The following is a 57,300-nucleotide window of genomic DNA, read 5'->3' on the forward strand; positions in this document are numbered from 1 at the left end:
AGCAGCTGGCTCAAATCATCACACAGCATACGCAAAGTCCCGCCATCGAGCTTGCGGATTTTTTTCGGCGCGTTCTATTCTGCTTCGTAACTGGCAATGGTGATATGCATCTTAAAAACTGGTCTGTATTTCGGGATGCAAAGTCTGAGTATCAAAAACTTTCCCCTCTCTATGACCATCTCAACATTCGTGCTTGCTACCCGCAGGAGTCGGTTGAAATGGTGCTGTCTGTTAACGGCAAGCAAAAAGACTTAACAATCCATGATTTTACAGCTTTTGCAACATCAATTGGGATTAACGAAAAATATAGAAAGGCTTGCTTCACAGGGGTTTCACGGTGGTCAACCACGATCGAGGCTTTTTTGGAACGTTCGCTTTTGAGCCCGGACATGAAGAGTCGCTACCGGGACGTTGTCAGACAACGGGTGAGTCGATTGACTGCATAAAACAATGTCATGGGCACCTGAGCCCTTCCACGAAGGACTTGGTGCCAGCCTCGAAGGATTGGGCTCTGCTCCAGGTTGGTCTCATGGTAAGCTGAGAAATGTCCAGACTCCGAGTCACAGTGCCATGTTCAAGGTCTGGCCGCATTGAGAGGAGTATTGAAATTGAACAAGAAGCCCTTGGTGGATGCTGCTTTTGGTTATAAGACTCCACGAATTCCCATCTGGTTTTTACGTCAGGCGGGCCGTTATCTGCCGGAATACATGGCCGTTCGCAAAAATGTTGAATTTGTCGAATTGTGCCGGAATCCCCAGCTGGCTTCTGAAGTCACGCTGCAGCCCTTACGCCGCTACGATGTGGATGCAGCCATCATCTTTTCGGATATTCTGATCCCTTGCACCGCCATGGGCCAGGATCTGACCTTTGACAAGGGCCATGGACCCGAGCTGAGCAATACGGTACGGTCGCCCGCGGCTCTGGCTCGTCTGAGGCATCCGGATGTGCAAAAGGAGTTGGGTTATGTCGGTGATGCGATTGCCCTGACCAAGCAAGGCCTCAGGCCCGATCAAACGATGATTGGTTTTGCTGGTGCTCCTTTCACGGTTGCGAGTTATATGATTGAAGGCTCAGGCAGCAAGACCTTCACCGAAGTGAAGAAATTGCGCTATTTGGAGCCGAAAACGTTCAAGGGACTCCTGGATCTTCTGGCGGCTGTCACCTCCGATTATCTTTTGATGCAGGTCAAAGCCGGCGCGGAATGCCTCATGCTGTTCGATACCTGGGCCAATCAAATGACCTCGGCTGACTATCGCGATTTCGTTTTCCCGGCCGTCAATCAAGTGATTGAAGCCGTGAAAGCTCAATGGGACGGACCGATCATTTATTATCCCGGTCAGAGTTTGGAATTACTTTTTGAATTGAATGGCATTCGGGCCGATGTTTTGGCTATCGATTGGCGGGCGCGCATGCCTCGGGCGGTCGCTTTGATCGAGAATCTGGGTCTCAATGTCAGTGTGCAAGGTAACCTGGATCCGCAGGCCATGCTGGCTCCAGAACCTTTGCTGCGACAGATGGTGCGTGATGTGCTGGAAGCCGGCACCAAGGCGCGTGGTCATATTTTTAACGTCGGGCACGGTTTGCAGCCGCATACTCCACCCCAGTCGGTGTCGATTGCGATTGATGAAGTCAGACGGTTTGAGGCGGAGCGGGCACAGCAGGGACATGGCTGAACATCTTTACACTTATATCAATCCAACGTCTGAAAGGGATCTCGACCGCGTCTGTCGGCTTCTGGAGCGCGACGGCGTGATCGCCTATCCCGTGGACGTCAACTGGGCTTTTGGTTGCGACGCGAGCAGTGTGAAAGCATTGGATCGAATCCGCCGCCTGAAGCCGACTCATCCCCGGGATCGACCTTTCAGTCTGATCTGTTCCGATATTTCCATGGCCTCCACGGTCGGCAATATCGATAACAATCAGTATCGCGTTTTGAAAAAATGCTGGCCGGGACCTTATACCGTGATCCTGAAAAGGCAGCGGACCCTGGCCCGTCAAATCAAGGATAAGCGTCAGGTCGTGGGGGTGCGGATTCCGGTATCACCTCTCTTACGTGACCTTGTGACCCGGCTGGGCAAACCCCTGGCCACCACCTCCGTGCCTGAGCTGGCCGATGGTGAGATTCCGAAATTTGGCTACCAAATCATTGAAGAATTTGGACATGGTATTGATCTCCTGATGGATTTGGGCGAGGAAATGCCTGGGTTGGAATCGACCGTGATTGATTTCACGGAAGATGAACCGGTTGTGGTTCGGGCCGGGGTCGGTGATCCTGAGCAGTTTGGAGGCTAGTTTTTGTCCAGGTCCCTCGATGTTTTTGATTGCGGTCTCCTGGCCTATGGGCAAGCGCTTGAAATGCAGCACCAGCTGCATAGTGAAGTCCGCGAAGGCCAGCGGTTTGGCGCCATCATGATGCTCCAGCATCCGCCGGTTCTGACCTTGGGAAAAAATGCTGACGCTGGACTGGTCTTGACCCAAGCGGAGTCTCTTGAGGCGGCCGGCATCGAAGTCTTTCCAACCGATCGCGGCGGTGAAGTTACCGCGCATGAACCTGGACAACTCGTCGTCTATCCCATCCTGCCTTTACAGGACCTGCGTCTGCCCCCTAAACGTTATGTGGAACGCCTGCTTGAGTCGGTGATCCTAACACTTCAGCATTTTGGTATCGCAGCCCGAAGCGATCCCGATTACCCTGGAGTGTGGGTCGGCCCTGATAAGATTTGTGCGATCGGCATCCGGGTCAAGGAGCGAGTCAGTCTTCATGGTATTGCTCTCAATGTTGTGAATGACTTAAATCTCTTTCGCCTGATCGTGCCCTGTGGCATTCGAGAAAGAGGTGTCACATCCATGCAAAATCTTTTAGGATCAACACCAGACCTATCCGATGTGGCGCGAGTTTGGTTGCAGAAATTTTCAGAAGTCATGGATCTTTCAGTCAAAATCCAGACCGTAGACAAAATGATGCGGAATCCGTAGAATCGTTGACCCGAGTGTTCCTCGGGGGAAACATGCGTACTGTCTGCAAGGGAGAGATGGAACATGGATCTTTTCGAATCGGGCGAAGTCGTGAACGAAGGGAAAGTGGTGCGCGTGGCTGCACCTGACCTCAGCGACGATCCTCCTGAGCTGCTGGAATGCTGTAAACGAACAATTGGCATGCATGCCAAGAACAATCCGATGATGGTATGCGGTGAGTGCAAGAAAATTATCAAAGTCTTTGATAATGACAAAGCTTATCGGAACTACCAGCGTTTTTGCGCATCACGGCACCGTCGCTTTTTGGCGACTCCGTTTGGTGACCAACACGTTGTCATTTTCAAGAATTATGACAGCTATTCTGCCTAAAGGGGGAGCGACGAGCGTCGCTCCTCTTTAACTCTTCGTCTTCACACCTTTTGGTCCAAAAAACCGAACGCTTCTTAAGAACGAATAGGCCGAAACCAGTTGGTAATCCTCCTTCTGGATATCCGGCCATTTTTCGATTTCCATTTGAATGCCTGAGCTTTTCGCCAGGTCTGACAGGTCGCCGCTTTCAATGTGGCCCTTCAGATCAGATTCCTTGCGGGTATTGGTGTTTTTCACCTCGAACTGCTGCGGAGGCACGACCACATCGGGGGTGATGCCCTTGGCCTGAATGGAACGATCCTTGGGTGTATAGTAGCGGGCCACGGTGATTTTCAAACCGCTGTGATCAGGCAGCGACACCAGAGTCTGCACGGAGCCCTTACCGAACGATGTCGAACCCATGATCAAGGCGCGTTCGTGATCCTGCAGAGCGCCGGCCACGATTTCCGACGCGCTTGCACTGCCGCCGTTGATGAGAACCACAATAGGCAGGTCGGCATAGGTGCCTCGCTTGTGCGCAAACTCGCGCTCGATGTCCTTGCTGCTGCGGCCAACTGTGGAAACAATCACACCGGACTCGATGAAGAGATCGGCCACCTTCACCGCCTGATCCAGCAGACCACCGGGATTGTCGCGCAGATCGAACACCATGCCCTTGCTGTCCTTGATGTTTTTCTCAATGATATCCTTCAGCTCATCAGCCGTGTTGTCCTGGAAGCTCGAGATGCGGCTGTAGAAGATACCGTTGCCCAGGTCGGCCGAACGCACGGATTTGACCTTGATGATTTCGCGAATTAAGGTGAACTGCAGAGGTTTTTCCTCGCCTTTTCGGCGAACCGTAAGTTTGATCTTACTGTCCGGCTTGCCGCGCATCAGCTCGGAGGCGTCGCCTGATTTGATCTGGTCGATCGGAGTGTCGTCGATCGCTACAATTTCATCACCGGATTTGATGCCCGCGCGATAGGCCGGTGTGTCTTCAATGGGCGAAACCACAATCATCTTTCCACGTTCGGTGGAAACGATGATGCCAACGCCTCCAAACTTCCCCTGCGTATCCGAGGTCAGCTGATCAAACGCTTTGCGCGGCATGACCATGGTGTGCGGGTCGAGGTTGCTCACGACGCCTTTGAGTGCATGGTAAACCATGTCGTCAGCCTTCACCTTGCCTGGATCCACATACAGATTTTCCAGGTAATAAAGACCGCGAGCCAGTGTCTCCAGCGACCGATAACGGGTATCAGCGACTTCACTCTCACCGGCCTCGAGCACCGGGGCAGTTCCGACTAAAGACAGCAAAAGCCAGAATTTACGAACAGACATGGACGTTCCTTTCGCGCACGCAGGATCAGCGTCACGGATGAAGCGACGATGGAAATGCTGATAAATTGATGGTGGCCTACGATCATTTTGCTTGGGAATGACCACTTGAGGCTAGGATTTTTTTGCGGAAGCGGCCTGGAATGGGCCACCCCTGCGGTTGCCAACAGCCTTCAATTGGTTCCAGTTCGGGTCGGGCGCACGCGACCGTTCTGCGCGTGAATAATGTTTTTCGGATCGCTTCGAGTCGTGCTGGCCATCAGTTTGCGAGCTCTCAGGCGATCCGCTGCATCCAGTTCCTTATCTGCGAGATATTCCTGGATCAAAGTCATGGATTTCTGCACTTCACCCTTGGCGACCCATTGAGTCACCAGAGCATGAACGGGATCAAAACATTTCATGCAAGCATCGCGGGCTCTTTGATATTCCCGGACCGCAAATTCTGTGTTGCGCATGCGCTCATACAACTGACCAAGGCGCATCAGCGACAGGTAATAGTAGGGGTTGATTTCAATCGCAAGCTTGTAATATTTCTCTGCGATTTTCCATTTATCCATCCGTTCGGCACAGAGTCCGATATTGTGCAGAATGCGTTCAGGATACTGGTATTCCTTGCCGGCCGGTGAGTTACGCAGATCCTTCAAAGTCTTCATGGCTTTGGCAAATTGTTTTGTTTCGATATAGGCCGAGCTTAAATTTAAGGCGACCGAAGCTCGAGGCTGCAAACGATGGGAATCTTCAAAAAAGCCAAGCGCCATTTTGGGATTCTGTAAAGACAAATAGGTGAGTCCCATCAAATTCTTGAAATCCGCATCCTCTGGGTGTTTCGTGAGCAAGGGGCGGAGTTCACGCAAAGCCATATTGGGCTGACCCTGGTTGATATAACCAATGACCAGGTTCTTTTGGGTATTCAGGAGTTCATCCTCCCGCCTGGCTTCGCTACCACGGTCTTTGAGAGTTTGACAGCCTGGCGTACATAGGATAAAAAGGATGATGAAACATGGAGCCAGAACACGACGCCAGGCCGCGTGTGCGAAAGAATCTGAAGAAGGGATTTGAGCCTGCAGCAGTTGCATGGTTGTTCCCCTTAAAGCGTCGTAGGATAATGGTTCTTCTTTCAAGCTTAATATGGTTAACTTCCGGATGGAAGGCCTGCACGATCGAAAGCTGAGGATCGTGCTGCTTTTAGAAATGCCACGGAGCGCCCAACATGACCAAAATCGACATTGAGCAGGCCGAATCCAACAAACATCTTGAAGGGAGAGCGCCCGTTGATGAGCGTCCCTTCGGAGCCATTCTGAAAGCTGCTCGCGAGCAATCGGGGTTTTCGATTGAGCGAGCGGCGATGGCAACGCGGATTTCTCCGCCTTTTGTTGAAGCTTTGGAACAAGGCGATATTGCCAAGCTCCCTGGCGCTGTCTTCGGTCGCGGTTTCATTCGCAACCTCTGCAAGGTCTATGGTGTTGATCCAGCTGAAGTTCTGGGTGCTTTTGAACGCAACATCAATGCCGGCAAAGGCAAGGATGTGATCAGCACCACGGTGCGCGATGAAAAGCGGCATCAGCAGCTGAAAAAAGGTGTGCTTCTGATTCAGCCCAATGAATGGAAAGGCCGCATCAAGGCCCTGGCCCCGCATCATTATTTGCGAGCCAAACCTTTGATTCTTCTGGTGGCTGCTGTTGTGGTCGGCGCGATCATTATCAATCAAGTTGATATCGCCACACGGAATTCCCAGGATGAGTTGGCCCAGGAACAAGGTCGCGTGCAAACGCCTGTGACTCCCGAGGATAACAGGGAAGCCGTGGCAGTCGCGCCCGTTCCTGTCCCCGCACCGGATGCATCGGCACCTGTCGGGACACCGGTTGAACCTGCTGTCGCCAGCAATCCACCTCCTGCCCCCGCTGCGGCGCCTGCGGCTTTGGAGAGTGACGAAGAGGAAAGGCTGGAAGGCGGCACTCTCGTGGAACTTCTGGTGAAAGAGCCAGTTATTGTGAAAATCACGCGTGATAATGAAAAGCAAATCACGGGTGAGCTGAAGCCGGATCGTTATCGCTACCGCTTTAAGGATCAGCTGAAATTTTACGTGGATGACTCTTCGGTGGTGGAGCTTTATTTCAAAGGTCAGCGCGTTCCCACCTCGACCGTGAAAGGTGAACCGAAACGCGTGAGTTTCCAAAGCAGTGAAAGCCAGATTGCGAAAAAAGCAGCCCCTGGAACTTCATTGCGATAAGAACCCGGTAATGGACAAAACACCAAGGGTCGCTTGCGAGCGGCCCTTTGTTTTTTCTTCCGGGGCTAAAGATTGCAAAGGCCTTTCCGAATAGTAAGACATGAAGATGTTATCTTCATAGGACTGGGTAGGACGGGATCTGCAGTGGTCCCTACGGAGCAGATGGGGGTTCTTAGAACCCAAGTGCAGGCTCAGGAAGAGCCGAATTGCCAGGAGGGCAATTTTCAGAGACTCCTAACCTATTATTCCTTCTCCAGTCCTTATTCCTTTCCTCACCGCGCTATCGCCGCTCTTTATTGCCCTCATGCCTGCAAAAAGTGTAATACTACCTCCACTTTTAAGTCCAAAGGGGAACCTGAGGCCGTCTTGGAGGGGTATCCGTGCCAATCAGAACCATTATAGCGCTTGCCGATATGCGTCAGTTGAGTCGAGAATGGCGTGCTGCCGGCAAAAAAACGGCTTTTGTGCCCACCATGGGGGCTCTGCATGACGGACATTTGGCTTTGGTCCGCGAGGCGCAAAACAAAGCGGATCGTGTGGTTGTCAGCATCTTCGTGAACCCGATCCAATTTGGCCCCAAGGAAGACTTTGCGTCGTATCCCCGCATGCTCCAGCTGGATAGCGAAAAACTCACCAGCCTCGGCGCCGATGTCCTGTTTGCTCCGAATGCCGCTGAGATGTATCCCGCTGGTTACGAAACCTATGTATACAACGACAAACGTTCCGACATCCTGTGCGGTCGCTTTCGGCCCGGGCACTTTCAAGGTGTGCTGACGATTGTGAGCAAACTCTTCAATACCGTCGAGCCGGATTTCGCACTGTTCGGCAAGAAGGACTATCAGCAGTTTACCCTGCTGAGAAAAATGGCCCAGGACCTGTGTTTTCCGATCGAAGTGATAGGTCATCCCACACTGCGCGATCCGGATGGACTGGCCATGAGCAGTCGCAATCTGCGGTTAACCCCCGAAGAGCGGGCGCTGGCTCCTGAACTGTATCGCGCGATGCAGATGGTGAAGGAGGCGCTCCAAGGTGGTCAGAAGAAACCCCAGGTTCTGCTCGATACTCTTAAAAAGCAGCTGAGTCATGTCCCGGCCTTTCGTCTGGAATATGCGGAGATCCGTGCCGCCGCGGACCTTGCCGATTTTGGCGAAACGATCGATCAGCCAGCCGTCCTGCTGGTTGCCGCACATCTAGGATCGGTTCGTTTGATTGATAATCTGGAGCTGTCCGGCCCATGAAAGAGCTGATTCGATTTTTTCATTTAATGCTGTCCTATCTTTTACGTCCGGTGCTGCTCTGGGTGAATACCACGGCCCAGCCGGAAAATTTGAAGGAGCATCTGGAGCTGACCGGGGGACCGGTCATCTACGTTTTGCCGAAGCGTTCCATCATTGATTACCTCGTGCTGCTCACGACCTGTCGGCGCTTTGGATTGCCGGAGCCTGATCTGGGTCTTGACTTCAACCGGAATCGGCGTGCGGTCTGTCTGTTTTTGGAAAAGACCACTGCCATTAAACGCGTTCGTCGTTTGCGGCCGAGCCAGGTGCTTCTGCATCTCGTCCGTCAGGTTCAGGAGCAAACCGGCGAGAAACCCCAGATCGTTCCTGTTTCGCCGTTTTGGGGCAAGGACCCGGGTACCGACGAACCGTCGATCTTCAAGCTGATTTTCAACGATGATGAAGACGCCGGCTGGCTGCAGAAATTTTTCATCGTGATGGCTCAGGGACGCAACAATAAGCTCATTTTCGCCAAGCCCTTTCAGATCAATGAATTATTGCAAAGTGAAGAGGATGTGAATAACGCAGCCCGGAAGATTCGCCGGATTCTGAGAATCCACTTCCGCCGCGTTCGTAACACGGTCCTGGGACAAAAACTGTACGTCCGTGAGCAGGTGATTTCCCGTGTGGTGGCCGGCAAGCACGTGCGCCAGGAAATTGAAAAGGAAGGCAAGGGTCGGCCTCAGCTGATTCGAAGTCTCGAATCCCGTGCTCGTCACTATGCGCGTGAACTCTCGGCGGATCAGACCTATTCCATCGTTCGCGTGTTCGAACTCGTGCTCGGCAAACTTTGGAACAGGATTTTCTCGGGTGTGGATGCGGTCAATGTCGAGAACGTAACGCGGCTGGCGGCTCAGAACTACGAAATCGTGTATGTACCGACCCATCGCAGTCACCTCGATTACCTCCTGGTCAATTACACCGTTTATAAAAGCGGTTTGCCGACACCGCATACGGCCGCCGGTATCAACCTGAACTTCTTCCCGATGGGCTGGTTTCTGCGTCGGGCCGGGGCTTTTTTTATTCGCCGTTCGTTTCATGGCAACCGTCTTTATGCGGCTGTGGTGGAAGAATACATGCATTATCTTCTGACCCAGGGTTATCCGATCTCGTTTTTTCCGGAAGGCGGACGGAGTCGGACAGGTCGGCTGTTACCGCTCAAGACGGGTATGCTGTCGATGGTGGTGCGCAGTTTTCTGCGAAACTCTGAACGACCGGTCGCGCTGGTTCCCGTGTTCCTGGCCTATGACAAGGTTATGGAAGTCAAAAGCTATCTGACTGAACTCGGCGGCGGCGCCAAGAAAAAGGAATCCATTTTTCAACTGCTTCAGGCTCGGAAGGTTTTGCGGCAGTATTATGGCAAAGCGTATCTGTCCTATGGCGAGCCCATTATCCTGGAAAACTTTCTGGATAAAAATCAGCCCGGTTGGCGTCAGGTCGATGATGATCGACCGGACTGGCTCACGTCGGCGGTGCATGACCTGGCCTATCTGATCTCGTGCCGCATGAACGAGGCCGCGGTGATTGCGCCGATCGGTCTGATGGGAGTCGGACTTCTCGCAGCCTGGCAAAAAGCCCTGCCCAAGGAAGAACTCTTCATCTTCATGCAGCGCATGATTACTCTGCAGAAGGCTCAGCCGTATCACCCCAATATCCGGCTGGTGAATGATGATGTCAGTGAGATCTTTACCATCGCCATGAAATTAAAGAGCGTTTCCATCTTTAATCATGCCGCCGGTGATGTGATCTTTCTGAATGATATTGATGGTGCTTTGATCAGCTACTATCGCAATAACATCATCCATCTCTTTGCCATCCCATCGCTCATCGCGCGTTTCTTCCAGCAGGACGATACGATCGACGAGGAATCACTCTGCCGGGCCTGTGCCGAGATTTATAGCGTTCTGCGCGAGGAGCTCTATCTCAGTTGGGAAGAGCATGAGATCGAAGCCGTGGTGAAACGCTATGCCGAAGCCATGGCCGGGGTCGGGCTCTTGCACAAGGTCGCCTCGCAGCTTTACCATAGGCCGCCGGCCCAGTCCGATGATTTCGTCGCTCTCGATATTCTGTCCCAGGCTCTGGGCCTGACCTTTGATCGATTTATCATCACGGCCGTGCTGCTGGCCAAACATAGTCAACTCGGTTTGGTTGACAGTGACGAATTCCTGCAGCAATGTCATCGTATGGCCCAGCGCCTTGCGATTCTGAGCGGGCTTAACAACCCGGAGATCGTCGAAAAAACCTTTATTCAAAAACATATCCAGCTCCTCAAACGCAAGGGTCTGCTGATCCCAGTGGACGAAAAGAAATTGCGCATTGATGAGCGCGTGGCTGTGATGGCGCAAAACTCACAAAGACTGCTGTCACCGGATGCCCTCCGTAGTATCGAGCGCATCTTCAAGACCACGCATCAGCAGAAGGACGAAGAGCATCATGGCCAAATGGAAATACACGGGGAACAATGACACCAGCGACAAGCTCCCCACCTACGATAAAATTCGTCGCGGTCGTGATAAACGTAAAAGGCACCGATCGTCCGAGGCCGACTTCGAGCAGGCCGAGGATACCTGGGATTTCGTCGCCCATCCGGAATGGTTTCCGGCCCGCGTGGTGGAAGTGCATAAGCGTTATGCCTTTGTCTCCCCGGAAAAGGAAATCGGTGATGTGCAGACGCGTGACGTCTGGCTGGCAACCGTGGCCCGACGCCATCTGCAGAGCCGCCGCGGGGAACGCAATACCATCTGTGTCGGGGATAGGGTTCTCTGCCGCCCTACCGATGATCGTGACGTTGACCTGGGGACTGATATTCCCTGCTGCGTGATCGAAAATATGTCACCGCGCAAGAGCAGGATTGCCCGACGCGATCCCGCCCTGCATGAGCGGGAACATATTCTGGCGAGCAACGTCGATCAGCTGATGATTGTCGCCAGCTATAAAAATCCGCTGGTCAAATGGGGTCTCATCGACCGCTATCTGGTTCTGGCCGAAGAACAGGAAATTCCGGCCATTATTGTGCTGAATAAAGAGGACCTGCTGGCCGAAGAATCCGACGCCTTTCGTGACGAATGCGTGCAGGAAGCGGACACTTATAAAAGGTTAGGCTACACCGTTTTTTCTGTGCAGGTTGAGTTCCAGAACTTTCAGCATCCTGTGATCAGGGAATTGCACGGCCTTCTGGAAAACAAGGTCACCATCCTGAGCGGCCATTCCGGGGTTGGCAAATCCTCGCTGGTGAATCTCTTTCGACCCGAGATCACGCAGGAAGTGGAAGAGAACTCGGATATTTTTTACAAGGGTCGGCACACCACCACTTATGCCAGCATGATCAAGCTGGGACGTGGTGGTTACGTGATAGATACGCCCGGCATCCGCAGTTTTGTGTTGAGTGAGCGAAACGCCATCGATCTGAGTCACGGCTTTGTGGAAATGCGAGCCTTGATGAATCAATGCAAATTCCGCGAGTGCCGTCATATTGATGAGCCGGAGTGCGCGGTGATGAAAGCCGTGTCCGCTGGAGAGATCAGCGAACGCCGGTATAAATCGTATAAGGGCATATTACTGGGGGAAACGGGTCGCGAGGGTCGGATCCGTGATCAAAACACCGAGAAGGATAAGGTTGAAAGCGATGACGACGAATAGCGATCATTCCATGAGTTACGATTACAGCGAAAACGAAGAGCTGACTCTGCTGCGGCAGACCGTTCGCAGTTTTGCTGAAAAGGAAATTGCACCGCGGGCCCACCAGCTCGACGAGAAAGAGGAATTTTCCTATGAGCTGACCGAAAAAATGGGTGAGCTCGGGCTGTTCGGGGCGGTCATTCCCACTGAATACGGTGGTCAGGGCATGGATTACGTCCAATACGTGGTAGCCGTCGAGGAACTGGCACGGGTTGACGGTTCGCATGCTGCCACCATCGCCGCTCATAACAGCCTGGGTGTGGCGCCGCTTTACTATTACGGCACCGAAGAACAGAAGAAAAAATATATCCCCAGCCTTTGCACCGGCAAGGGCATGTGGGCCTTTGGTCTGACTGAAGCCGAAGCGGGCAGTGACGCTCAATCGAGCAAGACTCGCGCTGTCTACGATAAGACCAAGGACGAGTGGGTGATCAACGGTTCGAAAATCTGGATCACGAACAGTGCTGCGAAAACCACCGAAGGCATCACCGTTCAGGCGGTCACCGGTCAAAAAGCGGATGGTCGTGCGGAACTGAGCTGCTTTATTGTTCCCGCCAATGCTCCCGGCGTCACACGCAAGACGATGCATGGTAAAATGATGTGGCGTGCCTCCAACACGGGCGAACTTTATTTCGACGACGTGCGCGTTCCGAATTCAGCCCTGCTCGGTGCCAAAGGTCAGGGTTTCAAAATCATGATGGAAACCCTGGATAACGGCCGACTGTCGATCGGTGCCATGGGCCTTGGTCTGGCCAAAGGCGCTCTGGACATGACGCTGAAGTATGCAAAGGAACGCAAGACCTTCGGTGTGGCCATTGCCAAACATCAGGCGGTGGCTTTTAAGCTGGCTGAGATGGCAACACGGATCGAAGCCGCCGAGGGCCTGCTCTACAAAGCGGCCTGGCTCAAGCAGAAGGGGAAACCCTTCCAAAAACATGCGGCTATGGCTAAACTCTATTGTTCAGAAGTGGCTGAGTACTGTGCACGTGAAGGGCAGCAGACGTTCGGTGGCTATGGCCTGATGAAGGAATATCCGATCGAACGTTTCTACCGGGATGCGGCGCTGCTCAGAATCGGTGAAGGAACCAGTGAGATTCAACGTCTTGTGATCTCACGCTACCTGGGTTGTTAAGCATGCAGGGTCCGCGGCTGTTCCCCTTGGCTTTTCTAAGTCTTTGTTTATGGGTCAACGGCTGCGCCCTCCTGGGCATTCGCAGTTCCGAACGCTATGATAATCGCAGTTTTTCAATCCTCAATCTCAACCTTTTCAATCAACGCATCCCTTCGACCTTGGCCAATAAGAATTGGCGAGGCGACTGGCTTTTCCGTCGGGAGCGGCTCGAACTGATCGATGACCAGCTGCGCATCTCGCGGCCGGATATCGTGGTGTTTCAGGAGCTCCTGACCCGTCGCGGCAGTCCGAGTGAATCGGACATCAATATTTTGAATTTCGGTGCCCTGGAAGGCTACGAATGGGATGCGGAGGTGGTGGCCTTTTACAAGGACACGCAGGAGATGCAGTACCAGGCCACGGCGGTGGGTCTGCCGGTAAAACTTTCGACCTCGGACAAGGTCGAGAAGAAATTCTGGCCGATCGGTCTTGATGGTTTCATGAATTACACACTGCTGGAACTTGATCAGCAGCCGATCCTGCTCATCAATATCTCCATGCCAGCCAGCGCACAGAAAGTCGATCACTGGTATAAATTCGTGGAAACCGAGCTGCAGAGTCTGCTCAAAGATCTCGGCATCTGCAAGCAGCGGCTGGTGATTTCCGGCTATCTGCCTGGTGGCCTAGTGTGGCCGGGCTTTGCTGAATTTACCGAAACGTTCGAACTCAAGGATACCGCCGCAGGCTTCTGCGAAGCGGCAACGGATTGTCTCACCAGCTCCAATCAAAACGATCTCTTCATGGCCACGGCCGAGGGGCAATCGCCCTCGCATTCCGAGCGTATTATGGTCCATCGTGATTCGCTGGTTTCTTTTAGCAATGTCGTCATGAATAAGATGAAGGATAAAACGGTCTACGGCGGAACCTATGGGCTCCAGCGTCTTTGGGCCAGCCGTGTCTATGGCTGGCTTGCGGATCTCAGGCTGCAGCACTGCCCTTTCGCAGCACCCTGATCAGTGAATCAGACTCCGTACCGAGCGAATCAGATCATCGGGATCCATGAAAGGCTTGGTCAGGATGCCATTGGCGCCTGCTTTCAAAGCCTCCTGAACCTTGGGATGCGCGGAATCATGACCGGTACTGATCAAAATGGATGTCTTTTGATTGAGCTCCCGGACCTGCTTAATAAAACGAACGCCATTGATCTGCGGCATCTCCAGATCGGTGATAATCAGCGGAAAATCCGTTCTGCGCAAAGCTTCGAGGGCATGCGCGGCGTCCGTGAAAATCTCGCAATCAAACTGCTCCTCCAAAAGTACTCCCAGGATCTCACCCACTTCAGCTTCATCATCAACAATAAGAATTTTAGACCTTGGACTCATCAAGCACCTCAGCGAGGCTAAGCAAAACAGTTAATTGTCACTCAATTCAAAGTTTGGAGCAATACAGAGGATCCCGCCTGCAAGGGTTAAAATCCCCAGCCCAAACCCAGCGTCATGGACACGCCGTGCAGGCGGTCAGTTTTGGTGCCTCTCCAGCGCTGAAGATCCAGCGCCAAAACGCTATTTTGACTCATAACATACCAAAGTGAAGCTGCCGCACCAATACCAATTTCGGTGCTGAAGGTCGCATCCTTGGTAATCGGCGGATTCAATTTTTGAACAGGAATGAGATAGAGAATTTCCGTTCCCGCCAAAGCATAGAACGGATGATAGAGTCGAAACAGTCTTTGGGTGGTATTAAAGACAGTCAGCAGAGATACCGGTCGATTCTGCTGACGATTGATAAAGGCCTGGGACCGATACCCGACACCGACGACCCACGGATGACCAAGACGGTGCTGATAGGAAAAGCCGGGCGTATTCTCATGGGTGCGTAGCTCGGAATGACTTGGGCCGACTGGTTCGTTATGACTATAAAGCGCGAAAATATAGTCATTGGGATAGGACTCCGGTATCGTCATGTCATCATAAGTTGAATCCGCCGCGGACGAACGGGTTGCGACCATCCCGAGGATGCTGATGATTAGGAAGGACCATACCGGGTGCAAAGTCATAGCGAAAAAGTGCCTTCTGCAAAAAATCGGATACTTATTTTTTTGATACTGCTGGCCATGCTCCTGCCGGCAGGTGCTCAAGCCTCTCTGTCAGCCATTGTCGGTCCGCGTTTTCTGCTGATACGCGGCTGGAAGCCATTGCTCGCCCCCTGGCCTGATCATCCCGCGATGCAAAAACTTCGAAAAACTTTTGTCGGTCTTTGGCATGGAATCCTGCTGCTTTTGGCAGCTCAGGTTCTGCTGCTGCTTTGCCAATTGGTACGGAGTTTCCTCGCGAACGACCCTCTGACACTAACTCTATCGTCCCATCTTCGTCTATTGGGAAAACAGGGGTTTTACGGAACCTTTCTGATCCTGACGCTTATTCTTGCCGCCAGGCGCTTCCATGAGCATCGGCTGCGGCTCTTCACCTGGCAGGCAAGGGGAATTTTAATCGCCTCGGTTCTGCTCGGACTTTACATGTTGGGCCAGCGTTTCTGGGGCTGGGACTGGATTCACGGCTTTGAGGCGAAAATCGGCGAGCATCGCTTTGCCTACGGAGTCTATCGGGCTTCAGGTTTAATGGGACATCCTTTAACCCTTGCCTATAACTGCATGCTGCTGGCGCTTGTAAGTTTTGCTCAGGGTCTTTGGTCCCTGCAGCGTGAACCCAGGCAGGGCTGGACCTGGCTCATGATCAGTGTCGTCAACCTGGGGCTGATCGGCCTGACAGGTTCCCGCTATCCCTTGGCTGTCACAGCGGTCCTGATGATGATGGCTGCCTTAATTCATATCAGCCACAGCACAAGGCACACCGTGCTTGGCTTAGGAGTTTTGGCGGTTCTGATCATAAGTGCCATTTTTCTCCTCGATCCTGTGATGATGGGTCGCGTACGGGAATTGATGGATCCCACACTGCCTTTGGAAGAGCGTTTTGATCGTTGGATCTTCTGGAAAGTGCACCTGATAATTTTTATGGATCACCCCTGGCTGGGAACCGGGTTGGCCAACTACGACAGGCTGTTGCTGGACTATTATGACCAGGCCGGCTACACTCATATTGAGAGAAAATACACGGCGCATCACATCCTGCTGCAGACTTTAGCGGACTCTGGACTCATCGGTTCCCTGGCTCTGCTGGTGATCTTTGTCGTCCTGTTCCGTGCAGCGTTCCGCCTGTTCAAGGACTTCCGGCATCAGGGTTTTTTACTGATTGCTTTGGGAACTCTGCTCGGCGGACTCATGCAGAATACGCTGCGGGATAGCGAATATCTTTATGCTCTTTGGACCAGCATGGGCCTTTGTTGCGGCTGCCTCATGTCTGGAGGAGTGCCCGATGAATCAAACGGCCGAAGCCACCTCCAAGATCACCAATCCGGAGAGGATTTCGCGGATCGTCGCGCGCATGTGCGACGGCAAGATGCAGGCGTTGATTCGCACCAAGGATAATATCAAAGTCGGTATTCGGGCGAACTTCGCCCGTTTTGATGGCCTGAAAAACCCGCCACAGATAGTCTTCGATAAAATATCCGAATTTGGTTTGCAAAAGCTTGAAAAAGGCATGCCGGTAAAAATTGAAGTCATCGGCATGCCATCCAAAGTGATGTTCGTATCGACGATTGGCGACAAAACCGAAGAGGGCGTGCTCTGCAGCCTGCCCTTGTCCCTGGTGACGATTGAGCGGAGGCAAAATTCCCGATATCGGGTGACGCCATCGGCGATGGCTTATTTGAGTTTCAGTCTGTGGCATCCGGAGGATGATGATCCTTCCGCGCCGCCTTTTTTTGATGCGTATCGCAGCCTGGCCAGTTGGATTCCCATACTCGATATCAGTGCCGGCGGCGTGTGCGTGCAGAGTCATTTTCCATCGTTTATCAATCTTCTGGAAACGGTGGATCTGGATCCCAAGGCCAAACTGCATCTGCCCATGAGCGCGCCCATGCCGGTCCAGGCCGCCATCCGCTGGAAAAGGCGCATTAAGAATCGGATTGATGAGGATAATCGCGAACGCTACCAGCTCGACTTTCGTTTGGGAATCGAGTTTCTGGAATTGTCGGAAGAATATCAGATCAAGATTCGCAACTATCTGCGCCAGCTGAGTGTGGCGGACGCGATTTGAAGGAGCTGTCTCCATGCGCGCTTTGATTCTTATAAGTTTTTTGCTGAACGCCTGCGCGGGATATGATCCTTTTGCAGATGAAGGCGCTCACGAAATCCAAACCTCGGCGCCCGCATCCTCTGCGCAACCGACCGCTGTCGCCCCCAACATGACGCCACCAGCCTCGGATATGGAACTGCGTTTGGCCAAACTTTGGGCCCGCGTGGATGATCTGGAAAACCAGCAAATAAGGCAAAAAGAACGCATGAAGCTCCTGGAAAAGGGCCTTATGCTTGGCATTATTCCAGAAGAACTGAAGTCCGATAAGCCCAGCAAGTCCAGTAAAAAACCCGAGCCTGACCTTGAGGAACCACCCGCTTCCCTGCAGGCCACGCCTCCCGCGGCGCCTGTCAGCACCGAGAAAAGCAAGGATATCGCCGAATATCAGCGCCTTTTGCGGGCCGCTCAGGAAAAATTCAACGCGGCGAACTATGGCCAGGCCATTGTGCAATTCAACGAAGTAGGCGAAAAATTTGATGACGGCCTGACCGAGGGCAGTCACAATTATTGGATCGGGCTCAGCTGGTTTTACCTTAAGGAAATGCAGCTGGCGGAGCAAAATTTCAAAAAATTGATCGACCAGTACAATCATAATTCCTGGGTCCCTTACGCCCGGTTTTATATGGCTAAAGTCGACCAGAATCGGGGTCTCTCGGGCCGCGCGCGCGATCAATTCAAGCTGCTGATCGATGAATTTCCGAATCAGGATTTAGGCGAAATGGCCCGTATGGAAATCGATCGCATGAGGGAGAAGCTTTGATGCCAAGGCCTATCCTCTTTTTCAGTCTTCTTTTGATGCTGGCTGGGTGGGACGCCCGGGCCCAGGATCCTTCGCTTGAAGATCTGGAAAAAATGGGCGCGGAAATGGATGAGGCCGATGCCAATCCTCCGGCCGAAGCCACTACCACGCCACCGCCCGGTATTGAAGCGTCCGTTCCGGATGATGCCGCTCAGGCCGAAGCGGCTTCGATGAACCAGCCGAATCAGAATGCGCCCGCCACGGATAGCAGCGGTCTGGAACCGGTGGACGTGCGCAGCCGTATCAAGAAAGTCCTCGAACCCAATCTTTTCGCTGGGGCGCCACCCGTTCCGGGAACCTTACGCAATATGGCCCCTGGGGAAGCTCCCGAGGAGTATGGCGTTCAAGAGGGCGACAATCTCTTCGATATCTGTGATCAGTTGATCGATGAGCCGAATTACTGGCCGAAGCTTTGGTCGTTTAACCCTGGCATCGCCAACCCCCACTTTATCTATCCTGGCATGAAACTGCGTTTTTATGCAGGTGATGCGGACAATCCTCCTTACCTGCAGGTTGTCACGGAGGACGATATTGTGCCGGTTGATAAAGGCGGCATGAAGGAAGCGGAACTGGTTCGCGAAGATATTAACGGCATGCTGATGCGCTCGGAAATTCCTCAGAATCAGCAGGTCACCAATGCCGATGACCTGGAATCCGTCGCCGGCATCGACGATATGATCATGATCGTCGGTGAACAGGCGTCCCCTGACAAAGTGCCCGTGACCATTCCAGCCTTTATCGTGGCGGACGAATTCGATGAACTCGGGCGTATCGTCGGCGGATCGGCAGGTTCCTTTCTGATCGACAAGGGTCAGTTTTTGATTGTCGAGCCCGAAGACAGCCTGCAGCTCGCCACGAGTTATACGATCGTCCGCGAATCCGGCAAAGTCCGCACCAAGAACGGCAACGATTTTGTTGGTTACCGTTACGAATTCATTGCTCATATTCAGGTGGATTCCAAGGACGAGGAAGAGGATGTCTATCGCGCCAAGGTCGTTTATAACCGGCTTGGTGTGCAGCCCGGTGACCTGGTGATTGCCTATCGCTCCACCAAACGCAGTTTGCCGGTCAATCCTCCTCAAAGCATTCAAGGGGCCAATCAGCAGGTCGTGGCTTTCACCGAACCCTTTATGCAGGTGGGCGGCCGCGGAGCCTTTATCTTTCTCGAGCAGAACGAAAACAAGCTTCAGGAAGGCCAGGTCTACAACATTATGCAGAACGTCAAAGTCGCAGCCCCGATTTTTCTGAGAGGTGATCTGCCTGATACGGAAAGTCAGGTCGCCAGGGCCTATATTCTCGATGCCTCCGCCTCAGGTGCGCTTGGGTTTATACTGAACGACGTCCTGGAAGTTCGCCTGGGTGACAAAGCCAGTCCCTGAGAATTTGTCCTTTTGCAAAAGGACATGTCCTTGGTCTCACCCTTTCAAAAAATTTAACCTCCCATTGTTTGTGCGAAGGAGGTTACATGTCTGTCATCCCGCAGCTCGAAGCGCATATCTCTCATGTCCTATCCCAGTGGCTGTATCGGTGGTTATCTCTGCCGATACGCAAAGGCGATACGTTTCCGCGTGTTGAAATTGAGGCGCTCGCTGTGAGCGATTGGGTTGATTACATTCAATATCGCCTTGAAGGAGAAACAGCACCTTGGACAAGTTTGATGCGCTCAGCTCAAGCGAGTCCTGTGGCTTTGGCGACATTGATCTTTGAAAACATTAAGCAAACCCAACGTGCCGGAGCGCATTTCGTCGATTTTTATCATCCTCTTTATCCAGCCCTGCTCGCCTGTATCAAGGATCCACCCAACTGCCTGACTGTCATCGGGCCGGAAGAGACGCTCAGCAAGCCTGCGATCAGTGTGGTGGGTTCGCGTCGCGCTTCCGGATTTGCCATGCGTGAAACCGAAGAACTGACAGCCGCGCTGGCAGCGGAAGGCGGCGTCATCGTCAGCGGAGGAGCCCTGGGCTGTGACATCACAGGACATCGAGGCGCTTTACGTTCCGGGGAAAGACCCTGCCCTACCATTGTGGTTCTGGCCGGAGGACTTTCGCGTTTTTATCCCAGGTGCAATGATAACGTTTTTCGCTTGCTGCAAAAATCTGGAGCGGTATTTATCAGTGAGAGACTTTGGGAATATCCCGCGCGACCTTACGATTTTCCGGTACGAAATCGCATTATCACAGGGCTTTCGCTAAGGCTTTTACTGATGCAAGCGGGAGAACGATCTGGTGCAAAAGTGACCGCCCAGCTGGCCTTGGAGCAAGGTCGCGAAGTCTTTGTCATGGTGCATCCCGAAAACGATGTCCGAGCTCTCGGCTCAAAGCAGCTGCTCTTGGAAGGGGCGACGCCTTTCTTTTCTGCGCAGGACTACATGCGCATGGCCTGGAGCTGTGAGAGCGGGGACTGGTTTGAAGCGGGCTTGGGCTTCGATCGTGTTTAATGAATTTGTTTTGCTTTCCAGGGGACAAAGTCTTAGTCTATAAGAAAGTAATTCAGCATTAAAAACGGAAACGTTGATATCGGTAAGTGCGATATCAAGGGATCCAGTTGAGGGGAGTGAGACATGCACAGTGTCACTTCACAGGCGACGTGGTGGTCTGTGGTCCGTGCCATGGCCGAAATGGTAATCTTTGGCTATGACGAACTGGAACTAACGGAGCGCTACGTAAGAGACGAGCTTCGGGATGCCGGATTTTCCTCGACTGATATCGAGGCAGCCTGCGCCTGGGTGGAGAAAGCCGTGAATTCAGGAACCGTCGTGGAATCACTCGCGATGCTGCAAAGCAAAGGCGAAGGCGTTCGCATCACCAATCCGATGGAACGCATCTGCTTTAGTAACAAGATCTGGTCGAAGATCGAGCTCTGCCGACATAAGGGTATTCTTTCCAGTGACATTATCGAACGTATGCTTGAAGGAGCCCGCGTCATCGATACTCGTGACTGGGATGATGAAGAAGTCAGCAACCTGCTGGCGGAAATCTTTATTGCGGTTCTGCCGGGAACATCGGAAGGCGACTTCCATGATATGTTCCACGCCTGCGTCCCGGATTTTTACTGCTGATAGACGAACGATCTGTCCCCTCAACTTAGAGGGGCTGACCTATTGTTGCAAAATCTTCTGCAATCCTACTTCCGTGATCCTTGTTTGGATGAAGAGTTGATCAACGGCTGTGATCAGGTTCTTCTCCTGTCCGGTTCTCAACGTCGCATTGAAGCTTCACCTTTCTCCTCCACTCAAAATATGATCGAAGCCTGTCAAAAACTGGCTTTCGGTCAAAATTTGCGTCTTGATCCTTTGATGCCGGCAGCCGGGGGTGCGCTCGAGCTTTGCATCGCCGAGGACCTTCAGCATTTTCGCTGGCATTGTCTTCTGCCACCTGTGTCGCGCGATGGTCCGCTTTTGAGTTTACGGCGTCATCGTCTCAGTGTGCTCGATCTCAAGGATTTTGTAACACCTGGGATGATGCCCCTGCTTGAGGATATCAGCGGACACCAAGGGCCACTTCTCATAGTCGGTCCGACCGGAGCCGGAAAAACCTCGCTGATGATGGCTCTTTTGCAGCGTGCGGCCCGTGATCTTCGTGTGGCTATTCTGGAGCAGCTTGCTGAGTTGCCACGCCTGCAGCCCGGCTGGATACGTTTGCAGGCCCAGGCCGCGGATCTGGGTGGCTACGGCGCTTTCAGTTTAAGTCAAAGTTTTGATGAGCTCTTGCGTCTCAGGCCGGATCGCATCGTGATCGGGGAGCTTCGGCAAAAAGAGGAAGCGCAGGCCATGAGGCGCGCTGTGCTCGCGGGTCATGGCAGCGTGTGGGTCACCCTTCATGCGTCATCACCGGAATCGCTCGCGGCTCGGCTGGCTGATCTTGCTCAGGAAAATGTCAGGGTATGGCAGGCTCTTCTGGAAGAGCAGGCGGCGCATATGATTGTGATGGGACGGGAATTTCCCCGCGTTCAAAGCATCTGGCAATTCACCGAAAACGGGCTTAAGAAAAAAGCGTCCTGAAAATCAGGACGCTTGATTCGATTCATGAACCGAAACCCTATTTTTTCTTGCCGAAGAAAATCGCGAAGATTTTCTTGAAGATGCCAAGGAAAGAATTGGGGACGGCTGGTTCAGGCTGCACAGGCTTGATAATGGTCTTGCCGCGTGGCTGAATCGTCTGCACAGGCTGATTGCCTGGATTCGTGTGCGCTTTGCGATGACGGTTGCCACCACGAGGATGACTCGGCGTGCCGGCCGTTGCCGCCGCTGCTGTTGCTGCTGCTGCTGCAGGCTGTTGCCTTGGATCCTGGCGCTTGCCTTTTGGGGCCTGCTTGGGCTGATCCGGACGTTCCTTGCCTTCGGCTCCGCCACGGTCCTGACGAGCTTCAATCCGTGGACCGCCGCTAGGTTTGCGCTCTGGTCTTGGTTTTTCACCATCAGCACTGGCGCCGGCTTTGTTCCGATCGCGATCAGGACGCTTCGATCGATCGCCGCGACGACCGTCTCTTCTCTCCTCTTTGTCATTCATACGGGAACCCTTGAATTCTGAATCTTTATAAGGATTGCCGGCCTTGTCTTCAATCTGCAGGTAGGATTCCGGGAACCACTCGGTTTGGATTTTTACATTTTCACCGAGATACTTTTCGATGTCGATCAGGTTATGACCATAATCCTCGCAGACCAGGGAATAAGCCGAGCCGCTGGCACCTGCACGAGCTGTCCGACCAATGCGATGCACATAGTTGGCAGCTTCGTCAGGCAAATCAAAGTTATAAACGTGAGTCAGAGCGGAAATATGCAAGCCGCGGCTGGCCACATCAGTGGCGATCAAGGCTTTCACTTCATTGGATTTGATCCGCTCGATCAAGGCAATCCGCTTCTTCTGGGGCAGGTCGCCGGTAATGAGATCGCATTCAATACCGTTACCCAGGAGCTTATACTGGAGCCACTCGGCTACGATCTTGGTGTTCACAAAGATTACGGAACACACAGGCTTATGATCGTTGAGGAGTCCCAGCATCACCTGCAGTTTCTGCGTGGAATCGCAGATCACAGCATGCTGTTCGATGCGCTCGGGCGTGATGACTTCGGGATTGGCCGAAATATATTTCGGGCTTTCCAGATATTCAAAAGCCAGTTCCTTGACCTTTTCGTTGGTCGTCGCCGAGAACAAAAGTTTCTGCGTCTCGGGACTCAACTTGCTCAGGAAAAATTCAACATCTTCAATGAAGCCCATATCCAGCATGCGATCGGCTTCGTCACAGATGAAGAGGCAGCAGTCCTTGGCCGAAAAAATCTTCTTCTGATAATAATCTTTCAAACGGCCGGGTGTGGCGACGATCACGTCGACACCCTGTTTGATGCGCTGGGCCTGCTTTTCGTAGTCCACGCCGCCAAAGACGGCCATGCTGGAAATATTCAGCTGATTGAAAAGCAATTCGGCATCGGCAGCAATCTGCAGAGCCAATTCCCGGGTGGGTGCCAGAATCAACGCTTTCGGCAGCAGACTGTTTTCACCGCCCGCTTCCCGCATCTTCAAAAGCTGGTGCGCGATCGTGATCAGAAACACCCCGGTTTTGCCGGTCCCGGTTTGAGCAAAACCCGCCAGGTCCTGACCCTGAATGGTCTGAGGCAAGCATAAACCCTGAATAAGAGTGGGCTTTTCCCAGTTCAGCGTGCGGATGGCTGCCATCAGCTCGTCAACCAGCGCCAATTCTTCAAAGGTTTCAACGGGAAAAATCGGCTCGTCCTTCACCACAACGACTTCGTCGTCATCGTCATCTGGAAGGAGGGGAAGACTTGGTTCGATCACCGAAAGCGGGAGGTGACCGATAATAATATCAGGGGTTTCAATGGGAAGCAGCGCACCAGTCTCTGGCAGATCCTCGTCGTGGACGGGATTCCCCGCTACTTCTGGAGCTTCTTCAAGAATTGGTTCTGAGACTGGCTTGTGAGTTGTCATAAGGTCTTCTTTATCACTCATCGCGTCTTCCGCTGCGTTAAGCAGCTAATTTTTTTTTGAATTTAACCGATATCAAGGCATACAGCCACATAAAAAAGGTGCACGAATGGCAGAAAATCACCCCGATGACCTGGATGCATTGATGGATGTCTCCGCTGCAGACAAGCCCCAATCGGGCGATGAAACCGCTGAAGCGGCCTTGGTTCACGGGCCCTCTGACGAAAGCGAGAAGGATAACCCGGAAAATGCGCAGCTCCAAGCTGAAGTCGCAGGCAGTGGAGAAAATAACGTAGCGTTTGACGGGGAAGCTGCCGCGCCGGCGCCACCGCAGTCAGCCAATGTGGACAAAAAATTTGAAAAGCTGTTGCTTAATCTTGAAGACGCCAAAAGAGCAGCGGGTGAACTCATGGCCTGGAAGGAGGATATGCGACTTCTCGCCATGCATCACAATACGTTGGGGCCCTACTACGATAACTGGACCAAAGAGGCCAATTTGTTTTTCCGCCGACTTGTTATAATTAATAAGCGGCTTGAGACTCTTAGGAAAAAGAAAAGGGCTTAACAATGATCCGTTTGCGTAGAATAAATCCCTGGCCAATCCTGACCTGTGGCGTTCTCCTTTCCCTGGCTGCCTGTGTTACTCCGGCCGAGGAACAGCAGCTCCGTGATGATATCTTTGGTCTCCAAACCCGCATCCTTCAAATGGAAAACCAGTTGAGCGCGCAGGGCAAGGAAATCAATACGGCCACCAGTCGGCAGGAAGCCTCGGTCAGCACAAGGCTTGATAAGATTGCCATCGAACTGCAGCGCATTAAAGGTGATATCGACGCACTACGCATCGGGGTCACCACCGGTCAACTTCCCGGTACCGATCCTGACCAGGAGGGGTCCGTTGGGAAAACCCTGAGTCAGCTGAGCGAGCGCATCACCGCCGTCGAGGACAACCAAAACAAGATCCTGGGTGTGGTCGAAAAGTCGGTTGAATCCGGCAAGAAGGCTGAGAAGAAAGAGGAGAAGGCTAAGGAAAAGGCCGCGAAAGCCGCCGAAAAAAAGTCGACAGCTCTGAAGAACCTTGATGAGCTGCGAACTGCGTTCGACAAGAAAAAATACAAAGTCATTGCTGAGGAAGGCGAAAAGGTTCTCGCTGGCTTGAAGAACAAAAAAGAGAAGCAGGAAGCCACCTACATCATGGCGGAAAGCCTCTATAAAGCGGGCAGCATTCGTGAGGCCGCGCTCAAATACAATGACTATATCGAGAGCAAGCCCAAGGACAATATGTCGATCGCCCTTTTGCGCATGGGGGATTGCTTCAAGCAATTGGGTGATGCGGAAACAGCCAAGATTTACTATCAAGAGCTGATTCAAAAATATAGCAACTCAGCCGAAGCCAAACAGGCCAAGGATAAGTTGGCCAAATTATAATCCGGAACTGATATGACCCTGATCCTCGGTATTGAATCCAGCTGCGATGAAACAGCCGCCTCAGTGGTCCTGGACGGACGGCAGGCGCTTTCATCCGTTATCAAGACGCAGATCGACGTGCATCGCGCCTTTGGCGGTGTTGTGCCAGAGATCGCGGCGCGGGAGCATCTGAAGCTGATCGATGCCATCGTGGATCAGGCCCTGCGTGATGCCTCCTGCACTTTGGATCAGATCGATGCTATTGCGGTGACGCAGGGACCAGGGTTGATCGGAGCCCTCCTGGTCGGTATCGCTTATGCCAAAGGACTTGCCTTTGCCAGCGGCAAGCCCTTGATTCCGGTCAATCATGTGGAAGCCCATGTTCAAGGTGCCGTTCTTGGACTGGATGTGCCCGAGGCGGAGCTCTATCCCTGTCTCGCTTTGGTGGTTTCCGGCGGGCACACCAATATTTATTTCATGCCCGAGCCGACCGTATACGAACTGCTCGCCTACAGCATTGATGATGCCTGTGGGGAATCCTTTGATAAGGTGGCCAAACTCTTTGGCCTGGGCTATCCCGGTGGTCCTGTCATCGAGGAGCTGGCCCGTCAAGGTCATGCTGAACATTACCCCATGCCCCGCATGATGGAGCAGAAGAACAAACTGCTCTTTAGTTATTCAGGTCTCAAGACCTATATGGTAAACTTGCGTGGAAAGCATGCGGCGCAACTCAATGAGCAGATGGTTCGCGATTTCTGCGCTTCGTTTCAGGAAGAGGCTCTTGGCCAACTCGTGCGCAAGCTCGAGGGTGCCTGTCAGTTCCGGCCTGCAGCCCGCAGTATTTTGATTGCCGGAGGTGTTGCGGCCAATCAAAGATTCCGGGATCTGGCCCAATCGAGATTACGAGTTCCCGTTTACTTTCCCCAACTGCGCTTTTGCTCCGATAATGCCGCGATGATTGCAGCTCTGGGTTATCAGCACTACGTGAAAGTGGAAGACAGCTCGGTGTTTAACCAACTGGGCTGGGATGCCTTTTCCCGTTACCAGTTTAGCTGAATCAATCAACGTATTCCGATATCTGTCAGCAGGAGCTGAATCATGGCTATGGGTGAAGATCGTATTCGACAGAAAAAATCGCTGAGTCAGGTTTTCTTAAAAACCGACTGGCCCGTTCGTAAAGTGGTGGAGCGCCTTCAATCGCTGCACATTACCCGGGTCCTTGAAATCGGTCCTGGTGGTGGGATCCTGACCCGCGCCCTGGTCGAGCAACCGTGGAAAGTCACGGCGGTGGAAAAAGATCATCGCTTTGCTGAAAAGCTCGACGATTATTATGCGGCTAAAAAAGGTGAATTGCCTGGCAGCCTGACCATCGTCAACGAAGATGTGCTGAAGTTTGATCTGGGGGAATGGCTGGATGAATCCAACGAACCCACCGCCGTGGTCGGCAATATCCCTTACGCGATTTCCACTCCCATTATCATGTGGATCCTGCCTCATCTGCATCGGCTCAAAGGCGTGGAACTTCTGGTTCAGCTGGAATTTGCCGCGCGTCTGGCCGGAGTGGCGGGAACCAAGGATTATGGCAGCCTTTCGGTTTATGCTCAGCTGCGGGCTAAAATTGAAATCGAATGTAAGGTGGAACGTGCCTGCTTCACGCCGGTGCCGGCCGTGGACAGTGCTTTGGTCTTTATGAAGGTTCGGCCGCAGACTCTGCCGGATGACTTTCTGCGCAAGGTGGAAACCGTTGCACGGAATTCCTTCACGCAGCGGCGCAAAAAACTCCGCAATGCCATCAAACAATTCCTGGATGAAGAAAAGATGGCGCGTTGTCCGATCGACTTGAACCGTCGACCGGATACTCTGACTCCGGAAGAGTATATGGAGCTGACCCGGTTTATCTATTCACTTTGAGCTACTCTCAAAGCTGACGATAGGCCGTCCGAATCAATTCCTCGGTACTGTCCCAGGCAATGCAGCCGTCGGTGATACTCTGGCCATAGACCAAAGGTTTTTGCGCCAGATCCTGCTTGCCTTCCCGCAGATGACTTTCCAGCATCATACCTAAAATACGGCGGTTGCCGCTGCGGAACTGCTTTAGGACTTCCTGGAAGACTTCCGGCTGCCTTTTATAATCCTTGCTGCTGTTGCCGTGGCTACAGTCAACGAGCAAAAGGCGTTGGCTGCCCGCGGCCTTAATTCTTGTGAGACAGTCGTCGATGTGCTCGGCACTGTAGTTAGGACCTTGGTTTCCACCGCGCAAAATCACATGCGCATCGGGATTGCCCTTGGTTTTCACCACAGCTGTCATGCCATCGCTGTCTATGCCCAGGAAATGATGGGGATGTCGGGCTGAAGTCATGGCGTCCAGCGCCACCTGCATCCCGCCATCCGTGGCATTCTTGAAGCCAACAGGCATGGACAGACCGCTGGCCATTTCCCGGTGGGTTTGACTTTCCGTGGTCCGCGCGCCGATGGCGACCCAGCTGATCAGATCGGCAATATACTGCGGTACGATGGGATCGAGAAACTCCGTGCCCGCCGGCAGATTCAAGGCGGCCACGTTCAGCAGAAACTCGCGCGCGATCTGCAGACCACTCCGAATATCGTGACTGCCATCCAGTTCCGGGTCATTGATCAGACCCTTCCAGCCAATCGTGGTGCGCGGCTTTTCAAAATAAACCCGCATGACAATCGCAACCTTGTCCTGGACTTCAGCGCGAAGTTTCGCCAGTTTTGTGGCGTATTCCAGGCCTGCCTTGACGTCATGAATCGAGCACGGACCCACGATCACGAGGAGTCTTTGATCCTGTCCGTTCAGGAGTCGCCTGAGTTCCTCACGCCAACCGGCAACATGTTCAAGAATCGATTCGGAAGCTGGGATTTTAGCTTTAAGCTGAGCCGGTGAGGGCAGATGCAAGAACTCGCTGACGCGCGTATTTTCAATGGGCTGCATGGCGATTCCCTTGTGTGTAAGGACCGGCTTCAGAATTAGCGTAGTTTGATTGTTTCACGCAAGAATAGTTCGGGCGTACCGGTTTATTCGTCCTCATCCAGGAGGTTTATGTCTTCCGTATTGTAGGTGTCCTGAAAGTCGAGATCGACGACGCAGTCGCCATTGACCCGCGCCTGGCAGGCCAGACGCACGGTTCCATCGGCTGGAAGTTTCAATCGTTTGAGAAGCTTTGCCTCATCAGGCTTGATCGGGGAAAGTTGATCCGCACCTTCCATGAGTTTCACACCACAGGTGCCACAGCGGCAGGAAGCGCAGCCGAAGCGAACATTAACGCCGGCCTTTCGGCCGGCCAAAAGAATCTTGGTATTGCTGTCAACGTCGGTGGATTTCTGGTCAGGCGTAAACAGGATCCGCGGCATAGTGGCTCTTTCGTGGCGTTACACCGAAACAGCAAACTCCCGCAGAGCATCGGTGAGCGACGTTTTAAGGTCGGTCGATGCTTTCCGATTGCCGATGATGTAAGCGCAGGATGTGAAAATCTTGCCGCCCCCGATCGCCTTTTCCTTGGTCCCGGGTACGACGACAGCTCTAGGAGGAATTTTACCCCGGGTCTCTTTCATTTCGCCATCGCGTATATCAATGATCGGCGTTGAAGCCGTCAGTGTTACGTTTGCAGCCAGCACGGCCTCGTCGCCGACTTCCACGCCTTCCACCACGATGCAGCGCGAACCGATAAAAGCGCCATCCCCAATGATCACAGGTTTGGCACTGGCTGGCTCCAGAACGCCGCCGAGGCCGACACCGCCCGAGAGGTGAACGTTGGATCCAACCTGGGCACAGGATCCCACGGTGGCCCAGGTGTCCACCATCGTGTTGCGGCCAACATAGGCGCCAATATTCACGTAAGACGGCATGAGCACCACGCCGGGTTCCATGAAACTCCCGTAACGTGCTGTGGCGGGTGGCACCACGCGAACCTTGAGTTCGTCGTAATTTCGTTTCAAAGGAATTTTATCGTAATAAACAAAAGGACCGCAGTCGACGCGCTGCATATCCATCACCCGGAAATAAAGAAGAATGGCGGTTTTAACCCAGGCATTCACCTGCCAGCCATCGCCGCTGCGGGTACACACGCGAAGTTCGCCGCGGTCGAGGAGTTTAATGACTTCCTTGATGATGTGATCGCCTTCACGAGCGACTTCAGGCTTGCCGCCGGCCACCGCTGCGTCCATTCCCAGGATATCGCGTTCCAATTGTTTGATGTCCATGTGCTTCCGTCCTTTGTTTGACCCGTTATCCGATTCCCTCTCTTTTGCTCAAAATCAGCTGGATCTTCAAGAGGCCAGTGCATGGCCCTGGTTAATCCTTGGATATTCAGAGAGAAAACCAGGAATATCGGGCCGCAACGGAAATGTAGGAGTATCTGGCTACGACAGGTTGTCATTGCAGAATCAGGGTCGATTCCCCGAGGAAGATGGTTTCCTGCAGGAGCAGGCGGCAGCGGAGAATATTTTGGGCGTGGGCAGGCGGGAAATTACGTTTGCAAAAGAAGGAATGAAATCCCCGCTGATCGACGTTTCCACGGATGGTGCTTTTCAGCTGTGGTTTTTCCAGGAGTTGGCCTTCCAGAGTCCATTCCTGTGTGACCCGCTCGCGTACACCGGGAGGCGCCACAACCGGGGCGACGCAGCAGATACTGGATCCAGACCCAAGGGTATCCTTGAATTCCTTCAGGGGCCACTGCCTTGGAATGCTTTGCACGCCCAGGCTCTTTTGATCTTCATTGGTGGCAAAGTGCGGTTTGTTCACCCAGACCGAGAGCAGGGGAAAGCGAAAAGCGGGTGGCAGAACCAGAAGGTTGATCAGGGTCAGCGCCTGCAAAAGGGCTGAACTCAAAAGATGGGTTCGATCCAGACGGGTGGGAAATAAAGCCAGGGCTGCGCCGGTCGCCATGGACAAATAAAAATACGAGAGATGGGACGGCCAGACAAAGGGATAGAGAAAACTGCCGGCGCACAGAATGCTCCAGAGCCTTAGAAGCTGCCGATAAAGGGTAATGGGCAACAGAATTTTCCACCAGTCGTCCCAGAGGGTGGTGGCCAACAGAATCAGCGTGAACCCAAGGTAAACCCAACGCTGGGTGACAATGAAAAATGGCAGACTGAACATGAGAATATATTGCGTCATGTTCTGAGTGAGCCATTGACTCATCCAGTTGACGGCTTTCAAGCGTGGTGAGGTCTGGCCACGTGCTTCGTGATGCGTGGACATTTTTCCGACCAGATGCAGCAGCAGAAACACCGGCACCAGAGCCAACAAAAATATCGTCAGGCGCGTGGTATGTTGAAAATCACGCTTCATCATGAAAACGGAGTAGATACCCCAGCCTAGAAACACGAGTGTGAGGGCATTGCGCCACTTGGAATTCATGCTTTCAATTAACTCCCTGCGTATGGAACAGGCCATCCTTCTATGATACCCTGGTTGGGATTCGAACTCTAACAGATCAACGTATAAAATAGCAGCAGAAGAGGTGCGGCCATGGTTCGTCCCTGGCGTTTTCTGGTCCCCATCTTTTTCATCAGCTGCAAATCATTGCCGGATCAACGGCGTGCCAGTCTACAATTCATGCAAGTGGCGACAGAACCCAAAGCCACCAGGCTCGCAGCGTCCCAGGATAACAATCGTTTGATGTCAGCCCTGGCTCGCGTGGACTCGGATCAATCCTGTACGGGCGTTCTGATTGGCAAAGCGGTGACGGGCGAGAGTCCCGCTTACCTTTTGACTGCGGGTCACTGCCTGATGGATTTTGAGGACGTATCCTCATCAAACAGAATCTTTCAGGATGCGCTGCCTCGTTCCGATCGCAATAGCATCCATTTTCCCGCGGCTGACTTTCGTATTGGCCGCGTGGTGTACGCGACGATGAAAGGTGTGGACCTTGCGGTTGCAGAAATGACAACCGAGGAAAATCGGGCTTCGATTTTCCGCTTAACCGAGCGGCGCGAGCTTGAGGCTGAAGATGCGAAGCTGCCCAAGCCGGTGACTTTGCAGCACCTGAAATCAATCGGTATCGAGCCCATACGCTGGGCGTCTCAATTGCCAGCCTTTGGCGAAGGCATTCGCATCATCAGCGTGGCCACCGAGGAAGACGGGGATGCCCCCTTCTTGCGCGAACATCGTTGCCTTCATGAAGGTGTTGCGGATGTCGTGGAAAACATCTGGCATTGGTATGACCTGGCTCGCAATAACTGTGAGGATATACACCCTGGTTCATCGGGGGCACCTGTGTTGAATGCCCAATCGTCTTTGTTTGCTATCGTCAATACGAGCAGCCGCAATGCGTTGAGTCAGGACTGCTATATGGGTCAGCCCTGTGAAATGACCGAACAGAATTTTCAGGTAGCAGCGGCAAGGAACTACGGATCCACCGTACTGGAACTGCCGGCCTGTTTCAACGATCAGGGTTTTTTCTCGACGACCGAGCCCCGATGTCCTTTGGAACGATCCGCATCCGGACTGGTCACAGGTCAGACCAAGACCCCATGGAATCCCGAGGTGATGAAGCCAGACGAACGGCGCTGGAATGTTCGCCTGCAGCCCGCAGATGCTGATAGTTCAGGTTATCGTTTCAAAACCGGACGCCTGCCAGCCAGCGATTGTCGGGTGGCTACGGGTTACAGTGAACGCATCCCCTGGAGCAATCCCCGCCTTATGACTCTGCCTCTCCCAGTTGGAGCCGGACTTCATGCCCTATGCTGGATCGCGGAAGAGAAGTTTCAAAAGCATGACCTGCATCATGCGGCGATGATTGTCATGAATATTGATGGGCTGCCGCCACGACTGAAGCCACGCCCAGTCCTGAATCCTTTAACCCAGAAGCCTTTGATGGCTGTCCGTAAAAGTTGCCAGAATCTGGCAGCTGGCGCCACCCTCGAGCAGCGCAAGCAGTGTGCGGTGGCGGTCCTTACACTCGAACTGCAGCCTAATGAAATCGTTGATTTCTATCATGGATGGATTGATTCCAAGGCGCCGGACTGTCGGCTTATAAAAGACGCTGGGTACGGGGTGCAGGCGCATGTCCCGGTGACCGCTCTGCCTGCCAGGCTTTGTGTGTGGGCCATTGATGGCGCAGGCAATCGGGCTCAAGAGCCTGGCCTCATTCCCGTTCGCGCGCCGACGCATCGCGAAATCATGGAGGCGACTGATGTGTTGGTGGACTGGAGTTTTCGACGGCCTCAAGGCTTTAATGTCATGATGCCCTGGTAAATTTGTGTAGATGGTCAGCAATTCTTCTGATGAAAAGGTTTCGCCCAGAACCTTTTGGGTCTATAATCCGGAAAATTCTCAAAATTTCAAAGGGCGTTGAATAACAAAGTGGGGACTGGTGAAACAATGCACTCAGAAAACATAAATCCGTCGCGTACTGATCATCATAGTCCATCGTATGGACTGCAGGACGACGTAATTATTGATATCGAAGTCCTGAATGTCGTTAGCAATCATGGAGGCGATGCTTCGTTTCTGGATTATCTCCTCAGCCTTTTTGAAAAACACGGGCAACAAAGCCTGGATGAGCTCAAAGCTGGATTACAAAAGCGCGATCCTGCGATTGTGATGCATGTGGCTCATCGCTGGCGTGGGAGTTGTTTGAATGTCGGTGCCGTGCGTCTGGCCGAAGTTCTGGGCCAAATCGAGGATGAGCCCATCACAGGTGATGAAGCCGAAGATGTGTTGGATCAAATCGGTAAAACCTGTGACGATCTTTTTCAGAGAAGCTGCCAGCAGTTGCGCCAGCAGCTTCCCGGAATCCATCCGTCCTGACCCAAGAGCGATTCAGGGAACCAATGGCAGCGCCAGCTCCGTCAGGCGCGTTCCCAATTGAATGAATCCTACGGGATAACGCTCCTTCATATAGTTACCATAAAGCGGGTCGCGGGTATCCACCGCGACCACAAGTCGGTGGCCAGCGGGGATATCGTAGGCGGCAATATTAAGATCCATGAGAACTTCGTTGGATCGTGCTGACGCCACACGCTTGCTGACCACGCCGTGAGTAATCAGGGTACCCCGGGCCCAGGGATCGGCATCGTAGAGATACGCGATCATCTGCTGCGGTGTCTTGCTCGCCGCGCTCCAGATTCGAATTTGAGGCGCTCCCCTCAGACGGGTTCTGGTTTTGAATTTTTCGGTCATGTAAAGCGCGGCGTGACGACGATCAATATTGGTCAGCTGCTTGATGACTGGAAGATTGATCGTGGCATCCGCGGTATCGGATAGGAGCGGCAGCCCACTGGTTGCTCCGGAATCCACACTGCCTGTGAACGACACACCCTGCAGGGCCTCCAGAATTTCCTCATCCACTCCCAAATCCGCCAGCTCGTTGACAGGTTTCAAATTGGTGATGGCCTGCTTGCCAACCAGTGTGGGGAACTGCGAGTAGAACTCACGGCCGCCCGGCGCTTGCATGGAAATGGGTCCCTGGCTGGCGAGCGTGCTGGGCAGGTTCTGCAGGTAGGTGTCAAACCATCGATGCGTTTCGTTCCAGACTTCGCTCGGCAACCCAAAAAGTCCAGGGATGGCTGAGCTTGCGTGAATACCCTTGTCCAAATAAAACTGCTTGGGTCCTTCGAGTTTTTCATAAAAAGCCCGCATCTGAGCCGGTGGAAATAGTCCATCCTGATAACTGTTGGCCAGCAGTACGGGAGCTTTGCGGGCGTTGATCTTATCCACATAGCCCAGCGGCGAACGCGCTGCGGCCCAGGCACGGGCCACATCAGCATCGACGTTATCGCGTAGACGCCGGGCCTGGATACCGACTTCAGGATCCAAACGGCCCAGAAGTTTGCCCGAGAGCAAAAGCAGATTCAGCCAGACTTCTCGAATGGTTTCCCGTCCATAAAGCGCCTGTTCCAGATCACCCCAACCGCTCATGGCCACAACGGTTTTAATACGCGGTTCGTGAGCCAGGGCCATCAGCGAGATGCCAGCCCCATAGGAAACACCGGCCATACCCAGCCGCGTGGTATCGAGCTGCGTGTTCAATTCCAACCAATCTATCATGCTGCTGACGTCACCCAAATCATTGGGCCCTGCGACCGAGACAAGGCCTTCGGATGTGCTGAAGCCGCGCGTCGCATAACTGAGTACGACATAACCTTTCTGGGCGAATTTCCGAGCCTGCAGATGATACTCATCTTCGGTGAGTGTCCAGGAATTGACAAAGATGAGGCCAGGACGTTCGCCTGGAAAATACTGATCCTTGGGTTGAAAGAGAAGGGCGGCGAGTTCGGTGCCATCAAAAGATGGGATGCGCAGACGTTGGGTTTCAAATTTATCGCCCCAAAGTCTCTGGTCGTTCAATTCAGAATCGGTGGAAGGTGGAGTAGGCGAGCCGCAGGACAGAAGCATGAACAGAAAAAAGACAATAGAATACCAATGCAATCCATTCGCTGTCATAGTGACCCCCCCCGGATGTGACAATGAAAATGGAAAAAACACGTATGAATCCATCGATCGAAAGGGCGAGTCCCGATCGATGTTATGTCTAAATGTCTATGTTAAAATTGTCCGAATTATATTGAATACATTGGGCGCACGATAAGAATGGCTTATGCCTTTCCGCTTTGTCCAGTTAAAAGTTGGAAGGCGTACACTGCCAAACAGTCATAATTTGTTCTATCGAATGTGTGGTTGAAAGGCTGGAAATCGAGTAAAATGGCTGCTGTCAGGTCAAGATTAGAGGAGAGTTCTCATGAAATATGCATTCCTGCTTACACTCAGCCTGCTACCCCTGTCGGCTCAGGCTGCCGGCAATAACGAAGGATTTCAAGCAACCCGCGAACTCACCGGTGAGTTGCTAAATGATAAAGAAAGCTTCGGTGGCAAGGTTGTTGATACGATCAATGTTGCAGATTATACATACGTGCAATTTACGCATGGCAAGGAAAAGCTGTGGCTGGCGACCAGCAAAACCGCTGTGAAGAAAGGTGACATCGTCTCGTTTTCCGATCCGCAGACGATGCATAAATTCCATAGCAAGTCGCTGAATCGCACCTTTGACCAGATTTACTTCGTCACCACACTGAACGTGAAGAATCAATTCTGATCCATCTGGTCGAGGAGCATGACGATAAAGCAGAGCTCGTCCGCCAGCTCTTTCAGAGCATCATAACGTCCCGAAGCGCCGCCATGCCCGGCGCTGATTTCCGTGCGAAAGATGAGAAGATTTTTATCCGTCTTGAAATGCCTCAGCTTCGCCACCCACTTGGCCGCTTCCCAGTATAAAACCCGTTTATCATGCAGCCCGGCTGTCACCAGCATCGCGGGATAATTTTGCTTTCGCACATTTTCATAGGGCGAATAGCTTTTGATCCGTTCATGGTCGGCTGGCGTATGAGGATTACCCCATTCGTTATATTCAAGACGGGTTAACGGTAGGGTATCATCCAGCATGGTATTGAGCACATCCACAAAGGGCACGGAGGCGATGAGGCCCAGGAACAGGTCCGGACGTTCGTTGGCCACGACGCCCATCAGCATGCCGCCAGCACTCCCGCCTTCGCCGACGATCCAGCCCTTCTTTGTGAGCTTGTGTTCGATCAGGTGCTCACAGATATCAATATAGTCGTGAAAGGTGTTCCATTTCTTATCGAGCTTGCCGTCCAGATACCAGCGCCGTCCCATGTCCATGCCGCCGCGCACATGAGCCAAGGCATAGACGTAACCCCGATCGACCAGAGTCAGGCGATAGCTGCTGAAGTCGGCATCCATGGTTTCGCCATACGATCCATACGCATGCAGCAGGATAGGGCGGGGTTGATCCAGCCCAAAATTTTTATGATGCAGCAGCGTCACGGGAATGTTGGAGCCATCACGAGCCTTGGCCCAGATGCGTCGGACGACATAGTTATTTTCATCGAAGCTAGGATCGGGAACCCGGCGCTTTTTGAGCAGAGTCCGTTCCCCCGTCGGGACATGATATTCAAAAAGGCAGGACGGCATGCGCGGGGTCGATGCCCAATAGCGAAACGTGGGCGACGCGAAATCTCGTCCACTGAATGCACTCAGGTCATAGGCTTCCTCGTCCATACTGATAAAGGTGGGGTCAGCCTGATTCAGCACCTGCAGGCGCAATCGAGGCAATCCCGCACAACGTTCCGCCAGGATATAGTAGTCCCGGAAGACGACGAGGCCTTCGAGGAGAATATCGGGCTGATGAGCCTGGATATTCTGCCAATGGGCAACACCTGGACTCTGAATGGGTGTACGGACCAGGCGAAAATTTTCCGCCTCAAAGTTGGTCAGGATAAAGAATTCGTCCCCATGATGGCTGACTTCATACTCATGTCCTGATCGTCGAGGTTCAATCAACTGAAACTCATGGCCGACATCCGCCACGCGATGGGCGCGCAGTTCGTTGGCATCGTAACCATGGCTGACGATAAAAACGAATTCATCGCTTTCCGAGGCATCCAGCCCTACAAAAAAACCTGGATCCTCTTCCTTATAAATCAAAATATCCTGGTCCTGCCTCTGGCCCAGACGGTGATAATAAACCTCAAGCGGTCGGTCGTGCTCATCGAGCTTTACATAGAAAAATTCATGGGAACTCTTCCATTCAAAGCAGGACGACGCGCCCTCGAGGACATCCTTGAAGGTGCGTCCTGTCTGGATATCCTTGATACGGATCGTATAGCGTTCATCGCCCTCGTTATCGACGCCGTAGGCGACGAGGCGATGATCACGACTGATATCAACAAAGCCCAGCTCGCAGAATTCGTTATCGGCGGCCAGCTTGTTATGATCGAGATAGATTTTTTCCGGAGCTTCGAGCGTCTGCAGTTTACGGCAGTAAAGAGGATACTGGTTCCCCTTCTTGTAGCGACTATAGTACCAGTAGTCATCGTCCTTCTCGGGAACGCTGCTGTCGTCTTCCGCGATACGGCCTTTGAGTTCCTGATAGATCTGATCGCGGAGCTTTTTCCGGGGCTGCATCACTTTTTTAAAATAGGCATTTTCTGCTTTTAAATAGACCAGGGTCGCTGGGTCATCAATATTTTCCAGCCAGCGCCATTCGTCGACCATGTGCAATTCTGATTTGGGTCGTAAGCGCCTTTTGCGGGCCTTCGGGGGAGTCAGTTTCATACGCAGTATCCAACAGTTCATCAGCCAAATACGCTTGGCGCGATGTCCCATTGTGCTTGAGTTTTTAGTGTTTGTCAAAGCACTGAATGACTTCGTTTCGTGTGAAGTGCTTGGTGTTGCACTTCTTGCAAACATACTTGGCGCCATCGCGGTAGAACTTATCTCCACCTTCACGATTGTTGCCGCTTTTGACTTTGGGTGGAGCCTTTTCACCGGCTGCACTTTCGATGTCCTGCGTGGTCAGAATAGGCCCGGAATCAGAGGGTGCGCCTTCGCCTTCTTCGGCCGCGTGGCCGTCATAGCATTGCAGCGCTTCGGACTTGGTGAAGAGTTTTTTATTACAGATGCGGCACACATACTTGGCACCATCACGGAAGAATTTTTCACCGTCACTCCGGGCGGTCGCACGACGCGCGCGTAACTGTTCCAGGTTTTCCTTGCCTGGTGCTTCCGTTTTCGCAGGTGCAGCTTCAGGCGCGCCTGTGACCCAAACGTCGTCCTCGGCCTGATGGCCGTCGAAACATTTGAGGACTTCGCCGCGGCTGAACCACTTGCTGCTGCATTTTTTGCAAACGTATTTGGCGCCGTCACGGAAAAATTTATCGTCACCCTCTTTTTTCGTGGCAACGCCGGCCTTCTCCTGCTCACGGTGGCGATCGTAGCAGGCCATGGCTTCCTGATACTTTTTGTATTTTTGATTACAGTTGCGACAGCGATAGCTGTTGCCTTCGGTTTCGAATTTAGTGCCTTCAGCGGGATGCACGGGCTTGGGCGCTTCATCAGGCTGGGCTTGCATCGCGGGTGCTTCCGTGGACGTGGGCCGCCGCGCCGCTGCTGATCGCGCGGGGGCTGCCGGCGCGGACTTTTTCGGAGAGGTTCCTGGAGCAGGGGCAACTCCTGAACGTGCCGTGGCCGATTTTACAGGAGGCATGTTCTGTTCTCCGCCTGCAAAAGCTGCCAGGGTTTTCAGCTTTTCTTCGACGGTCTGAACTTTTTTAAAGCGCGCCTCAGCATCAATTTTTTTCTGAATATCATCCTTGCAGGTCCGGGCACATTCCTTGGCCTGGATCATTTTTTCATAAACACGTTTGCAGTAGGAGCAGCGATAGGTCGTGCCCGCCTTTTCCGGCCTATCCTGCACGGCAGACTGGTCCATGTAGCGTTTGATGCAGCCCTTTAAACAGGCTTCGGCCTGGGCTTCGCTGCCATAACGGGCGCCGCACATCCCACAAATATAGAAGAGACCCTGTTTGACCACGCGTCTCACAGAGTTGTCTTTGGATTTATCGATGGCCCTCGGAAAAGCCATGTTTTCTTCGTTCCTTAAGGGGGTTCATCCCCCCTTCTCCATCGGCGGATTTCCCGGGAAGTGAAGCCATGTTTCGTTCTCCGTAATGCAAATATTTGATTTTATTCAATATTTTACTTTGGTAAAACTTAAAAACAATTTGACATTATGTCAATGGGGGGCTATTTATGCGCTGTCAACACAACGGTTTTTGGCGAGGAAACCATGAATTCCAAGGTTACTTACCTTTCGAGTCGCAGTCTGCCGGCCTATGAGACCATGCTCATCGAATCCTATGCGCAACAGTTCAAGCGTGATACCCGCACGCAGCAGATAAAACTGCTGATGATCTGGTTGGGCTTCACCAGTCTGGCGTTCCTGACTTTGGCCATGCCGCTTTTTGTTCAAGACTTTTTGCGCATGCTCTGGCTCTAAAGCTCCTGTACACTGGAGATCGGTTCGCCCCTAGTGCGATGATGTCCAGGAGGATTCCATGAGCAAGACTGACCCCACAAGCACCAATAAAATGAACGATGAAAGTTACCTGCACGGCTATACTTCAGTCGAGCAGGAGCGCTTGCGTCATCAGGCTCGCTTCACCGAACAGAGCATCTATCGTAATCTCGACCTGACGGGCATTGACCGCCTGCTGGAAGTCGGTGTGGGCGTCGGCGCGCAATCGGAAATCATCCTCCGCCGTTATCCCGAAATTAAAATTGTCGGCATTGATCAAAACGATGCGCAGCTCGCCAGTGCCCAACAATCCCTCGATTCCATCCCGTGGGCCAAAGGCCGTTATGAGCTTTCCAAGATGGACGCCACCAGCATGGATTTTGAATCCCATACCTTTGATGGGGCTTTTATCTGCTGGGTTCTGGAGCATGTTCCGACGCCGGAGCGGGTGCTCAGCGAAGTGCGTCGGGTCTTGAAAAAAGGTGGTCGCATCTTTATCACCGAAGTCATGAACCATTCCTTTTTCCTGGAACCTTATTCACCGAATGTCTGGAAATATTGGATGGCGCTGAATGACTTTCAGCATGAGCAGACCGGTGACCCCTTCATTGGAGCCAAACTTGGCAACCTTCTTTTAGCGCAGGGTTTCACGGATATCGATACCCGCGTGCATACCTGGCATTTCGACAACAGAAATCCCGACAAGCGAAAACTCTATATTGAATTCTGGACCACACTGCTGCTGAGTGCCAAAGATCATCTTCTGAAAACAGGGACGATCGACGAGGAAACGGTGCAGCAGGCCCAGAAGGAATTGCGTCAGGTCGCCAAGGATCCTAACGCTGTGTTCTACTTTTCCTTCATGCAGGCCCAGGCGGTCCGCTGATCTGAGCGCATGCGCTCAGATCAGCGCGCTCTTGCCACGACGGGCAGGTGATCGGAAACAAGGTTCCTATAGGATGGAATCAAGGTTTCCAACTTGGGAATGGTAATGGGGTTCAGTTCAACATTGCGGGTGCTGATCATATGATCCAGCATAGGCTTGCTCGGCGAAATAAACGTATATTCCCCGGCGAGCGCCATATTTTTGGTTTGGAAGGTATAGCTGTCAGGCTTGTCGGTCCAAGGCTTATAGACATTCAGGCCAGCGGCATGGGTGACCGTTTCATTGAAGTCACCCAGCAGGGTCACCTGAGCCCCGGGAACCCGGGCCACGAGATCGGTGACGTAGGCTTCCAACGCTATGTTGGCGGCTTCGCGACGCTGCTGGCTGTCACCTTCAGACGTGGCTTTCAGATGCACAGCAATCAAATAAATGTCCTGTCCCGCACGACTGCCGGTTTTGATTTTAAAATGCGCCTGCAGGGGTGGTCGTGGAAAGTTGTAGCTTTGTTTCACGAACAGCAATTCCCAATCGACCAACTCCAGGTCGGCATCGCGATAAATAAACGCCAGCTTCTGGTATTCATTCGGTCCATACTGATGAGGCGACAGCACGGCGCTATAACCCGGCATGGAATCGAGCAGCTGCTGAAAGGCCACTTCGCTTGCCACTTCCTCCAGAGCCATCACATCGACCTTGGTTTGTTTCAGCACATCGCTGGTGATCTCGACGGATCGATCCGATTTCGGAAAGTTTTCAATATTCCATGTGCCAAACTCAAAGCTGCTGGCATCACCAAGCAAGGGGAGATTGGTCTCGCCGCCATTGTCCGCGGGTGGTTCGGGCTGGGGCGTTGGGACGGGAGTCGGTGTTGGCAGCGGTGGCTGCTGAACCGAACTTTCAGGCAACTGCGGCCGCTGGGTGGGGGAACCCGAGTCGGTACACGAAATCAGAGCATTCAGCAGAAGAAGGAGAATGAATCTCTGCATATTTGATTCCTTGCTTGCGTTAGTATTCAGCGGTTTCTTAGCATGAATCGGTAAGAATGGACAGTCCAATTCCTGGTTAAGAGCGAACTCGCCAGGTCAAACCATATTTGAATACGGGGAGTTAACTTGCAAGACGTGGTCACGGGTCGACGGATCGACCGTAAATTTTTATTGCTCGGCGCCCTGCTGCTCAGCCCTTGGGCCTTCATAGAGCCTGCAGCCTTGGGTGCCGCTCCTCCGGTCAAAGAGCCGGTGGAATGTCAGTTGAAGTCGGGTGAATGGGCGCAATGTCTGCGCCTTGATGTTCCGGAGAATCGTGCGCGCCAGGGCGGTCGGACCATTTCCCTCTACACCGCCATCTTCAAAGCCCAGACCGCCTCCAAGGAACGTCCTCCCATTTATATGCTGGCAGGTGGTCCCGGTCAGTCGGCGACGGAAGGTTTTTTGCCGTTGCCGGAAACCTTCCGCCGCTTGCGTCGTCACCACGATATCATTCTGATCGATCAGCGTGGAACGGGGGAAAGCCACCCGCTGCGCTGCACGCAAGCCACCGATCCCAAATGGGAGCTGATCTTCAATGAAGATCTGGCCATGGATCATAGTAAAAAATGCGTCGAGCGTTTGCGTGCCGATACTGACCTTATCGCCTACACCACTGATGCCGCGGCGCACGATATGGAAGCGGTCAGGCAAGCCCTTGGCCACGAAAAAATTATCACCTTCGGCGTGTCCTATGGAACACGTCTGGCCTTGCGTTACCTGGCCTTATATCCCGATGCCGTGGACAAACAAATTCTGGAAGGGGTGCTGCCACCTGACGTGAATTTCATCCGGGAAAAGCAGGCTTTCGTGGAGAGTCTGCAGGGGCTCGCCGCGCTGTGCCGCAAGGATGCGGACTGCCAGCGCTGGGGTGATCCCTGGGATCATGTTCAAAAGCTGAAAGCCGCCTGGTCGGCCAGGCCCAAGGCCCGGGTCATGGATCCGCGTTCGGGTGTGATGAAAGACGTGACATTGCGCGCCGATCTTTTGGAGTCGATGCTGAATGCTTTGCTCTATCATCCCATCGACATGTCCATCGTTCCGCGTATTTTGTACGAAGCGCAGTCCGGTAATCTCGCGCCTTTGCTTGCCAAGGCCCTGGGTACTGATTTCGGTGTTTATGATGGTCTTTATTATCTTCTCCTTTGTGCCGAGGATGTGCGGGATTTAGGAACGCCGGTTACGGACACCCAGAAAACGATCGCTTCCATGTGCCGTCTTTTGCCTGATACCACTCTGCCGGCTGATTTTCGCAAGCAGCCCGTGAGCCAGGTGCCGACCTTGCTCCTGTCCGGTGGCCTTGATCCGGTGACGCCACCCCGTTATGTCGCGAGTCTAAAAACTTCCCTGCCCCAGCAAACGCATTTGGTGCTGTCGGATTATGGACATAATATCAGCTACGTCAGCTGCATTCAGGATGCCATGATCGACTTTGTCGATTCCAACAAGCCCACACTGGAACAGCCCGCGTGTCTCAAGAAAATGAAGGGTCTGCATTTTTTTAAGGGAGCACCCAACCCATGATCGAAGTGAACCAATTAAAAAAATCCTTTGGCAAGGTGGAGGCGGTGCGATCCATCAGTTTCCATGCCGAGGATGGCCGCATCACGGGACTGCTGGGTGACAACGGCGCCGGCAAAACCACTACGATTCGCATGCTGGCCGGGACCCTGACGCCTGATGCTGGTACGATTCAACTCGATCAGAAACCTCTGGCCATTTACGATCGTCACCAGCGTCGGCATATCGGTATTCTTTCCGACGCCAAAGGTCTTTATGAACGGCTGACCACGCGTGAGAACATGGCCTATTATGGACAACTGATGGGGCTGTCCGGTTCAGCCCTGGAGCAGGGTATTCAAAGGGCGAGAAAACTCCTGGACCTGGATGATATCCTGGATCGTCGCGTGCAGGGATTTTCCACCGGCCAACGTATGAAGGTTCTACTGGGCCGCCTCCTGGTCTATCAACCCAAAAATTTGATCCTGGATGAACCCAGCTCCGGCCTCGATGTACGGGCGACGCGCAAGCTGCGGGTGATTCTGTCCCGATTGCGCGAGGAGGGGCATTGCCTCGTCTTCTCGAGTCACATCATGCAGGAGGTGGAGCTGCTCTGTGATTCCGTCATCGTCGTGCACGATGGCCGCTCCCTGGGCCAGGCCCCGGTTGCCGAATGGAACGCACGCGCAGGCGTGGAAAAATTTGAAGATGCGTTTGTGGCTGCGATTGAAGGAGGTCAGTATGTTCCGTGATATTGGAGTCGTGATCCGCAAGGAACTGATCGACCTTTCGCGCGACCGCCGCACGCTGCGATCGATGGCCGGCATTCTGCTCGGCATGCCGCTGGTTTATGTGCTGCTGATCGGGGTGATCCTCTCGCAGATCAAGGAAAATATGGAGCGCACGGTGCAGGTGGGCGTCGTCGGCTGTTCGCACGCTGCCAGCATCTGTGATTTTTTGCGGGAAAATCGGGTGGACCTGACGCCTCTGAATGAGGTGGAAACCAAGCTGATTGCCAATCGCAAGTTCGATGTCATTCTCAGCCTTCCCCAGGATTACGAGCAGGCCCTGGCTGAATTCAGACGACCCAAAATTGGCCTTTGGTATGATGAAGTCGAGGACAAGTCAAGTTTTGCCGCCAAACGCATGGGCCTGCTCCTGGAGAGCTGGCAGGTCGGACTGGGCTATCGACGAGCCATCCTGCGCGGCATTGATCCTTCAACCCTAAAACCCTTACAGGTGGAAGCCCGATCGATCAAACCCGAAAAGGGTTTTGGTTACAGCTCGGTGCAACTTTTCATGTCGACCCTGCTGATGGCCTGCTTCATGGGAACGTATCACCTGGCGGTTGACAGCGTGGCGGGTGAAAAGGAGCGTCATACTCTCGAATCCTTGATGCAAACAGCGGCGCCTCGTACAGCTTTCATGCTTGGTAAATGGCTGAGTATTGCGGTGGTTGGCACGATCGGCATGCTGGCATCGGCGCTGATTTTTAAATTCCTGGTGGAAGCCCGACCGCTGCAGAACCTGCTCGGCATGGCCTCGGAGCTGTCGTGGTCCTTTGTCGGCAAGAGCGTTTTGATTTGCGTGCCGCTTATTTTGATGGCGACGAGTTTACAGTTTATGATTGGAACGCTGTCGCGTTCCGTCAAAGAAGCTCAAACCTATACCAGTCTTTTGTCGATCCTGGGCTTTTTGCCTGCTTCATTTGCGAATGTCCTTGAGAAAATGCCGAACGCGCAATGGATGCCGAGCCTGGGTCAGACGCTGACGCTCTTGCGAATGGGCAAGGATCAGCCCGTGAACTGGCTGGCCTGCCTCGTTGCCAGTGGCGCCACGCTTCTGCTGGCTGCGCTTTTTATGCTGGTTGTGTATCGAGCTTTTCATAATGAAAAGCTGTTTCGCTCAGGAACTTGACTGAGTAAGATCCATAGTGCGCCGAACAACCAAAGTGAGTAAGGTGGCCCATGACAAAACATAAGACGACTCTTGGACCTCTGGGCGAAGACTGGCAAGAGATCCGCCTGCCTTTCGACAATGTCATTCGATCTTTCGTGTCTGGCGAGCCTGAAGGTGATCGCATTCGGGTTCGCTATTATAAGACCAAAGAACCGAATGTCCTCATGGGCCGCATTTGGTTTGGTCCTGGTGCTGAAGGGCCTCCGGGTCATACCCATGGGGGAGCGCAGGCTGCCGCCATCGATGAGATCTGTGGCGGAGCCGTGTGGGCCCATGGATTTAAAGTGGTGGCTATCAATCTTGAAACCGACTTCTCCACTTTTGTTCCTCTGAACACGGAGCTGGTGTTATATGGCATCATTGCCAGGCATGAGGGTCGCAAGATTTATACCGAGGGTCGAATCGAGGATTTGAATGGGCGGGTGCTGGCGCGTGGTCGCGTCCTTTTCATTGAACTGAATGAGGAGCAGCTGGCGAAATTCTCTGGATTTGCCGGAGGGCTGGACCTGTCTTCGGAAATTTTACCTCCCCGACAGGACGAGCCCTGATCCGTTGGATTATGCTTCCACAGCGTCCTGGAGTGGAATGATTTCGATTTGCGGATCGAACTCATCGCGCAGGATGCTCTGGATCGCAGCCAGGGTTCCGGTGACAGAACTGGGACAGGTCCCGCAGGCGCCTTCATAACGAATCGTCAGAAAATGATTTTCCAGCTTGAGGATCTCAAGGTCGCCACCGTCGCCCTGCAAAGCGGGACGAATGGTGCGATCCAGGATCGCTTCGATCTTCGCCAATTCCGGCGTCAATTCCTCGCGACGTTTTTCTTCCGGCGATTTGAACTCTGCATTATGCTCGGGCAGCAAGGCCCGAATCAACTTGCGAGCGGTTTCCAAAATCTCGTCCCAGGATACGGACCCATCCTGAGTCAGCGTAATGGCATTTTCAAAGAAGTGGACCTGGGTCACACCTCGTATTTCAAACAGAGCCTTGGCCAAGGGAATATGCGAGCATTCCTCGGCCGAAGACAAAGTGATTTTGCCTGTGGTTTTCAGGTCAAGATTACAGATGATTTTCTTCGCATATGGATTAGGCGTCGGTTGAATCATCATCTTGACGTCCATGGCGGAACTCCTTTGCCCTGAATCACTTGACTGCTGCAAAGACACGATTGTACCTCATCCCCATTAAACCGTTATGCCGCCGTAATTTTCCAGAAGACTGAGCATGCGCGTCTGCATGGGTGCATTCTGGATTCGATACATCACATCACGGACAAAGGCTTTCGCCAGCATCTGCTCAGCTTCCGCGCGGGGAATGCCGCGGCTTTGCAGATAGAAAACCTGGGTGGCGTCCAGCTGGCCAATGGTGGCGCCATGCGAACATTTCACATCATCGGCGTCAATCTTCAGTTGAGGACGCGAATCCACTTCGGCCGCGCTGCTCATCAAAAGGTTCTTGTTCAGCTGATGCGCCGCACTCTGCTGGGCATTCTTCACAATATTGACCCGACCGTTGAAAATAGCCCGGCATTCATCATAGAGAATGCCCTTATAAACCTGCGAACTCGTGGTATGCGGCGCCAGATGCTGAATCGTGGTGACATGATCCAGATGGCTTTGCATGCGCCCGAGGTAAAGACCATCGAGCTTGACGGAAGCGCCCGGTTCCTGCAGATCCACCTGCACTTCCGAACGCGACAGACGACCACCCATGGTCAAAGTAAAACATTCCACCTGCGCATCGCGGCGAGCCCGAATACGGCTCAAACCCACATGCAGGGATTGGGAGCTTAGAATTTTTTCCTGGAAGAGACTCAGCCTTGCACCACGGCCCACTTCATAGGTGCTGACGGCGTTGGTCAGATGCGGCTCAAGATAGCTGAAGAAACTTTCCACCACCGTGGCGCTGGCCCCATCGGCGATGCTGATGATGTTTTTCGGACTGATCAGCTGCGCGGCCGCGCTTTCCGTATTGAGGAACAGAAACTGCAGCGGGCGTTCCACCGCATGGTGGGCTTCCACTTGTATGAAAGCCCCACTGCTGAACAGCGCATCATTCAGTTCTTCAAAGCTGCCGCGCGGCAAGGTCGCGTCGTGCAGCAGCTGCGCCTGCAGCTGATCTTTTTTGGTTTTGAGGGCCTTGTGCAGGGGCACAACAGTCAAACCGCTTTCAGGATGCATATGCGATTTATGAGGCGCAAAGCTCCCATTCAAGAACACCAGCGTGTCGGCGCCCGGAATCATGAAATTCGCCAGATCCTTGTCGGTCTCCGGATGCGCTTCGTCGAGCCAGCTGAAACTGCTGCCGGTGACCGAACGCAGACTGGTGTATTTCCAGTCCTCATTCTGCCGGGTAGGAAAACCCAGCTGACTGAATTTTTGAAATGCCGACGCGCGCATGGGCTGAATCCAGGCGGGTGTCCAATCGGAACCCTGGACGCTTGCGTAAACCTTGTCAATATTGGCTTGCATGCCGCATCCTTTTCAGTTGAGCAGCCAATCGTAGCCGCGGTCTTCGATCTCCATAGCCAACGACAGATCGCCTGATTTTACGATGCGACCACCGGCCAGCACATGAACGAAGTCCGGTTTGATATAGTTCAAAATCCGATGATAGTGCGTGATCATCACGACGGCATTATCCGCGGTTCTCAGTTTGTTCACGCCTTCGGCCACGATCCGTAGGGAATCCACGTCAAGGCCGGAGTCCGTTTCATCCAGCAGGGCCAGGCGTGGAGCCAGGACCGCCATCTGCAGAATCTCGTTGCGCTTCTTTTCGCCGCCTGACAGATCCACATTCAGCTGACGGTCAAGGAAATCAGCGCTGATCTCCAACATTTTGGCTTTTTCGCGGACAAACTGCGAAAAAGCAGCGCCTTCCATGGGATCAACACCATGATGCTTACAAACGGCATTGAAGGCCACGCGCAGGAATTCAAGGTTCGGAACACCGGGAATTTCGACCGGATACTGAAAGGCCAGGAATATGCCTTCGCGCGCCCTTTCATCCGGAGCCAGCTCCAGGAGGTTCTTTTGTTTGAAGTTCACTTCATATTGAATCGACCCGCCCGTCACTTCGTAATCGGGATGGCCGGCGACGACTTTGGACAGCGTGCTTTTCCCGCTGCCGTTCGGTCCCATGATCGCATGCACTTCACCCGCCCGGACCGTCAGGTTCAAACCCTTCAGAACCTGCTTGCCGTCGACACTTACTTCCAAACCTTGAATATTCAGCATTGAACGCGCCTCGTTTGCCTGGGATTAACCGACCGAACCTTCGAGTTTCATTTCCAGAAGTTTCACGGCTTCCACGGAAAATTCCAGCGGCAGTTCCTTGAACACTTCCTTGCAGAAACCGTTGATAAGCAGACCGACAGCCTGCTCTTCGTCGATGCCCCGCGATTTCAAATAAAATACCTGTTCCTTACTGATCTTGGACGTGGTGGCTTCATGCTCCACAACCGCAGACTGATTCTTGACTTCGATATAGGGAAAGGTGTTGGCACTGCATTGATCCCCAACCAGAAGCGAATCGCACTGCGAATAGTTCCGGGCCCCTTCCGCCGATGGCAGAATTTTCACCTGGCCCCGATAGGTGTTCACCGATTGTTCCGCCGAGATCCCTTTGGAAATGATCCGGCTGCGGGTGTTCTTGCCAATATGGATCATCTTGGTGCCGGTATCGGCCTGCATTTTATTGTTGGTCAAAGCCACCGAGAAAAATTCCCCCTTGGACCCATCGCCTTGCAGAATGCAGCTCGGGTATTTCCAGGTGATGGCCGAACCGGCTTCCACCTGCGTCCAGGAGATGTGCGAATTCTTACCGGCACAGAGGCCACGTTTGGTGACGAAGTTGAAAATCCCACCGCGGCCTTCTTCATCCCCGGCATACCAGTTCTGAACCGTTGAGTATTTAATCTCGGCATCATCCAGAGCAATGAGTTCCACCACGGCGGCATGCAATTGATTTTCATCCCGCTGCGGCGCCGTGCACCCTTCCAGATAGCTGACCGAACTGCCTGCCTCGGCGATGAGGAGCGTTCGTTCAAACTGCCCGGTTCCGGCAGCATTGATACGGAAATACGTGCTCAGGTCCATCGGGCATTTCACGCCCTTGGGAATAAAGCAGAACGAACCGTCGGTAAAGACCGCCGAATTCAGAGCTGCATAGTAGTTGTCCTTATAGGGCACGACCTTGCCCAAATATTTTTGCACAAGGTCCGGATGATCCTGGATGGCTTCCGAGATACTGCAGAAAATAATCCCGACCTTGCCCAGCTCTTCCTTGTACGTCGTGGCAATGGATACGGAGTCAAATACCACGTCCACGGCCACACCCGTGATGCGCTGCTGCTCACCCAGTGGAATACCCAAACGGTTGAAGGTGGCCAGGAGTTCGGGATCGATGTCGTTCAAACTCTTCGGACCGTCACCCTTATTCTTGGGTGCCGAATAATATTGGATCGCTTGAAAATCGATCGGCGGGTAGCTGACATGGGCCCAGGTGGGTTCTTCCAAAGTCAGCCAGTAGCGATAGGCTTTCAAACGAAAATCGAGCACAAATTCGGGCTCGTTTTTAATGGCGGAGATACGGCGCACGATGTCTTCATTCAGACCGCGGGGAAATTCGTCGGTCTGGACATCGCTGACAAAACCGTACTTGTACTCACGCGAAGCCAGTGGATTTTTCTTGCTGTTGATGTCGGCCATAAGTTTTTCCTCAATCCCTTGTCAGGGGCCTACCGATGATTCGAGAAAACGCACTGGCCCACGGCCTGGGCGACACTCGCGGACACCGGTTGTCGCGAAGTTCTTATCGTCCTGCTGAAACTGTTGAGCGATATCGGCCAGATTCATCTGGGCCAGGGATCGCTTCACATTCTCAAAGATGAGCTGCCAAGGTTCCTTGGCTATGCAGGCGGCCCGGAATTCGCAGCCGGCATGCTCATCAACGCATTCGACAGGATAAATACCATCCTCGACGGCGCGAAATATTTCCCACACGTTGATCAGGTTGAGCTCGCGTCCAATGCGATACCCACCTGTTCGTCCGCGAACACTTTCAACAAGTCCGTCTCGACGCAGGCGAACCAGAATCTGGTCGAGATATTTCGCAGGAATACCCTGCCTGGCCACAATCTCCTGGCGTCGAACCAGAGAATCATTGTGGTGGTATGCTAAATCCAGCATGATTTTCAACGCATAGCGACTGCGCGAAGTCAGGTTCAAAATTGGCTCCTGGTGCTGAAAGCAGCCTATCCTACGAAGAGCGTTAATGTTTAGCGGAAAGCTATACATTAGGCAACTCCAAGATAGAATGTTGACTGAATTAGTCAAGTATTTATCTTCACCAATTCATCAATAATTCAAGATGGTTATAATGTACGCCAGAAAAGGCGAGGCAAAAGTCAATTCTTCTGGATGGATGGGGGTCCCTCTGTTAGACCTGAATGTAAGGCAGGAAAGGTTATCGATGATGCATGCCGACCATTTGGTGGAATTGATTCGACGCCATGGCGCGCGCAGCCGGGAAAGTCTGCAGGTCGCGGACCGTTTGCGTAGCCTTTTGCCACAGGTTCTGCGTAGCCTTAAACGTGGATACCAGGGCCAGAGCGGGCATGCCGAGCGACACGCCTTAAATGATCCACTCTATATGGAACGCATCCAGGAATATCTGGATGTGTACGCTGAAGGAATGGAATCCAAGATACAAAGTGAGACGCATCGCATGATGCTGCAAGCCTGGCAGACGCTCAATGCCTTTCGCCGTGCTGCTGAAGTCAGGCAACAGAAGCTCGCTGAGCTGGGAAAGCCATCGCGCCCATCTGTTTCCTGATTTGAATTCCCAACAAGCTCGGCCCCAGCCCTCGAAAATCCTTTGGAAACCCGCTCGACTTTCGCAGCGCCCCTTATTATTGTAAGTGCCTCGATCTGCAGAGTCTTGGTTATGATTATTTTTTCAGTCCAGGGGGCTTACACGTGGAGATACTTTTTAACATTGGCTTTGCGATGATTACGATCGCCGTTTTCGCATACTTCGGATGGAATCTGAAGTTAATCTGGGATCGCATCCAGAAAGGAAAAGGCAAAGAGGAAGACCAGTATCGGTTTGACAATCCGGTGGAGCGTTTTGCGGAGACCCTACGGGGTGGCCTGGTCCAGGATAAAATGTTCAATGACCCGGTTTCGGGCATTATGCATGCCTTTATTTTCTGGGGCTTCGTCTTCGTTTCCATCGGAACTTTGGAAACCTTGCTGAGCGGCATGATTCCAGGCTTCCACATCACTTCCGTTCTGGGCACTGGCTTCGGTTTGAAGACCTTTCTCTGGTCCCAGGATTTGGCGAACTTTGCAGTCTTTGCGGCCATGGTCTTTGCCATTGTACGCCGACTGTTCTTTGCACCCAAGCGCCTCGCGGTTTTGAACAAGGCTTCCAAAAAGGACGCCATGGTTGTGCTCCTGTTCATCCTGGGCCTGGTCTACACCTCGATGGTGATGCTGGGTTCGCGGGCCCTGGCCGGTAACCTGCCGAGCGATGCGTTGCCGTTCTCGACCTTTTTCGCGTCCAACTTCAGCGCTGTGGTTAACGACTGGCAAGCCTTTGATACGACCATGCTGATTGCCCACTGCACCGTGCTGTTCAGTTTTGTGACCTTCCTGCCCTTTTCCAAGCACCAGCATTTGATCTGGGTCTGGCCCAATATTTTCTTCCGCCACCGCAAAGCCCGGGGTCGCCTGCGTCCCATGGTCTTTGATGAGTCGGCAGAATCCTTTGGCGTGAATAACCCAACAGAATTTACCTGGAAGCAGGTCCTGGACGGTCAAACCTGTGTGGAATGCGGCCGCTGTACGGAAGTTTGTCCAGCCAATAACACTGGCAAACCTTTGGATCCACGCAAGATCATCCACGATATCAAGTACTCGATGATCGACCACCAGGAAAAACCTGAGGGCGAGCGCACGCCGCTGATCAATGGCTTCATTCATCCGGATGAGCTTTGGTCGTGTACGACCTGCGGAGCCTGTATGGAAGCTTGCCCGCTTTATATCGAGCATATTCCGGCTATCGTCGACATGCGCCGTTACCTGACTTTGACGGAAGGCAACTTCCCGTCTGAGCTGGCCGGAACCTTCCGTAACCTGGAAAACAACTACTCCCCATGGGCGATGGCGCCGGCGACGCGGGCAGACTGGGCCAAGGGCCTGAACGTCACCACCATGGCCGAGAAGAGCGATGTCGAGTATCTCTTCTGGGTGGGCTGCGCGGGCAGCTACGACGACCGTTACAAGGGTGTTTCCAAGTCGATCGTCAATATCATGCAGAAGGCCAACATCAGTTTCTCGATCCTCGGGACCGAGGAAAAATGTAACGGTGACACCGCGCGTCGTCTGGGTAACGAGTACCTTGCCGATGCGGCGATTCGGGAAAACGTGGAGACTTTGAGCAAGTACAAAGTGAAGAAAGTGGTCACGGGCTGCCCGCACTGCTTCAACACGATCAAGAACGAATATCCCGACTTTGGTTTCGAGGCCGAAGTGGTGCACCATAGCGAATTGATTTCGGATCTGGTCAAGACGGGTCGTATCAAGGGCGGGGAAGTTCCTGAGGCCGCGAAAAACGTGACCTATCACGATTCCTGTTACCTCGGACGTCATAACGATGTTTATGAGGAACCACGGAAATCCTTGAGCCAGCTGCCCGGCGTGAAACTCACCGAGATGCCGCGGAACAAGGAAAAAGGCTTCTGCTGCGGTGCCGGCGGGGGTCGCATGTGGATGGAAGAGCATATCGGAACCCGGGTCAACGAGAACAGGGCCAAGGAAGCGATTGCAACCGGTGCCTCCACAGTGGCTACGGCTTGTCCTTTCTGTATGACCATGATGAATGATGGCGTGAAAGCCGAAGGCAAGGCCGATCGCGTTCAGGTCCTCGATATCGCGGAAATCGTTTCGCGCTCGATAGGCGAATAAAGACTTTCCTTCCACGTTCCGGCTGGCGGCCCCTGATGGCAGCCGCCAGCCGGCTCACTCCCGCCCTTTTTTTAATTTCCACGATGACACCTGCTCCATGACACTGGCAGGATATGGGGATGATTCCATATCCATGTATAAGCCATTTCCGGGGGTGACATGTTTCAAGCTCTCCAGAGAGCCGCCCTGAGCGCGGCCCTGCTATTTTTGGCCGTGCCTGACTGCTGGGCCCTATTGAAAACCGATCGACTCGACAACGGCATGGAGCTCGTGACCTTCGAATCCCGCAAAGTTCCGCTTGTGACCATTGTCCTGACCGTCAAGGCCGGAGCCTTTACCGAAAAACCGGACACCAATGGTTTAACCCACCTTTGGGAACACATGTTTTTCAAAGGCAATGCGTCCATTCCCAACCAGGAAGCCTTTCATCGCAAGATTCAGGACCTTGGCATCATTTATAACGGCGACACCCATCCCGAACTCGTGCGTTATTACTTTACCCTGCCTTCCGCGTTTTTGGAGGAAGGCCTGGATTTCATGTATCACGCGATCGCCACGCCACTGATTGATCAACAGGAGCTGGAACGCGAACGCAAGGTCGTGCTCGATGAGTGGGACCGCAATGCATCCCAGCCAGGATTTAATCTCTATCGTGCGCGTCTGCAGGCCATCTTTGGGCCACTCGCTTACCTGCGCTACCCTTTGGGTGAACGTGAGATCATCGAGAAAGCCGAGCGGGCTCAGCTGATGGCGATCAAGGACGAGGTGTTTGTACCTAAAAACAGTGCCCTCCTTATCTCGGGTGATTTTGATGCTGCGGCGCTGAGCGGGATGGTGAAAAAAATCTTTGGTCGCTGGGAAAATCCAAAGGATTGGAAGGCTTTGAGTGTCGCAAAGTTTCCAGCCTTTCCGCAGGACGCCCCGACCATTATTCGGGCCCATGCGCAGGCGCGAAACGTAGGGCTGACTCTGACTTATCCAGGACCTTTGGCTCGGACCAACCCGCATGATGCGTCCGTCGCGGATATTTTAAGCGGACTTGTCAACCACAGCCTGAGTAAATTCCATAAGCGTTATATCGACTCCGGAATGAGTTACGGCGCGGGTTTTGGTTACCTGACCCAATCCCAGGCGGGCGAATTGAATCTGTGGGCCAGCTGCAGTCCTGAAAAATATGATGAGGTGCGTGAGGCCTTGAAAAAAGAAGCCCTGCTCTGGATGGAACCGGATTATTTTACCGAGCAGATGCTGATCGATGTGCGTCGCAGTCTGGTGATCGATCGCAAATTTGCTGAAAATCGCCCGAGCGCCTTTATCAAGGACGTGGCCTTCTGGTGGGCCGTGACCGGCCTGGATTTTTACGAGAATTATGTCACTGAACTCAGCAAGGTGAGCCTGGATGATGTGCGGGCCTTTGCTAAAAAATATTTCGTGGGCAAGACGGCCGTGACCAGCGTTCTCCTGTCGGAAGAAGACGCCAAAAAACTGAAACTGACCGATAACACCGAAACCATACTGCGTGCGTCCGTCAAGCAAGGAGCCGGGAAATGAAACTGACCTATTCTTTTTCTTTGATTCTTTCTCTTTCTCTCGGCTGGACACCATTTCTTGCCGCCAAGCAGTTGGTCAGTGACGCCACCATCGCGATGCAAAAACAGAATACCGAGATCTTCGAACTGCCGGGCAAGGTGCCCGTGGTGTACCGACGCATCGAAGGCACGGAAATCGTACAGATTGCGACCGCGATGGCCTATGGTGAAGCTCATGTGCCAGCAGCCACCCAGCCGGCCTTGAGTGTCCTGTTTGAATTGATGAAACGCGGCACTAAAACCTGGCCCAAGGATAAGCTTTATGCGTTGGTGGAGAAATACGCCGCCTCAGTCAGTTGTGGTGTGAGTATTGAGACCAGTGCCTGCAGCATGGCGACCCTGGAAGAATACCTGCCCGAGCTGCTGCCGGTTTATGCCAGCGTTATGCAGGAACCTGCCTTTGACCCCACTGAAGGCCAACTCATTCTGCAGCAGGCCGAGGCGTCCCTCAAAAGTATGACCCAGAATCCGGAAGCTTATGTGAACGAAGTCGTCAATGGCGCTTTCTATGGCGGTTCCCATCCTTACTGGGTGCCGAATGAAAAGGAACTCGAATATCTCAAAAAGTTGAAACTCAGTGATCTGCCGGCCCTGCATGCGGACGTGATGAAAAAAAGTCGGAAGGTGATTGTTGTTGTGGCTGGCATGCCCAAGGACAAACTGCAAAAAATTCTCACCCAGCACCTGGGTCAGCTGACGCAGGGGACGAGTGAGCTCAAAGCCCCTCCTTCGCCTAAGTTTAATGCGAAACGGGTCTTTGCCCTGGCTGATCGGGATATTCCCACCGCCTATGTTCGGGCCAAGTTCTCTCTGCCGCCTTATACGAGCCCGGATACGCCAGCTGTTAATCTTCTGATGCGTATCCTCAGCGAGGAATTGGAAAGCGAAGTGCGCACCAAAAGATCGCTATCGTATGCGGTGTTTGCTCAGCCCGTGTCCCTGGCTATGGGCATCGGTGTGATTCATGCGTCCACGTCCCATCCCAAGGAAACATTGGAGGCCATCGCACCCGTGGTGAAAAAACTTCGTGATGAAAAGCTGAGCAAAGAAGATTTGGAGCGTCACAAAACGGTCTTTGCCACCGGCTATTTCTTAACGCTGGAGGAGCACAGTAGCCTCGCCAGTGCTTTGGCTTCATCCTACCTGTACAACGGTAACATCGAACGCCTCTATCAGACACCGCGGGAATTGGAGAAGGTCACGCCGGAAGACATTCAGCGCATTGCACGGCAGTATTTTAAAGAGTTTCGATTGGGAGTCGTATTCAAGGAAAAATCGTTTCAGAAAACGTGGGCGGATGGATTCTTAAAAGCCCTGAATTGAAAATGGCCGCATAAGCGGCCCTGGTATCGAGAGGGTCGAGGTTCAGGACAGAGCTCTGACCGTCTCGACGATATCGTCGGCGGCAATCACTTCAAATCCGTCGCGTGGGACCATGCGGCGGACGAGTCCGAACAGGACCTTGCCTGGTCCGATTTCAATGAATCGTTGAATGCCTTCGTTCTTCGCGGCGTCGATGGATTGAATCCAGCGTACCGGTCCATCGATCTGATCCACCAGGTACTGCGCATTGTAATCGCGCACGACAGCTCCGGTGATATTGGCAATCACACCTTCAGAATTTTTCGCAAAAAAACTGGATTCCAAAAGCCCCTGCATTTCCAGCTTGGCTGGCTTCATCAGGCTCGAATGGAAGGGAGCGCTGACGGGCAGATCCACATAGCGGATCTGAAGCTTCTGGAGTTCTTCCCCGAGACTTATGACGGCTTGGGCATGACCGGCGATGACAAGTTGTGCGTCGCTGTTATAATTGGCGATTTCAACCCGAAGATCGTTCCTGGAATACTTGGCGCAAAGCGTTTCCAACTGATCCGCCGGCATTTTCATGACGGCAGCCATCGCGCCGACGCCCGGAGGAACAGCCTTCTGCATGGCTTCGCCACGTTTTCTGACCAAATAACTCGCGCGACCCAGACCCAGCTTACCCGCTGCGACCAGAGCCGAATATTCACCCAAACTATGTCCGGCATAGAGATCCGGCTTGAGCCCAACTTCTTCCTGCAAGACCTTCCAGTAAGCCACGCTTACCGCCAGAAGGCAGGGCTGAGTGTTGGCTGTCAACTTGAGTTCGTCTTCAGGACCGTCCAGGCAAAGACGACGAATATGGAGTTGGCAGGAATCTTCCGCTTCCTCGAAGACCGTTTTCGCATAAGGAAATGCTTCGAGTAGCTTTTGGCTCATGCCCACATACTGGCTTCCTTGCCCGGGGAACATGGCGAGTGTCGCTGACATTTATCCCTCGGCAGAGAAGTTCGTGTCACTCGAGGTCGATTTTTTAGGCTCCAGCCACTGCTTGCCGCGATAGTGGCCGCAGGCTTCGCAGATGCCATGGTGAGGCTTAACAGTGCTGCAGTTGGCACAGATGGATACGCCGTGAAGTTTCAAGGCGTGGTGCGAACGGCGCATGTTGCGCTTGGAATGTGAGGTTCGGGTCTTAGGTACTGCCATGTGAAATACTCCTTAGATCGCAGGCGTATTGGATAAATATTGGGCTCAGGGCTCTCGCCGTCCTGTCATCAGGAACCTACCCTATTACAGTTTCCGTGTCGTCTGGTCAAGTTCGGACTTGTCGTGGAAGGGTCGAAGGGGCTAGCGAACGTCCTGAATGAATAGCGTCAGTTCGCCACGATCCATCTTGGTGTTGCCTGTCAGAAAGGCTCCGCGGGCATGAGTTTTCAGCTGATCACTATAAGCATTCTTAAAGAAAACAGCCTTCATGCTGGCGCCGGTTCCATCAAAGAGTGTCAAAGTGCACTTGCTAGGGCACGATTCCAAAGCGGCATTACTGAAGGTGAGGGGGCCCACCGTTTGAATACGTCCTGCTGACTCCATGGCCTTGGCAATCGGGCCAGGACCTTTTTGAGGAATATTGTCCGTATTTCTGGCATCACCGCTGTCCTGAGACGCCTTGGTGATCGCCGGGGGTCTACGCACCGGACGCTTGTCGACCTGCTTGGGTTCCGGACGCGTCTCGGGTTTTTTGGGTGGTGGATCTTTTTTCGGAGCCGGCTCGGGCGCTTTTTGAATCAGACGCGGCCGCGGTTTGTTGGCGGCGGGCTGTTCCTCGGCGGATTCCTCGACGGCGGCACGATTTTGGGGTGCGCTCGTCGTTTGTTCATAGAGGAGATAAACCGTGGCACCCAAAACAAGGCCGACAAACGACATGACCAGGTAAGC

56 protein-coding genes (1 of these 56 only partly in view) are annotated in these 57,300 nt (G+C 53.2%); 35 read left to right on the top strand and 21 right to left on the bottom strand.

Translation table 11 applies throughout. The features are described 5' to 3' along the window. The 5 genes from VE954_RS02850 to VE954_RS02870 form a co-directional block, all read left to right on the top strand. The coding region (locus VE954_RS02850; RefSeq protein ID WP_324949456.1) for a HipA domain-containing protein at positions 1–446 on the top strand (446 nt) is incomplete at its 5' end. Positions 447–608: 162 nt separating this feature from the next. Then, the gene (gene hemE, locus VE954_RS02855; protein ID WP_324949458.1) at positions 609–1,673 is read left to right on the top strand and encodes a uroporphyrinogen decarboxylase; all 1,065 of its coding nucleotides are present in this window, start codon (positions 609–611) and stop codon (positions 1,671–1,673) included. After that, positions 1,666–2,292, top strand: a complete 627-nt coding sequence (locus VE954_RS02860) for an L-threonylcarbamoyladenylate synthase (RefSeq protein ID WP_324949460.1) — start codon at positions 1,666–1,668, stop codon at positions 2,290–2,292. The genes hemE and VE954_RS02860 overlap by 8 nt, the downstream gene beginning before the upstream one ends. A 3-nt stretch (positions 2,293–2,295) precedes the next feature. Further along, on the top strand, positions 2,296–2,976 hold the full coding sequence (gene lipB, locus VE954_RS02865) for a lipoyl(octanoyl) transferase LipB (protein WP_324949462.1): 681 nt from the start codon (positions 2,296–2,298) through the stop codon (positions 2,974–2,976). A 63-nt stretch (positions 2,977–3,039) separates the two neighbouring features. Then, entirely contained in the window at positions 3,040–3,345 is a 306-nt protein-coding gene (locus VE954_RS02870; protein WP_141731208.1) for a hypothetical protein, read from the top strand. Positions 3,346–3,372: 27 nt separating this feature from the next. Here VE954_RS02870 and VE954_RS02875 read toward each other — a convergent pair whose 3' ends face one another. Together VE954_RS02875 and VE954_RS02880 are read right to left on the bottom strand one after the other, a co-directional pair. After that, positions 3,373–4,665 carry a S41 family peptidase gene (locus VE954_RS02875; RefSeq protein ID WP_324949466.1) on the bottom strand — a complete coding sequence of 431 codons (1,293 nt, stop codon included), beginning with the start codon at positions 4,663–4,665 and terminating at the stop codon, positions 3,373–3,375. 170 nt (positions 4,666–4,835) lie between these two features. Continuing rightward, on the bottom strand, positions 4,836–5,738 hold the full coding sequence (locus VE954_RS02880; RefSeq protein WP_324949468.1) for a hypothetical protein: 903 nt from the start codon (positions 5,736–5,738) through the stop codon (positions 4,836–4,838). Between the two features lie 134 nt (positions 5,739–5,872). Between VE954_RS02880 and VE954_RS02885 the strand changes: the two genes are divergently transcribed. The 6 genes from VE954_RS02885 (at position 5,873) to VE954_RS02910 (ending at position 13,971) form a co-directional block, all read left to right on the top strand. Continuing rightward, on the top strand, positions 5,873–6,892 hold the full coding sequence (locus VE954_RS02885; protein ID WP_324949470.1) for a helix-turn-helix domain-containing protein: 1,020 nt from the start codon (positions 5,873–5,875) through the stop codon (positions 6,890–6,892). A 380-nt stretch (positions 6,893–7,272) separates the two neighbouring features. Beyond that, positions 7,273–8,130, top strand: coding sequence for a pantoate--beta-alanine ligase (gene panC, locus VE954_RS02890; RefSeq protein ID WP_324949472.1), 858 nt, complete (start codon positions 7,273–7,275; stop codon positions 8,128–8,130). After that, positions 8,127–10,634 (top strand): glycerol-3-phosphate 1-O-acyltransferase PlsB, encoded by a 2,508-nt coding sequence (gene plsB, locus VE954_RS02895; RefSeq protein WP_324949474.1) that lies wholly within the window; start codon positions 8,127–8,129, stop codon positions 10,632–10,634. Before panC ends, plsB begins: the two co-directional genes overlap by 4 nt. Beyond that, the gene (gene rsgA / locus VE954_RS02900; protein ID WP_324949477.1) at positions 10,603–11,808 is read left to right on the top strand and encodes a ribosome small subunit-dependent GTPase A; all 1,206 of its coding nucleotides are present in this window, start codon (positions 10,603–10,605) and stop codon (positions 11,806–11,808) included. Before plsB ends, rsgA begins: the two co-directional genes overlap by 32 nt. Next, positions 11,795–12,979, top strand: coding sequence for an acyl-CoA dehydrogenase family protein (locus tag VE954_RS02905; RefSeq protein ID WP_324949479.1), 1,185 nt, complete (start codon positions 11,795–11,797; stop codon positions 12,977–12,979). Before rsgA ends, VE954_RS02905 begins: the two co-directional genes overlap by 14 nt. A gap of 2 nt (positions 12,980–12,981) precedes the next feature. Continuing rightward, the gene (locus tag VE954_RS02910; protein ID WP_324949480.1) at positions 12,982–13,971 is read left to right on the top strand and encodes a hypothetical protein; all 990 of its coding nucleotides are present in this window, start codon (positions 12,982–12,984) and stop codon (positions 13,969–13,971) included. Here VE954_RS02910 and VE954_RS02915 read toward each other — a convergent pair whose 3' ends face one another. Both VE954_RS02915 and VE954_RS02920 read right to left on the bottom strand, forming a co-directional pair. Next, positions 13,972–14,340, bottom strand: coding sequence for a response regulator (locus tag VE954_RS02915; protein ID WP_324949482.1), 369 nt, complete (start codon positions 14,338–14,340; stop codon positions 13,972–13,974). It lies immediately after the preceding gene. Positions 14,341–14,426: 86 nt separating this feature from the next. Then, a complete protein-coding gene (locus tag VE954_RS02920; protein ID WP_324949484.1) occupies positions 14,427–15,014 on the bottom strand; it encodes a hypothetical protein in 588 nt (195 codons plus the stop codon). On the opposite strand from VE954_RS02920, the gene VE954_RS02925 reads away from it, so the two are divergent. From VE954_RS02925 to VE954_RS02955, 7 genes are all read left to right on the top strand, one after another. After that, entirely contained in the window at positions 15,003–16,442 is a 1,440-nt protein-coding gene (locus VE954_RS02925) for an O-antigen ligase family protein (protein ID WP_324949486.1), read from the top strand. The two genes, VE954_RS02920 and VE954_RS02925, sit on opposite strands and share 12 nt — an antisense overlap. Further along, on the top strand, positions 16,330–17,112 hold the full coding sequence (locus VE954_RS02930; RefSeq protein WP_324949488.1) for a PilZ domain-containing protein: 783 nt from the start codon (positions 16,330–16,332) through the stop codon (positions 17,110–17,112). The genes VE954_RS02925 and VE954_RS02930 overlap by 113 nt, the downstream gene beginning before the upstream one ends. A gap of 13 nt (positions 17,113–17,125) precedes the next feature. Beyond that, complete coding sequence (locus tag VE954_RS02935) at positions 17,126–17,911, top strand: hypothetical protein (RefSeq protein WP_324949490.1); 786 nt, start codon at positions 17,126–17,128, stop codon at positions 17,909–17,911. Continuing rightward, complete coding sequence (locus tag VE954_RS02940) at positions 17,911–19,329, top strand: LysM peptidoglycan-binding domain-containing protein (RefSeq protein ID WP_324949492.1); 1,419 nt, start codon at positions 17,911–17,913, stop codon at positions 19,327–19,329. The genes VE954_RS02935 and VE954_RS02940 overlap by 1 nt, the downstream gene beginning before the upstream one ends. An 86-nt stretch (positions 19,330–19,415) precedes the next feature. Continuing rightward, positions 19,416–20,387, top strand: a complete 972-nt coding sequence (locus tag VE954_RS02945) for a DNA-processing protein DprA (RefSeq protein ID WP_324949494.1) — start codon at positions 19,416–19,418, stop codon at positions 20,385–20,387. A 123-nt stretch (positions 20,388–20,510) separates the two neighbouring features. Next, positions 20,511–21,008 (top strand): DUF494 family protein, encoded by a 498-nt coding sequence (locus VE954_RS02950; RefSeq protein WP_324949496.1) that lies wholly within the window; start codon positions 20,511–20,513, stop codon positions 21,006–21,008. A gap of 42 nt (positions 21,009–21,050) precedes the next feature. Beyond that, positions 21,051–21,950, top strand: coding sequence for an ATPase, T2SS/T4P/T4SS family (locus VE954_RS02955; protein ID WP_324949498.1), 900 nt, complete (start codon positions 21,051–21,053; stop codon positions 21,948–21,950). A gap of 37 nt (positions 21,951–21,987) precedes the next feature. Here VE954_RS02955 and VE954_RS02960 read toward each other — a convergent pair whose 3' ends face one another. After that, complete coding sequence (locus VE954_RS02960; RefSeq protein ID WP_324949500.1) at positions 21,988–23,913, bottom strand: DEAD/DEAH box helicase; 1,926 nt, start codon at positions 23,911–23,913, stop codon at positions 21,988–21,990. Positions 23,914–23,998: 85 nt separating this feature from the next. Between VE954_RS02960 and VE954_RS02965 the strand changes: the two genes are divergently transcribed. From VE954_RS02965 to rsmA, 4 genes are read left to right on the top strand one after another with little or no spacing between them, the layout of a single operon-like run. Then, positions 23,999–24,454 carry a hypothetical protein gene (locus tag VE954_RS02965; protein WP_324949501.1) on the top strand — a complete coding sequence of 152 codons (456 nt, stop codon included), beginning with the start codon at positions 23,999–24,001 and terminating at the stop codon, positions 24,452–24,454. A 2-nt stretch (positions 24,455–24,456) separates the two neighbouring features. Next, positions 24,457–25,314, top strand: a complete 858-nt coding sequence (locus tag VE954_RS02970) for a tetratricopeptide repeat protein (RefSeq protein WP_324949503.1) — start codon at positions 24,457–24,459, stop codon at positions 25,312–25,314. Positions 25,315–25,326: 12 nt separating this feature from the next. Next, on the top strand, positions 25,327–26,349 hold the full coding sequence (gene tsaD / locus VE954_RS02975) for a tRNA (adenosine(37)-N6)-threonylcarbamoyltransferase complex transferase subunit TsaD (protein ID WP_324949506.1): 1,023 nt from the start codon (positions 25,327–25,329) through the stop codon (positions 26,347–26,349). Positions 26,350–26,391: 42 nt separating this feature from the next. Then, on the top strand, positions 26,392–27,204 hold the full coding sequence (rsmA, locus tag VE954_RS02980; protein ID WP_324949508.1) for a 16S rRNA (adenine(1518)-N(6)/adenine(1519)-N(6))-dimethyltransferase RsmA: 813 nt from the start codon (positions 26,392–26,394) through the stop codon (positions 27,202–27,204). A 7-nt stretch (positions 27,205–27,211) separates the two neighbouring features. On the opposite strand, the gene VE954_RS02985 is transcribed toward rsmA, so the two are convergent. The 4 genes from VE954_RS02985 to VE954_RS03000 all read right to left on the bottom strand — a co-directional run bounded on the left by VE954_RS02985 (position 27,212) and on the right by VE954_RS03000 (position 30,676). Next, positions 27,212–28,246: a 3-deoxy-7-phosphoheptulonate synthase gene (locus VE954_RS02985; RefSeq protein WP_324949510.1), complete on the bottom strand. Its 1,035-nt coding sequence runs from the start codon at positions 28,244–28,246 to the stop codon at positions 27,212–27,214. Between the two features lie 83 nt (positions 28,247–28,329). Beyond that, on the bottom strand, positions 28,330–28,665 hold the full coding sequence (locus VE954_RS02990; RefSeq protein ID WP_324949512.1) for a 2Fe-2S iron-sulfur cluster-binding protein: 336 nt from the start codon (positions 28,663–28,665) through the stop codon (positions 28,330–28,332). Between the two features lie 18 nt (positions 28,666–28,683). Next, a complete protein-coding gene (locus VE954_RS02995; RefSeq protein ID WP_349263791.1) occupies positions 28,684–29,478 on the bottom strand; it encodes a 2,3,4,5-tetrahydropyridine-2,6-dicarboxylate N-succinyltransferase in 795 nt (264 codons plus the stop codon). A 208-nt stretch (positions 29,479–29,686) separates the two neighbouring features. After that, positions 29,687–30,676, bottom strand: coding sequence for a hypothetical protein (locus VE954_RS03000; protein ID WP_324949515.1), 990 nt, complete (start codon positions 30,674–30,676; stop codon positions 29,687–29,689). 111 nt (positions 30,677–30,787) lie between these two features. Between VE954_RS03000 and VE954_RS03005 the strand changes: the two genes are divergently transcribed. Together VE954_RS03005 and VE954_RS03010 are read left to right on the top strand one after the other, a co-directional pair. Further along, positions 30,788–32,515 (top strand): trypsin-like peptidase domain-containing protein, encoded by a 1,728-nt coding sequence (locus tag VE954_RS03005; RefSeq protein ID WP_324949517.1) that lies wholly within the window; start codon positions 30,788–30,790, stop codon positions 32,513–32,515. Positions 32,516–32,641: 126 nt separating this feature from the next. Then, positions 32,642–33,070 carry an Hpt domain-containing protein gene (locus VE954_RS03010; protein WP_324949519.1) on the top strand — a complete coding sequence of 143 codons (429 nt, stop codon included), beginning with the start codon at positions 32,642–32,644 and terminating at the stop codon, positions 33,068–33,070. A 12-nt stretch (positions 33,071–33,082) separates the two neighbouring features. Here VE954_RS03010 and VE954_RS03015 read toward each other — a convergent pair whose 3' ends face one another. Beyond that, positions 33,083–34,705 carry a CocE/NonD family hydrolase gene (locus VE954_RS03015; RefSeq protein WP_324949521.1) on the bottom strand — a complete coding sequence of 541 codons (1,623 nt, stop codon included), beginning with the start codon at positions 34,703–34,705 and terminating at the stop codon, positions 33,083–33,085. A gap of 295 nt (positions 34,706–35,000) precedes the next feature. On the opposite strand from VE954_RS03015, the gene VE954_RS03020 reads away from it, so the two are divergent. Further along, entirely contained in the window at positions 35,001–35,354 is a 354-nt protein-coding gene (locus VE954_RS03020) for a hypothetical protein (RefSeq protein ID WP_324949523.1), read from the top strand. Here VE954_RS03020 and VE954_RS03025 read toward each other — a convergent pair. Next, positions 35,345–37,393 carry a S9 family peptidase gene (locus VE954_RS03025; protein WP_324949524.1) on the bottom strand — a complete coding sequence of 683 codons (2,049 nt, stop codon included), beginning with the start codon at positions 37,391–37,393 and terminating at the stop codon, positions 35,345–35,347. The genes VE954_RS03020 and VE954_RS03025 overlap by 10 nt on opposite strands. A gap of 64 nt (positions 37,394–37,457) precedes the next feature. Next, positions 37,458–38,702: a hypothetical protein gene (locus VE954_RS03030; protein WP_324949526.1), complete on the bottom strand. Its 1,245-nt coding sequence runs from the start codon at positions 38,700–38,702 to the stop codon at positions 37,458–37,460. Positions 38,703–38,906: 204 nt separating this feature from the next. Between VE954_RS03030 and VE954_RS03035 the strand changes: the two genes are divergently transcribed. Then, a complete protein-coding gene (locus VE954_RS03035) occupies positions 38,907–39,116 on the top strand; it encodes a hypothetical protein (RefSeq protein ID WP_324949529.1) in 210 nt (69 codons plus the stop codon). Positions 39,117–39,174: 58 nt separating this feature from the next. Then, positions 39,175–40,020, top strand: a complete 846-nt coding sequence (locus VE954_RS03040) for a methyltransferase domain-containing protein (RefSeq protein WP_324949531.1) — start codon at positions 39,175–39,177, stop codon at positions 40,018–40,020. 20 nt (positions 40,021–40,040) lie between these two features. Here the strand turns inward: VE954_RS03040 and VE954_RS03045 are convergent, their stop codons facing one another. Then, positions 40,041–41,006 carry a hypothetical protein gene (locus tag VE954_RS03045; protein ID WP_324949533.1) on the bottom strand — a complete coding sequence of 322 codons (966 nt, stop codon included), beginning with the start codon at positions 41,004–41,006 and terminating at the stop codon, positions 40,041–40,043. A gap of 135 nt (positions 41,007–41,141) precedes the next feature. Between VE954_RS03045 and VE954_RS03050 the strand changes: the two genes are divergently transcribed. The 4 genes from VE954_RS03050 to VE954_RS03065 are packed head-to-tail and all read left to right on the top strand — an operon-like array spanning position 41,142 to position 45,052. Then, on the top strand, positions 41,142–42,569 hold the full coding sequence (locus VE954_RS03050) for an alpha/beta fold hydrolase (RefSeq protein ID WP_324949670.1): 1,428 nt from the start codon (positions 41,142–41,144) through the stop codon (positions 42,567–42,569). Continuing rightward, the gene (locus VE954_RS03055) at positions 42,566–43,297 is read left to right on the top strand and encodes an ATP-binding cassette domain-containing protein (protein ID WP_324949535.1); all 732 of its coding nucleotides are present in this window, start codon (positions 42,566–42,568) and stop codon (positions 43,295–43,297) included. Before VE954_RS03050 ends, VE954_RS03055 begins: the two co-directional genes overlap by 4 nt. Next, on the top strand, positions 43,287–44,462 hold the full coding sequence (locus VE954_RS03060) for an ABC transporter permease (protein WP_324949537.1): 1,176 nt from the start codon (positions 43,287–43,289) through the stop codon (positions 44,460–44,462). Before VE954_RS03055 ends, VE954_RS03060 begins: the two co-directional genes overlap by 11 nt. A 50-nt stretch (positions 44,463–44,512) precedes the next feature. After that, positions 44,513–45,052, top strand: coding sequence for a PaaI family thioesterase (locus VE954_RS03065; protein WP_324949539.1), 540 nt, complete (start codon positions 44,513–44,515; stop codon positions 45,050–45,052). 9 nt (positions 45,053–45,061) lie between these two features. On the opposite strand, the gene VE954_RS03070 is transcribed toward VE954_RS03065, so the two are convergent. The 5 genes from VE954_RS03070 to VE954_RS03090 all read right to left on the bottom strand — a co-directional run bounded on the left by VE954_RS03070 (position 45,062) and on the right by VE954_RS03090 (position 49,732). Next, the gene (locus VE954_RS03070; protein WP_324949541.1) at positions 45,062–45,625 is read right to left on the bottom strand and encodes a NifU family protein; all 564 of its coding nucleotides are present in this window, start codon (positions 45,623–45,625) and stop codon (positions 45,062–45,064) included. A 63-nt stretch (positions 45,626–45,688) separates the two neighbouring features. Continuing rightward, positions 45,689–46,975 carry a Fe-S cluster assembly protein SufD gene (gene sufD, locus VE954_RS03075; RefSeq protein WP_324949543.1) on the bottom strand — a complete coding sequence of 429 codons (1,287 nt, stop codon included), beginning with the start codon at positions 46,973–46,975 and terminating at the stop codon, positions 45,689–45,691. Between the two features lie 12 nt (positions 46,976–46,987). Continuing rightward, positions 46,988–47,740 (bottom strand): Fe-S cluster assembly ATPase SufC, encoded by a 753-nt coding sequence (gene sufC, locus VE954_RS03080; RefSeq protein ID WP_324949545.1) that lies wholly within the window; start codon positions 47,738–47,740, stop codon positions 46,988–46,990. A gap of 24 nt (positions 47,741–47,764) precedes the next feature. Then, on the bottom strand, positions 47,765–49,213 hold the full coding sequence (gene sufB / locus VE954_RS03085) for a Fe-S cluster assembly protein SufB (protein WP_324949547.1): 1,449 nt from the start codon (positions 49,211–49,213) through the stop codon (positions 47,765–47,767). A 21-nt stretch (positions 49,214–49,234) separates the two neighbouring features. Continuing rightward, complete coding sequence (locus VE954_RS03090; protein WP_324949549.1) at positions 49,235–49,732, bottom strand: Rrf2 family transcriptional regulator; 498 nt, start codon at positions 49,730–49,732, stop codon at positions 49,235–49,237. Positions 49,733–49,976: 244 nt separating this feature from the next. On the opposite strand from VE954_RS03090, the gene VE954_RS03095 reads away from it, so the two are divergent. The 4 genes from VE954_RS03095 to VE954_RS03110 all read left to right on the top strand — a co-directional run bounded on the left by VE954_RS03095 (position 49,977) and on the right by VE954_RS03110 (position 55,386). Then, the gene (locus VE954_RS03095; RefSeq protein ID WP_324949551.1) at positions 49,977–50,339 is read left to right on the top strand and encodes a hypothetical protein; all 363 of its coding nucleotides are present in this window, start codon (positions 49,977–49,979) and stop codon (positions 50,337–50,339) included. Positions 50,340–50,482: 143 nt separating this feature from the next. Beyond that, a complete protein-coding gene (locus tag VE954_RS03100) occupies positions 50,483–52,474 on the top strand; it encodes a (Fe-S)-binding protein (RefSeq protein ID WP_324949553.1) in 1,992 nt (663 codons plus the stop codon). Positions 52,475–52,633: 159 nt separating this feature from the next. Further along, the gene (locus tag VE954_RS03105) at positions 52,634–54,025 is read left to right on the top strand and encodes a pitrilysin family protein (protein WP_324949555.1); all 1,392 of its coding nucleotides are present in this window, start codon (positions 52,634–52,636) and stop codon (positions 54,023–54,025) included. Next, the gene (locus VE954_RS03110) at positions 54,022–55,386 is read left to right on the top strand and encodes a pitrilysin family protein (RefSeq protein ID WP_324949557.1); all 1,365 of its coding nucleotides are present in this window, start codon (positions 54,022–54,024) and stop codon (positions 55,384–55,386) included. Before VE954_RS03105 ends, VE954_RS03110 begins: the two co-directional genes overlap by 4 nt. Before the next feature lie 42 nt (positions 55,387–55,428). On the opposite strand, the gene fabD is transcribed toward VE954_RS03110, so the two are convergent. From fabD to VE954_RS03125, 3 genes are all read right to left on the bottom strand, one after another. Next, entirely contained in the window at positions 55,429–56,355 is a 927-nt protein-coding gene (gene fabD, locus VE954_RS03115; RefSeq protein ID WP_324949559.1) for an ACP S-malonyltransferase, read from the bottom strand. Continuing rightward, the gene (rpmF, locus tag VE954_RS03120; protein WP_324949561.1) at positions 56,356–56,571 is read right to left on the bottom strand and encodes a 50S ribosomal protein L32; all 216 of its coding nucleotides are present in this window, start codon (positions 56,569–56,571) and stop codon (positions 56,356–56,358) included. It lies immediately after the preceding gene. A gap of 141 nt (positions 56,572–56,712) precedes the next feature. Beyond that, positions 56,713–57,300, bottom strand: partial view of a hypothetical protein gene (locus tag VE954_RS03125; RefSeq protein ID WP_324949563.1) — the end only. Its footprint extends 693 nt past the window's final position; the window shows 588 of its 1,281 coding nt (coding positions 694–1,281); its start codon lies beyond the right edge, outside the window; it ends in the stop codon at positions 56,713–56,715.

It is taken from the genome of Oligoflexus sp. (assembly GCF_035638955.1).
GTDB lineage: Bacteria > Bdellovibrionota_B > Oligoflexia > Oligoflexales > Oligoflexaceae > Oligoflexus.

Bases quoted from the DNA above. Each gene is read 5' to 3' on its own strand.
- VE954_RS02965 (WP_324949501.1), top strand. From the start codon at position 23,999: ATGGCAGAAAATCACCCCGATGACCTGGATGCATTGATGGATGTCTCC.
- VE954_RS03000 (WP_324949515.1), bottom strand. From the start codon at position 30,676: ATGAATTCCAAGTGGCGCAATGCCCTCACACTCGTGTTTCTAGGCTGG.
- fabD (WP_324949559.1), bottom strand. From the start codon at position 56,355: ATGTCAGCGACACTCGCCATGTTCCCCGGGCAAGGAAGCCAGTATGTG.
- VE954_RS02920 (WP_324949484.1), bottom strand. From the start codon at position 15,014: ATGACTTTGCACCCGGTATGGTCCTTCCTAATCATCAGCATCCTCGGG.
- VE954_RS02860 (WP_324949460.1), top strand. From the start codon at position 1,666: ATGGCTGAACATCTTTACACTTATATCAATCCAACGTCTGAAAGGGAT.
- VE954_RS02870 (WP_141731208.1), top strand. From the start codon at position 3,040: ATGGATCTTTTCGAATCGGGCGAAGTCGTGAACGAAGGGAAAGTGGTG.
- VE954_RS03010 (WP_324949519.1), top strand. From the start codon at position 32,642: ATGCACTCAGAAAACATAAATCCGTCGCGTACTGATCATCATAGTCCA.
- VE954_RS02910 (WP_324949480.1), top strand. From the start codon at position 12,982: ATGCAGGGTCCGCGGCTGTTCCCCTTGGCTTTTCTAAGTCTTTGTTTA.
- sufC (WP_324949545.1), bottom strand. From the start codon at position 47,740: ATGCTGAATATTCAAGGTTTGGAAGTAAGTGTCGACGGCAAGCAGGTT.
- VE954_RS03045 (WP_324949533.1), bottom strand. From the start codon at position 41,006: ATGCAGAGATTCATTCTCCTTCTTCTGCTGAATGCTCTGATTTCGTGT.
- VE954_RS03095 (WP_324949551.1), top strand. From the start codon at position 49,977: ATGATGCATGCCGACCATTTGGTGGAATTGATTCGACGCCATGGCGCG.
- tsaD (WP_324949506.1), top strand. From the start codon at position 25,327: ATGACCCTGATCCTCGGTATTGAATCCAGCTGCGATGAAACAGCCGCC.
- VE954_RS03020 (WP_324949523.1), top strand. From the start codon at position 35,001: ATGAAATATGCATTCCTGCTTACACTCAGCCTGCTACCCCTGTCGGCT.
- VE954_RS02940 (WP_324949492.1), top strand. From the start codon at position 17,911: ATGCCAAGGCCTATCCTCTTTTTCAGTCTTCTTTTGATGCTGGCTGGG.
- VE954_RS03105 (WP_324949555.1), top strand. From the start codon at position 52,634: ATGTTTCAAGCTCTCCAGAGAGCCGCCCTGAGCGCGGCCCTGCTATTT.
- VE954_RS03030 (WP_324949526.1), bottom strand. From the start codon at position 38,702: ATGGCTTTTCCGAGGGCCATCGATAAATCCAAAGACAACTCTGTGAGA.
- VE954_RS03070 (WP_324949541.1), bottom strand. From the start codon at position 45,625: ATGGACGTCAAGATGATGATTCAACCGACGCCTAATCCATATGCGAAG.
- VE954_RS02945 (WP_324949494.1), top strand. From the start codon at position 19,416: ATGTCTGTCATCCCGCAGCTCGAAGCGCATATCTCTCATGTCCTATCC.
- VE954_RS03015 (WP_324949521.1), bottom strand. From the start codon at position 34,705: ATGACAGCGAATGGATTGCATTGGTATTCTATTGTCTTTTTTCTGTTC.
- VE954_RS03060 (WP_324949537.1), top strand. From the start codon at position 43,287: ATGTTCCGTGATATTGGAGTCGTGATCCGCAAGGAACTGATCGACCTT.
- VE954_RS02875 (WP_324949466.1), bottom strand. From the start codon at position 4,665: ATGTCTGTTCGTAAATTCTGGCTTTTGCTGTCTTTAGTCGGAACTGCC.
- VE954_RS02995 (WP_349263791.1), bottom strand. From the start codon at position 29,478: ATGGACGCAGCGGTGGCCGGCGGCAAGCCTGAAGTCGCTCGTGAAGGC.
- VE954_RS03065 (WP_324949539.1), top strand. From the start codon at position 44,513: ATGACAAAACATAAGACGACTCTTGGACCTCTGGGCGAAGACTGGCAA.
- rsmA (WP_324949508.1), top strand. From the start codon at position 26,392: ATGGCTATGGGTGAAGATCGTATTCGACAGAAAAAATCGCTGAGTCAG.
- VE954_RS02915 (WP_324949482.1), bottom strand. From the start codon at position 14,340: ATGAGTCCAAGGTCTAAAATTCTTATTGTTGATGATGAAGCTGAAGTG.
- VE954_RS03025 (WP_324949524.1), bottom strand. From the start codon at position 37,393: ATGAAACTGACTCCCCCGAAGGCCCGCAAAAGGCGCTTACGACCCAAA.
- VE954_RS03040 (WP_324949531.1), top strand. From the start codon at position 39,175: ATGAGCAAGACTGACCCCACAAGCACCAATAAAATGAACGATGAAAGT.
- sufD (WP_324949543.1), bottom strand. From the start codon at position 46,975: ATGCAAGCCAATATTGACAAGGTTTACGCAAGCGTCCAGGGTTCCGAT.
- VE954_RS02880 (WP_324949468.1), bottom strand. From the start codon at position 5,738: ATGCAACTGCTGCAGGCTCAAATCCCTTCTTCAGATTCTTTCGCACAC.
- VE954_RS02950 (WP_324949496.1), top strand. From the start codon at position 20,511: ATGCACAGTGTCACTTCACAGGCGACGTGGTGGTCTGTGGTCCGTGCC.
- VE954_RS03035 (WP_324949529.1), top strand. From the start codon at position 38,907: ATGAATTCCAAGGTTACTTACCTTTCGAGTCGCAGTCTGCCGGCCTAT.
- VE954_RS03005 (WP_324949517.1), top strand. From the start codon at position 30,788: ATGGTTCGTCCCTGGCGTTTTCTGGTCCCCATCTTTTTCATCAGCTGC.
- VE954_RS02990 (WP_324949512.1), bottom strand. From the start codon at position 28,665: ATGCCGCGGATCCTGTTTACGCCTGACCAGAAATCCACCGACGTTGAC.
- plsB (WP_324949474.1), top strand. From the start codon at position 8,127: ATGAAAGAGCTGATTCGATTTTTTCATTTAATGCTGTCCTATCTTTTA.
- rsgA (WP_324949477.1), top strand. From the start codon at position 10,603: ATGGCCAAATGGAAATACACGGGGAACAATGACACCAGCGACAAGCTC.
- VE954_RS03055 (WP_324949535.1), top strand. From the start codon at position 42,566: ATGATCGAAGTGAACCAATTAAAAAAATCCTTTGGCAAGGTGGAGGCG.
- VE954_RS02885 (WP_324949470.1), top strand. From the start codon at position 5,873: ATGACCAAAATCGACATTGAGCAGGCCGAATCCAACAAACATCTTGAA.
- rpmF (WP_324949561.1), bottom strand. From the start codon at position 56,571: ATGGCAGTACCTAAGACCCGAACCTCACATTCCAAGCGCAACATGCGC.
- VE954_RS03110 (WP_324949557.1), top strand. From the start codon at position 54,022: ATGAAACTGACCTATTCTTTTTCTTTGATTCTTTCTCTTTCTCTCGGC.
- VE954_RS02935 (WP_324949490.1), top strand. From the start codon at position 17,126: ATGCGCGCTTTGATTCTTATAAGTTTTTTGCTGAACGCCTGCGCGGGA.
- VE954_RS02985 (WP_324949510.1), bottom strand. From the start codon at position 28,246: ATGCAGCCCATTGAAAATACGCGCGTCAGCGAGTTCTTGCATCTGCCC.
- sufB (WP_324949547.1), bottom strand. From the start codon at position 49,213: ATGGCCGACATCAACAGCAAGAAAAATCCACTGGCTTCGCGTGAGTAC.
- VE954_RS02905 (WP_324949479.1), top strand. From the start codon at position 11,795: ATGACGACGAATAGCGATCATTCCATGAGTTACGATTACAGCGAAAAC.
- VE954_RS02930 (WP_324949488.1), top strand. From the start codon at position 16,330: ATGAATCAAACGGCCGAAGCCACCTCCAAGATCACCAATCCGGAGAGG.
- VE954_RS02970 (WP_324949503.1), top strand. From the start codon at position 24,457: ATGATCCGTTTGCGTAGAATAAATCCCTGGCCAATCCTGACCTGTGGC.
- VE954_RS02960 (WP_324949500.1), bottom strand. From the start codon at position 23,913: ATGAGTGATAAAGAAGACCTTATGACAACTCACAAGCCAGTCTCAGAA.